The 57,671-nt window shown below is 59.9% G+C and carries 44 protein-coding genes and 1 pseudogene (1 of these 45 running past the window's edge); 9 read left to right on the top strand and 36 right to left on the bottom strand.

From position 1 onward, the window contains the following. A protein-coding gene (locus BFQ03_RS13255; protein ID WP_065943323.1) for a membrane-targeted effector domain-containing toxin crosses the window boundary here: on the top strand, positions 1-4,591 show its 3' portion. It extends 1,139 nt beyond the left edge of the window; only the last 4,591 of its 5,730 coding nucleotides appear in the window; the start codon falls outside the window, past its left edge; the stop codon is at positions 4,589-4,591. A gap of 94 nt (positions 4,592-4,685) precedes the next feature. Here BFQ03_RS13255 and BFQ03_RS13250 read toward each other — a convergent pair whose 3' ends face one another. Together BFQ03_RS13250 and purL are read right to left on the bottom strand one after the other, a co-directional pair. Then, the gene (locus BFQ03_RS13250; protein WP_065943322.1) at positions 4,686-4,997 is read right to left on the bottom strand and encodes a YqfO family protein; all 312 of its coding nucleotides are present in this window, start codon (positions 4,995-4,997) and stop codon (positions 4,686-4,688) included. A gap of 4 nt (positions 4,998-5,001) precedes the next feature. After that, positions 5,002-8,898, bottom strand: a complete 3,897-nt coding sequence (purL, locus tag BFQ03_RS13245; protein WP_065943321.1) for a phosphoribosylformylglycinamidine synthase — start codon at positions 8,896-8,898, stop codon at positions 5,002-5,004. 287 nt (positions 8,899-9,185) lie between these two features. On the opposite strand from purL, the gene mltF reads away from it, so the two are divergent. After that, complete coding sequence (mltF, locus tag BFQ03_RS13240) at positions 9,186-10,646, top strand: membrane-bound lytic murein transglycosylase MltF (protein WP_032858270.1); 1,461 nt, start codon at positions 9,186-9,188, stop codon at positions 10,644-10,646. Between the two features lie 54 nt (positions 10,647-10,700). Here the strand turns inward: mltF and BFQ03_RS13235 are convergent, their stop codons facing one another. The 6 genes and pseudogenes from BFQ03_RS13235 to BFQ03_RS30635 form a co-directional block, all read right to left on the bottom strand. Next, positions 10,701-10,985 carry a PTS transporter subunit EIIB gene (locus BFQ03_RS13235; protein WP_032858272.1) on the bottom strand — a complete coding sequence of 95 codons (285 nt, stop codon included), beginning with the start codon at positions 10,983-10,985 and terminating at the stop codon, positions 10,701-10,703. 2 nt (positions 10,986-10,987) lie between these two features. After that, positions 10,988-13,519 carry a phosphoenolpyruvate--protein phosphotransferase gene (gene ptsP, locus BFQ03_RS13230; RefSeq protein ID WP_065943320.1) on the bottom strand — a complete coding sequence of 844 codons (2,532 nt, stop codon included), beginning with the start codon at positions 13,517-13,519 and terminating at the stop codon, positions 10,988-10,990. Between the two features lie 116 nt (positions 13,520-13,635). After that, on the bottom strand, positions 13,636-14,856 hold the full coding sequence (locus tag BFQ03_RS13225; protein ID WP_065943319.1) for a maltoporin: 1,221 nt from the start codon (positions 14,854-14,856) through the stop codon (positions 13,636-13,638). 150 nt (positions 14,857-15,006) lie between these two features. After that, complete coding sequence (treC, locus tag BFQ03_RS13220; RefSeq protein WP_065943318.1) at positions 15,007-16,653, bottom strand: alpha,alpha-phosphotrehalase; 1,647 nt, start codon at positions 16,651-16,653, stop codon at positions 15,007-15,009. Positions 16,654-16,717: 64 nt separating this feature from the next. Then, entirely contained in the window at positions 16,718-18,160 is a 1,443-nt protein-coding gene (gene treP / locus BFQ03_RS13215; protein WP_032858277.1) for a PTS system trehalose-specific EIIBC component, read from the bottom strand. A 123-nt stretch (positions 18,161-18,283) separates the two neighbouring features. Then, positions 18,284-18,397 (bottom strand): annotated as a pseudogene (locus BFQ03_RS30635) (outer membrane lipoprotein carrier protein LolA); the annotation flags it as partial. A 79-nt stretch (positions 18,398-18,476) separates the two neighbouring features. Between BFQ03_RS30635 and treR the strand changes: the two are divergent. Continuing rightward, entirely contained in the window at positions 18,477-19,181 is a 705-nt protein-coding gene (gene treR / locus BFQ03_RS13210; protein ID WP_032858279.1) for a trehalose operon repressor, read from the top strand. Between the two features lie 74 nt (positions 19,182-19,255). On the opposite strand, the gene BFQ03_RS13205 is transcribed toward treR, so the two are convergent. The 6 genes from BFQ03_RS13205 to BFQ03_RS13180 form a co-directional block, all read right to left on the bottom strand. Then, positions 19,256-20,344, bottom strand: a complete 1,089-nt coding sequence (locus BFQ03_RS13205; RefSeq protein WP_223232759.1) for an alpha/beta fold hydrolase — start codon at positions 20,342-20,344, stop codon at positions 19,256-19,258. A gap of 63 nt (positions 20,345-20,407) precedes the next feature. Then, a complete protein-coding gene (locus BFQ03_RS13200) occupies positions 20,408-21,502 on the bottom strand; it encodes an alkene reductase (protein WP_032858281.1) in 1,095 nt (364 codons plus the stop codon). Positions 21,503-21,870: 368 nt separating this feature from the next. Continuing rightward, positions 21,871-23,448 carry a glutamine-hydrolyzing GMP synthase gene (guaA, locus tag BFQ03_RS13195; protein WP_032858282.1) on the bottom strand — a complete coding sequence of 526 codons (1,578 nt, stop codon included), beginning with the start codon at positions 23,446-23,448 and terminating at the stop codon, positions 21,871-21,873. Positions 23,449-23,529: 81 nt separating this feature from the next. Continuing rightward, a complete protein-coding gene (guaB, locus tag BFQ03_RS13190; protein ID WP_003209646.1) occupies positions 23,530-24,999 on the bottom strand; it encodes an IMP dehydrogenase in 1,470 nt (489 codons plus the stop codon). A gap of 218 nt (positions 25,000-25,217) precedes the next feature. Continuing rightward, positions 25,218-25,766: a hypothetical protein gene (locus BFQ03_RS13185; protein WP_032858283.1), complete on the bottom strand. Its 549-nt coding sequence runs from the start codon at positions 25,764-25,766 to the stop codon at positions 25,218-25,220. Between the two features lie 91 nt (positions 25,767-25,857). Next, positions 25,858-26,625 carry a sulfite exporter TauE/SafE family protein gene (locus BFQ03_RS13180; protein ID WP_032858284.1) on the bottom strand — a complete coding sequence of 256 codons (768 nt, stop codon included), beginning with the start codon at positions 26,623-26,625 and terminating at the stop codon, positions 25,858-25,860. A gap of 99 nt (positions 26,626-26,724) precedes the next feature. On the opposite strand from BFQ03_RS13180, the gene BFQ03_RS13175 reads away from it, so the two are divergent. The 5 genes from BFQ03_RS13175 (at position 26,725) to leuA (ending at position 36,301) form a co-directional block, all read left to right on the top strand. Continuing rightward, a complete protein-coding gene (locus BFQ03_RS13175) occupies positions 26,725-27,615 on the top strand; it encodes a LysR family transcriptional regulator (protein WP_065943317.1) in 891 nt (296 codons plus the stop codon). Between the two features lie 30 nt (positions 27,616-27,645). After that, entirely contained in the window at positions 27,646-29,025 is a 1,380-nt protein-coding gene (gene xseA / locus BFQ03_RS13170; protein WP_032858286.1) for an exodeoxyribonuclease VII large subunit, read from the top strand. Between the two features lie 3 nt (positions 29,026-29,028). Next, positions 29,029-29,850 carry a peptidoglycan DD-metalloendopeptidase family protein gene (locus BFQ03_RS13165; protein WP_032858287.1) on the top strand — a complete coding sequence of 274 codons (822 nt, stop codon included), beginning with the start codon at positions 29,029-29,031 and terminating at the stop codon, positions 29,848-29,850. Positions 29,851-30,081: 231 nt separating this feature from the next. Beyond that, entirely contained in the window at positions 30,082-34,242 is a 4,161-nt protein-coding gene (locus tag BFQ03_RS13160) for a membrane-targeted effector domain-containing toxin (RefSeq protein ID WP_083204846.1), read from the top strand. A gap of 379 nt (positions 34,243-34,621) precedes the next feature. Next, complete coding sequence (gene leuA, locus BFQ03_RS13155) at positions 34,622-36,301, top strand: 2-isopropylmalate synthase (RefSeq protein ID WP_032858288.1); 1,680 nt, start codon at positions 34,622-34,624, stop codon at positions 36,299-36,301. Between the two features lie 173 nt (positions 36,302-36,474). On the opposite strand, the gene BFQ03_RS13150 is transcribed toward leuA, so the two are convergent. From BFQ03_RS13150 to trmJ, 21 genes are all read right to left on the bottom strand, one after another. Further along, entirely contained in the window at positions 36,475-37,266 is a 792-nt protein-coding gene (locus BFQ03_RS13150; RefSeq protein WP_032858289.1) for an amidohydrolase, read from the bottom strand. Further along, positions 37,254-38,402, bottom strand: coding sequence for a pyridoxal phosphate-dependent aminotransferase (locus BFQ03_RS13145; protein WP_032858291.1), 1,149 nt, complete (start codon positions 38,400-38,402; stop codon positions 37,254-37,256). The genes BFQ03_RS13150 and BFQ03_RS13145 overlap by 13 nt, the downstream gene beginning before the upstream one ends. 146 nt (positions 38,403-38,548) lie before the next feature. Next, the gene (der, locus tag BFQ03_RS13140) at positions 38,549-40,018 is read right to left on the bottom strand and encodes a ribosome biogenesis GTPase Der (RefSeq protein WP_032858292.1); all 1,470 of its coding nucleotides are present in this window, start codon (positions 40,016-40,018) and stop codon (positions 38,549-38,551) included. Between the two features lie 262 nt (positions 40,019-40,280). Further along, positions 40,281-41,432 carry an outer membrane protein assembly factor BamB gene (gene bamB / locus BFQ03_RS13135; RefSeq protein WP_032858293.1) on the bottom strand — a complete coding sequence of 384 codons (1,152 nt, stop codon included), beginning with the start codon at positions 41,430-41,432 and terminating at the stop codon, positions 40,281-40,283. Next, positions 41,425-42,066 (bottom strand): YfgM family protein, encoded by a 642-nt coding sequence (locus BFQ03_RS13130; RefSeq protein ID WP_065943316.1) that lies wholly within the window; start codon positions 42,064-42,066, stop codon positions 41,425-41,427. Before BFQ03_RS13130 ends, bamB begins: the two co-directional genes overlap by 8 nt. A gap of 41 nt (positions 42,067-42,107) precedes the next feature. Further along, a complete protein-coding gene (gene hisS / locus BFQ03_RS13125) occupies positions 42,108-43,397 on the bottom strand; it encodes a histidine--tRNA ligase (RefSeq protein ID WP_032858296.1) in 1,290 nt (429 codons plus the stop codon). Between the two features lie 23 nt (positions 43,398-43,420). After that, positions 43,421-44,530, bottom strand: a complete 1,110-nt coding sequence (gene ispG / locus BFQ03_RS13120; protein WP_029298540.1) for a flavodoxin-dependent (E)-4-hydroxy-3-methylbut-2-enyl-diphosphate synthase — start codon at positions 44,528-44,530, stop codon at positions 43,421-43,423. Positions 44,531-44,532: 2 nt separating this feature from the next. Continuing rightward, entirely contained in the window at positions 44,533-45,516 is a 984-nt protein-coding gene (locus BFQ03_RS13115) for a RodZ domain-containing protein (protein ID WP_065943315.1), read from the bottom strand. Beyond that, positions 45,516-46,274, bottom strand: a complete 759-nt coding sequence (gene pilW, locus BFQ03_RS13110) for a type IV pilus biogenesis/stability protein PilW (protein ID WP_032858299.1) — start codon at positions 46,272-46,274, stop codon at positions 45,516-45,518. The genes BFQ03_RS13115 and pilW overlap by 1 nt, the downstream gene beginning before the upstream one ends. Before the next feature lie 12 nt (positions 46,275-46,286). Next, complete coding sequence (gene rlmN / locus BFQ03_RS13105; protein WP_029298546.1) at positions 46,287-47,435, bottom strand: dual-specificity RNA methyltransferase RlmN; 1,149 nt, start codon at positions 47,433-47,435, stop codon at positions 46,287-46,289. Between the two features lie 28 nt (positions 47,436-47,463). Next, the gene (ndk, locus tag BFQ03_RS13100) at positions 47,464-47,889 is read right to left on the bottom strand and encodes a nucleoside-diphosphate kinase (RefSeq protein WP_017846179.1); all 426 of its coding nucleotides are present in this window, start codon (positions 47,887-47,889) and stop codon (positions 47,464-47,466) included. 91 nt (positions 47,890-47,980) lie between these two features. Next, on the bottom strand, positions 47,981-48,181 hold the full coding sequence (iscX, locus tag BFQ03_RS13095) for a Fe-S cluster assembly protein IscX (RefSeq protein ID WP_032858302.1): 201 nt from the start codon (positions 48,179-48,181) through the stop codon (positions 47,981-47,983). Positions 48,182-48,195: 14 nt separating this feature from the next. Then, positions 48,196-48,537, bottom strand: a complete 342-nt coding sequence (fdx, locus tag BFQ03_RS13090; RefSeq protein ID WP_029298551.1) for an ISC system 2Fe-2S type ferredoxin — start codon at positions 48,535-48,537, stop codon at positions 48,196-48,198. A gap of 3 nt (positions 48,538-48,540) precedes the next feature. Continuing rightward, on the bottom strand, positions 48,541-50,403 hold the full coding sequence (hscA, locus tag BFQ03_RS13085) for a Fe-S protein assembly chaperone HscA (RefSeq protein ID WP_032858305.1): 1,863 nt from the start codon (positions 50,401-50,403) through the stop codon (positions 48,541-48,543). 51 nt (positions 50,404-50,454) lie between these two features. After that, complete coding sequence (gene hscB / locus BFQ03_RS13080; protein WP_032858306.1) at positions 50,455-50,976, bottom strand: co-chaperone HscB; 522 nt, start codon at positions 50,974-50,976, stop codon at positions 50,455-50,457. A gap of 8 nt (positions 50,977-50,984) precedes the next feature. After that, positions 50,985-51,308 carry an iron-sulfur cluster assembly protein IscA gene (gene iscA / locus BFQ03_RS13075; protein WP_003175963.1) on the bottom strand — a complete coding sequence of 108 codons (324 nt, stop codon included), beginning with the start codon at positions 51,306-51,308 and terminating at the stop codon, positions 50,985-50,987. A gap of 28 nt (positions 51,309-51,336) precedes the next feature. Then, complete coding sequence (iscU, locus tag BFQ03_RS13070) at positions 51,337-51,723, bottom strand: Fe-S cluster assembly scaffold IscU (protein ID WP_007929523.1); 387 nt, start codon at positions 51,721-51,723, stop codon at positions 51,337-51,339. A gap of 99 nt (positions 51,724-51,822) precedes the next feature. Next, complete coding sequence (locus tag BFQ03_RS13065) at positions 51,823-53,037, bottom strand: IscS subfamily cysteine desulfurase (protein ID WP_065943314.1); 1,215 nt, start codon at positions 53,035-53,037, stop codon at positions 51,823-51,825. A gap of 50 nt (positions 53,038-53,087) precedes the next feature. Continuing rightward, positions 53,088-53,579: a Fe-S cluster assembly transcriptional regulator IscR gene (gene iscR / locus BFQ03_RS13060; RefSeq protein WP_003210305.1), complete on the bottom strand. Its 492-nt coding sequence runs from the start codon at positions 53,577-53,579 to the stop codon at positions 53,088-53,090. 300 nt (positions 53,580-53,879) lie between these two features. After that, the gene (gene cysE, locus BFQ03_RS13055) at positions 53,880-54,665 is read right to left on the bottom strand and encodes a serine O-acetyltransferase (protein ID WP_065943313.1); all 786 of its coding nucleotides are present in this window, start codon (positions 54,663-54,665) and stop codon (positions 53,880-53,882) included. Positions 54,666-54,667: 2 nt separating this feature from the next. Continuing rightward, positions 54,668-55,438 (bottom strand): tRNA (cytosine(32)/uridine(32)-2'-O)-methyltransferase TrmJ, encoded by a 771-nt coding sequence (gene trmJ / locus BFQ03_RS13050; RefSeq protein ID WP_032858309.1) that lies wholly within the window; start codon positions 55,436-55,438, stop codon positions 54,668-54,670. Between the two features lie 145 nt (positions 55,439-55,583). Between trmJ and suhB the strand changes: the two genes are divergently transcribed. After that, complete coding sequence (gene suhB / locus BFQ03_RS13045) at positions 55,584-56,399, top strand: type III secretion system regulator SuhB (RefSeq protein WP_003175971.1); 816 nt, start codon at positions 55,584-55,586, stop codon at positions 56,397-56,399. Between the two features lie 101 nt (positions 56,400-56,500). Here the strand turns inward: suhB and BFQ03_RS13040 are convergent, their stop codons facing one another. Further along, entirely contained in the window at positions 56,501-57,463 is a 963-nt protein-coding gene (locus tag BFQ03_RS13040; protein ID WP_065942825.1) for an IS110 family transposase, read from the bottom strand. Positions 57,464-57,671: the final 208 nt, after the last annotated feature.

Here is a 57,671-nt window from a genome sequence, read left to right as displayed (position 1 = left end):
GGCGCCAGAACACCTGGTGATCAACACTCGCCGTTACGTCGCCCCCATCGGCGAGTACGAACACCGCCGTACGCTGATCGACCTGGCCTTGCGCGGGCTACACGAAGGTGACGAACAGACGGGCTCGGACTTCCTGAAAAAAACCACGCTCACCTATAAAGAGGCGCCTCTACCCGAGGCCTACAAGGACTTGACGGTGGCCTGGCTGGCGCAAACGCTCAACACCTTGCAACCGCGCCTCGACTTCGCGGCGGTGCAGCAACAGATGCATGCAAAGCCCGAAACCAGCCAAGCGATCGAACAGATGCTCGACCAACGGATCAACGCGCTGGCCTATACCGCTCTGCTCCAGGGCCACCTCAGTGAGGGTGACTTCCAGTTGGTGCAGAACCTGCGCCAGGGCACCGACACCCGCCTGAGCGCCGCGACCCTGTCACTGCATGAAGCCCAGCTGCAGGATATGTGGGTGCTGCGCCAGAGCGACGCCCGTGGCACAGTCACACGCCTGCTGCTGTGTACGCCACAAGCACCTCGGGAACAGCAGTTCCAGGCATTCGACAGTGAGATCGCCTGCCAGAGCCACATCCTCGGCTGGAGCCTGGACAATGGCGCGAAACACCCCCCGGGTACTCTGACCGACTACCTGATCAAGCGAGTCGCCCTGCGTTTTCGCGGCGCAATGAAGCAGGTATTGAGCGGCCTGAGCGGCAAGCCTCACGCCCAGGAATACCAAAAGGTCCGGTTTGGCAACATCGGCAGCCACGCCCACTGCCTGCAGGCCATGTCGCAGCATGTGCTGGCGACACGGGTCGACGACTATGCGTTCAGCACGCCGGACTGGTATCGCGCCACCAGTACCGCCAACCGCCAGAAACTGCTGAAATTATCTGAAAACGCCGAAGGTGCGCTGCAAGCCTACAACGACTTCCCGCTGTCCGATGCACGCTTCCAAAGCTTCTCCAGCTACCTGCATGAGCAAGCGAAAAAGCGCCTGAACGAACTACTGGGGCGCCGCCAGAACGATGTTGATCCCGATACCGTCTGGGCCTTTTCACCACCAGCGCTGCTCGCTTCATGGACCCCCGCCCCCCTGACCTACACCCAACTGTACCGTGACGGCTATGCCGACGGCGTGGGTTTTCTCGATGAGAAGTTCTCAAGGGCTGCACGTTTCAAAGGCCCTAAAGATATTGACCTGAGACCATTGACCGCTGAAAAGGTCGCACGCTCAGTCACCGGAGTCTGGATTGGCCAGCGCTATATCAACGAAGTCAAGACCCAGCTGCTGAATGCCAGCAGCGCGGGCTATGAGCTACGGCGTAATGCAACCCTGAGCATTACCCAGTACCAGATGCAAAGTGCGGCCCTGGAGTGCCGCCTGCAAGGGTATATCGCCGGGGTGGATTGGGAATGGCTGGATCGTAGCATCGCCAGTATGGGCGATAGCGCCGCCGACACGCGCGGCACCTATGCCATCCATCGACTACTGGTCGACGGTGAGTGGGTGATCGACAGCTTTCTCTTCAGTCACGCCGGTTTCCGTACGCTGCTCTACACCCCCAACGCACCGGACGGCATTAGCTTTCGTGAGGCACGGCAATTCAATTACCTGCTGAAAAAAACGCCCGGGATGGTCGGCTACTTCACGCTACGAGTCGGTGCCCAGTCACAGACCCGGGTACGCACCTTCCTGGAAAACGCCAAGGCGCAATTGCCCGAGGACTTGGATAAGACGTCTGCCAGCCCCGCACGCTATGACTCGACTCACGGCCAGCCGCCACTCATAGACCTGCGTCAGGCGTTGTACAACATGAAGCTGCAGCGCAAGATCGACGATGTTGAAGGCACTACGGTCAATCGCCACCAAATGGTCTCCACTATCCTGTGGACCTGCGTGGAGTGGGTTACCGCCATTGCCACCGCGCCGTTCCCCATCCTCAGCCTGAGCCTGGGCATGTTGCTGGCGTTCAAGGATGGCATGCTGGCCTTGCACGCCTATCAACAGGGCGATACCAGAGCAGCCGTCGAGCACTTGATCGGTTACGTGCTCAACAGCGCCGGTGCGGTATTCACCGATCTACGACCGGCCTTGGTTTCGCTCAAACAGCTTGCAAAAACGCCCCTGCGTCAAGCGGCCAAGATAGCTGCCGTTCCAAGCGAAGCCTTGAAGTTGATCCAGCCATTGCAACCCAAACTGTTGGCGCTAGCGGACATGCAGGCGGTACTGTTCGGTGGCGAGGCCCTGTGGGCGAAAAAGACCCCGGATGCAATCGGCCGCTACTTGCTGTACCGACTGGATCCGGTCACCGGCAAACTGGTTTCCACCACCCGCGTGGCCGCCCCCGATGCACAGGGCGTCTGGAGTCGTACCGGCATCACCGGGGGCGCGCCCAAGTATGAAAAACTGCCCGACACTCCGGAACAGCTCAAGCCCTATGAAATACCGGCAAAGTACGCGGGCAAAATGGAGCTGGCGCTCAACCCGCAGGTGCGGGCAGGAATACTATTGCGGTCTGAATGGGAGTTCGGCTCCAAGGAGGTCGCACGGGGAACTGGCGCCATTGAGCTTCTATCCCTGCGCACGATTTATCTGCAACAAGCCGAGCGCCTGACAGCAGACGCCCAAGACTTTTTCAAAAGCCTCGCCCCGCTGGCTGCCCGCGCCGACCCCCCGGCCCTCGACGCCAGCACATCTCTTTCGCAGCTGATCACCAGCGACGTCTTCAGCGGGAACAAGAACCTGGTCATCGGCGCGATACCGGGTTCCATCGCCAGTAAACAACTGCTAATCACCCAGATGGACGCCTTGGTCAGCAAAGGCTTCAAGCATCTCTACATCGAGTACCTGCCCACCGATGTCTTCCGCCTGAAACTGGAGAAGCTCAACAGCGGCAAATCCTGGAAGCACATCGAACGACATCTGAGAGCCGTCGATAAAGCGCTCGGTTTTGCCGAGGACGCCCAGTATTCCTATGTCTCGCTGGTCCGAAAGGCCCAGGAGAAGGGAGTGAAGATCAAGGCTCTGGACGCCTCTACCTCCTATCTGCTGGACGATGCGCTGCAAATGGGTGATACCCCACCGACCACGGTACGGGGCAATAGCATCAGGAACTTCTACACCCACAAAGCCATCGAGGCCGATGCCCTCAATGAACAGGATGAACGCTGGGTTGCCCTCGTGGATCACTCGCGCCTGCGGACATTCGAGCAAACCCCTGGCCTGGCGGACTTGCAGGATGCAGTCGCACTGCGCGTGGAGGATGTGGGCGCGAACCAACCCGTGGGCCTCTGGATCGACACGCCGGGCGCTATCGCGGGTGACCCGTCGGCCAGGGGCGACTACCGGTTGAGCCTGCACACTGCGTACAAAGCTCCCGAACAGGCCGCGTCAGCCAGCGCAGCACCGGCCGACGTCGTGACGCATTTCAGTGAGTACGATATTCCCCCCGCGCTCCGGGACAGCATCAGCCGACAGAGCGATACTCGCCATGGCCTGGACACCCGCTACTTCCCACAGAATCCAGAGCATCATGAAGCGTTCCAGGCTTTTCAGGAGGCCAGAACACGCCTGAGTAAAGACGCAGACACCTACCTGGACAGCCACGTGCCACCGACAAGGCCCGATCCTTCCGTGCTGGGCTCGCCGCAAGCACCGGACACATTGCTGGAGAGCGTTGCTCACAGCGAGTTCTCGGGGCTGGTGTTGGGTGAAGGGCACGGGGCTCAATCCAGCAAGCGACTGCTGCGCGACTACATGAATAAACTCAAGAAGCTGGAGTTCAAGACCCTGTACGTTGAGCACCTGCTGACCGATATGCATCAGGCGGACCTGGATGTGTTCCTGCGTACCCAACGGCTGCCCGACAATCTCAAGCACTATCTCAGGCAGTTGGACCGAGGCCATATGCCGAACTACACCGGCAGCAACACCTACACCGAGGTCATCCAAACCGCAGCCAAGCATGGCCTGCGTATCCGGGCGCTGGACTGCACCGCCAGCTACAACATCAAGGGGGCGGGAGACGCGGACGTGTTGCGCAACCGGATGTTCAGCTACTTCGCCTCTGAGGTGATCAAGGCTGACCAGGCTGCGCATGGGCCTCACAAGTGGGTCGCTTTCGTCGGCAGCGTACACACCAATACCAATCTGGAAGTACCCGGCCTGGTGCAGCTGCAAGGTGCTGTCAGCCTGCATGTCCGGGACACGGCGCCTGCGCTGGCCCAGAATATCCGCCCTGGTGACTGGGAAACATTTGCCGAGGGCGTAAGCCCTTATAAGCGAGCCTTGCGCAGTGACTTCATCTTGGACGCCGGCGTTGACGGTATCAAAGCCCTTACCCCCTTCGTCCCGGTGGACCGGTCACGCTTGAATCGCCCAGGCCTGTTCCTGATAGAACGCCCATCACCGGCACAGAATAATGTGTTGCACCGCTCCCGCACCGGGGAAATAGTGTCGACACCAATCAAGGTCGACGACAACGGCCTGTTTTATGTCGACCGTTGGGAGCCCATGCAAGGCAAGCGTTTCAGCTACGAAAACATACTGATTGAGGCGCTGCAGGCTGAAGTGGGGTTGAGACCCGCGCCGTGAACCATTGATACCTTGATCCTGGCTACATGACAGCCAACAAAAAACCCGCTGACCAACCTGGCCCAGCGGGTTTCTTGTTTCAACAGCCAGCCGATCAGAAATCCGCCAACTGCCACACTTCATACGCCGGTGTCTCGTAGGGGTGGCTGAGCTTCAAGGCCACGACGACCGCCTTGATCAACTCATCGGCCACCACCAGCTCGACCTTCCACTCCTCAACCACTTCAACCTGGCCAATCTGCCCGATAAACGGCTGGCTGCCGTCCAACGCGCGAAACTGGCCCTGGCCCAGCACTTGCCAGGCGCAGCTGTCGTAGTCGCCGATGCGCCCGCCGCCGGCTACGAAGACGGCGGTTTTCACCGCCTCCACATGGCTGTCGGGTACGAAGAAGGCGAGCTTGTACACCGTCTTAGTTCACCCACACACGAGCGTTGCGGAACATGCGCATCCACGCGCCGTCTTCGTTCCACTCTTCCGGGCGCCACGAGTTCTGCACGGCGCGGAACACACGCTCCGGGTGCGGCATCATGATGGTCACGCGTCCGTCGCGGCTGGTCAGGCCGGTGATCCCGCGCGGCGAGCCGTTCGGGTTGGCCGGGTAGCTTTCGGTGACCTTGCCATGGTTGTCGACGAAACGCAGGGCCACGGTGCCGGACAGATCGGCTTCGAGCAGTGCTTCTTCGCTTTCGAACTCGGCATGGCCTTCACCGTGGGCAATGGCGATTGGCATGCGCGAACCGGCCATGCCCTGCAGGAAAATCGAGTTGGACTCCTGCACCTGCACCATGGCTACACGGGCTTCGAACTGCTCGGAACGGTTGCGCACAAAGTGCGGCCAGAACTCGCTGCCCGGGATCAGTTCGCTGAGGTTGGACATCATCTGGCAACCGTTGCACACACCCAGGGTGAAGCTGTCGTTACGCTCGAAGAAACCCTGGAACGCATCGCGGGCACGGCTGTTGAACAAGGCCGACTTGGCCCAGCCTTCACCGGCACCCAGCACGTCGCCGTAGGAGAAGCCACCGCAGGCCACCAGGCCTTTGAACGCGTTGAGGTCAACGCGACCGGCGAGGATATCGCTCATGTGCACGTCGATCGCATTGAAGCCGGCGCGGTCGAATGCAGCCGCCATTTCCACCTGGCCGTTGACGCCCTGCTCACGCAATACGGCAACCTGTGGGCGAATGCCTTTCTTGATGTAAGGCGCGGCGATGTCCTGGTTGACGTCGAAGCTGAGCTTGGTGCTCAGGCCCGGGTTGTCTTCCTCCAGGATCACGTCGAATTCCTGCTCGGCGCAGTCCGCGTTATCACGCAGGCGCTGGATCTGATAGCTGGTCTCGGCCCACTGGCGTTGCAACAGGCGGCGCTGGCCTTCGAACACGGTATCGCCGTTGAAGACAATGTTGATCACGCCGTTGTTGATCGGCTGGCCGACCACGGCCACGCAGTCGCCCAGGCCGGCGGCGCTGAACTGTGCCAACACGTCCGGGGTGGCGTCCTGGCGAACCTGGATCACTGCGCCCAACTCTTCGTTGAACAGGATGGCGGCGATATCGGCAGACGTTTCCGCCAGGCCGTCGAGGTTCAGGCTCAGGCCGCAGTGACCGGCGAAGGCCATTTCGACGACGCTGGTCAGCAAGCCACCGTCGGAACGGTCATGGTAAGCCAGCAAGTGACCGTCGGCATTCAGGCCCTGGATCACCGCGAAGAAGGCTTTCAGGTCTTCGGCGTCGTCGACGTCCGGTGCCTGCTTGCCGAGCTTGCCGTGGGTCTGGGCGAGGATCGAGGCGCCCATGCGGTTCTGGCCACGGCCCAGGTCGACCAGGATCAGGTCGGTGGTGCCCTTGTCCATGCGCAGTTGCGGGGTCAGGGTCTGGCGGATATCGGTGACCGGTGCGAAACCGGTGACGATCAGCGACAGCGGCGAAGTGACGCTCTTGTCGGTGCCGTCTTCGTTCCAGCGCGTGGCCATGGACATGGAGTCCTTGCCCACCGGGATGGTGATACCCAACTCAGGGCACAGCTCCATGCCCACCGCCTTGACGGTGTCATACAGTCGCGCATCTTCACCCGGGTGACCGGCGGCAGACATCCAGTTGGCCGACAGCTTGATGTCGGACAGCTTGCCAATGCGCGAAGCGGCGATGTTGGTGATGGTTTCACCAATGGCCATGCGGCCCGACGCCGGGGCGTCCAGCAGGGCCAGCGGGGTACGCTCGCCCATGGCCATGGCTTCACCGGTGTACACGTCGAAGCTGGTGGCGGTCACGGCAACGTCAGCTACCGGCACCTGCCATGGGCCAACCATCTGGTCACGGGCAACCAGGCCGGTGATGGTGCGGTCGCCGATGGTGATCAGGAAGCTCTTGCTCGCCACGGCCGGGTGGTGCAGCACACGTTCGATGCTATCGGCCAGGTCCAGAGTGCTTGGGTCGAAATCATCGCCCAGCTCGGCTTCACGTACCGCCGAACGGTGCATGCGCGGGGCTTTGCCCAGCAGCACTTCCAGAGGCATGTCCACCGGGCTGTTGCCGAAGTGGCTGTCGGTGACCGTCAGTTGCGGCTCGGCAGTGGCTTCGCCGACCACCGCGAACGGGCAGCGCTCGCGCTCGCAGATGGCCTGGAAGCGTTCGAAGTCCGCCGGGCCAACGGCCAGTACGTAGCGTTCCTGGGATTCGTTGCTCCAGATTTCGTGCGGGGCCATGCCCGGCTCGTCGTTTGGAATGTTGCGCAGCTCGAAACGGCCACCACGGTCGCCATCGTTGACCAGTTCCGGGAAGGCGTTGGACAAACCACCGGCACCGACGTCGTGGATGAAGCTGATCGGGTTCTTGTCACCCAACTGCCAGCAACGGTCGATGACTTCCTGGCAGCGACGCTCCATCTCTGGGTTTTCGCGCTGTACCGAAGCGAAGTCGAGGTCGGCCGAGCTGGTGCCGGTGGCCATGGAGGAAGCCGCGCCGCCGCCCAGGCCAATCAACATCGCCGGGCCGCCGAGCACGATCAGCTTGGAGCCGACCAGGATCTCGCCTTTCTTGACGTGTTCTTCACGGATGTTGCCCATGCCGCCGGCCAGCATGATCGGCTTGTGGTAGCCGCGCACTTCGTCGCCATGGGGGGTGGTGATGGACTGTTCGAAGGTACGGAAATAACCGGTCAGCGCCGGACGCCCGAATTCGTTGTTGAACGCGGCGCCGCCCAGCGGGCCTTCGATCATGATGTCGAGTGCGGTAACAATGCGCTCAGGCTTGCCGTACGGCACTTCCCATGGCTGTTCGAAGCCCGGGATCTGCAGGTTGGACACGGTGAAGCCGGTCAGGCCCGCCTTGGGCTTGGCGCCACGGCCGGTAGCACCTTCGTCGCGGATTTCGCCACCGGAACCGGTGGCTGCGCCTGGGAACGGGGCAATCGCGGTCGGGTGGTTGTGAGTCTCGACCTTCATCAAGATGTGCACCGGCTCCTGCACCGCGCCGTACTGGCGGGTCTCAGGGTCCGGGAAGAAACGGCCGGCGACGCTGCCGACAATCACCGAGGCGTTGTCCTTGTACGCCGACAGAACGCCTTCGCTGTGCATCACGTAGGTGTTCTTGATCATGCCGAACAGGCTTTTTTCCTGGCTCTGGCCGTCGATATCCCAACTGGCGTTGAAGATCTTGTGACGGCAGTGCTCGGAGTTGGCCTGGGCAAACATCATCAGTTCGATGTCATGCGGGTTGCGCGCAAGGCCAGTGAAGGCGTTGACCAGGTAGTCGATCTCGTCTTCGGCCAGGGCCAGGCCCAGTTCGGTGTTGGCCTTCTCAAGGGCGGCGCGGCCACCGCCAAGCACGTCAATCGCGGTGAGCGGCTTGGGCTCGGCGTGGCTGAACAGGCCGGCAGCCTGTTCCAGCTGGCTGACGATGATCTGGGTCATGCGGTCATGCAGGCTGCTGGCGATCAGCTCGGCTTCGGCATCGCTGAACTGGCCAGCCACGTAGAAGGCAATGCCGCGTTCCAGGCGCTGGATGCTCGACAGGCCGCAGTTGCGGGCGATATCGCTGGCCTTGCTCGACCAGGGCGAGATGGTGCCGAACCGTGGCAGAACCAGGAACAAGCGGCCAGTCGGCTCTTGAACAGGAACGCTGGGACCGTACTTCAGAAGGCGTGCCAGCACTTGCTGTTCGTCGGCGGTCAAAACGCCGTTGACGTCGGCGAAGTGAGCAAATTCAGCGTACAGGCCTGTAACAGCTGGAACCTTCTGGCTCAGTTGCTCAAGGAGTTTGCTGTGGCGAAAGGCAGAAAGGGCAGGAGCGCCGCGCAGGATCAACATCTTCGGGACAGCCTCGGGAAGGGGGTGTGCTTTGAGGCCGTGCATTCTAGCGTAAACCGCTGCCAACGGCACCCGAAACGGTACGACTGGCCGCTGCCGAACGTCAGTTGGCACAGATTGCACGGTATCGCGACGTTTTCCAGCGCTACCGACGCAGTTATTTTAACCGTCATAATTGCGCCCCAGGCCACGTTTCTGCGGGCTGCAGCACAGTTTCGCCAGCGCTAGCAGACAACTCCCATGCTGTCGATATATGGCGCCGTGGGCCGTTTGCGTATACTGCGCAGATGTTCTCCCCAACTGCTTTGCGCCCGCGATGCGCCAAATGGCTCATCGCCACCGGACTCTTCCTGATGCTCAGCGCCTGTGTTGATAAGCCCAGCACGCTTGAGCGAATCAAGGAGGATGGCGTATTGCGGGTGGTTACCCGAAACAGTCCGGCCACCTATTTCCAGGACCGCAACGGCGAAACCGGTTTCGAATACGAACTGGTCAAGCGCTTTGCCGACGACCTGGGGGTGAAGCTTGAAATCGAGACCGCCGACAACCTCGACGACCTGTTCGGCCAGTTGGGCAAACCCAACGGCCCGGTCCTGGCCGCCGCCGGCCTGGTCAGCAGCGAACAGCGCAAACAACAGGTGCGCTTCTCCCATGCGTATCTGGAAGTCACCCCGCAGATCATCTACCGCAACGGCCAGTCCCGCCCCACCAACGCCGCCGACCTGGTGGGCAAGAAGATCATGGTGCTCAAGGGCAGTACCCACGCCGAGCAACTGGCCGAGCTGAAAAAGCAGAATCCTGCGATTGAATACGAAGAGTCCGACGCCGTTGAAGTAGTCGACCTGCTGCGCATGGTCGACGAGGGGCAGATCGACCTGACCCTGGTCGACTCCAATGAAGTGGCGATGAACCAGGTGTACTTCCCCAACGTACGGGTCGCCTTCGACCTGGGCGACGCCAGCAACCAGAGCTGGGCCGTGGCTGCGGGTGAGGACAACAGCCTGCTCAACGAGGTCAACAGCTACCTCGACAAGGTCGAGAAGAACGGCACCCTGCAACGCCTCAAGGATCGTTACTACGGGCATGTCGATGTACTGGGCTACGTCGGCGCCTACACCTTTGCCCAGCACTTGCAGCAGCGCCTGCCCAAGTACGAGAAGTTCTTCAAGACCTCGGCCAAGGAAGAGAAAGTCGATTGGCGGCTATTGGCAGCCATTGGTTATCAGGAATCGCTGTGGCAACCGACGGTCACTTCCAAGACCGGCGTGCGCGGCCTGATGATGCTGACCCAGAACACCGCCCAGGCGATGGGCGTGTCCAACCGCCTGGACGCCCGGCAGAGCATCAAGGGCGGCGCCAAGTACCTGGCGATGATCAAAAGCGAACTGGACGACAAGATCCTTGAACCTGATCGCACCTGGTTTGCCCTGGCGGCCTACAACGTCGGCGGAGGGCACCTGGATGACGCGCGCAAGCTGGCGCAAAAGGAAGGCCTGAACCCGAACAAATGGCTGGACGTGAAGAAAATGCTGCCGCGCCTGTCGCAGAAGCAGTGGTACAGCAAGACCCGCTACGGCTACGCCCGGGGCGGCGAGCCGGTGCACTTCGTGGCCAACATCCGGCGCTACTACGACATCCTGACCTGGGTGACCCAGCCGCAGCTGGAGGGCAACCAGGTGGTGGAAGGCAACCTGCATGTGCCGGGTGTGGACAAGACCAAGCCTGCCGAAGATAGCCCGCAGTTGTAACCTCAACCTTCCAAACACCACAAGCCCGCTCCCACACTTTTGATCAGCGGTGTCTTATTGGCCAGTGATCAGATGCACCACACCGCCCGTCAATATCATCACCGCCGCAACCCCCGCCGCCTTCAGCGCCGCCTCATCCACCCGTGCCGGGTCCTGTAACTGCACGCGGATCCGCGTCAATGCCACCCGCTGTTGTGACTTGAGATTATTCGCCCCACCCAGTGCACTCAGCACCGCCGGCGCCAACAACGCATCAGCCGCCGGCTCGGCAAGCACCGTTTCGGCGACCAGATCCGGGGTCAGGGCTTTCCAGAACGCCCGCTGCAATTTCTCGAACATGTTCAGTTCTCCACAACCAATGAGGTTTCGACGGTCGCTGCGTGGTACTGGCTCAGGGCCTCGCGCACTTGGGCGGCCTCTTCCAGGTTCAACACCTGATGGGCGATCAGTTGGCAGTCGGCCAGGTCCAGGTCACGCACCGTGGCCTTGATGCTCGGGATCAGCGGCACGCTGACAGACAACTCGTCGACTCCGAGCCCGATCAACATCGGCACCGCCAGGGTTTCAGACGCCAGCGCACCGCATACGCCCACCCACTTGCCATGGGCATGGGCGGCCTTGACCGTGGTGGCGATCAGGCGCAGCACCGCCGGGTGAAAGCTGTCGGCCTGGCTGGCCAGGCGCGGGTGGTCGCGGTCCATGGCCAGGGTGTATTGGGTCAGGTCATTGGTGCCGATGGAGAAAAAATCCACATGGGGCGCGAACACATCCGCCATCAACGCCGCTGACGGCACCTCGATCATGATGCCCAGCTTCGGCAGCTCGGCAAGCCCCAGGGTCGCCGCCTCCTCTTCCAGGATCCTGCGGGCCTGGCGCAGTTCCGACAGCAGGCTGACCATCGGCAACATGATATGCAGCCGCGCCAAACCGGCACTGGCGAGGATCGCCCGCAACTGTTCACGCAGCAATTGCGGGCGCTCCAGGCACAGGCGAATCCCGCGCAGGCCGAGAAACGGATTGGTCTCGGCGTCCATCGGTACATAAGCCAGCGGCTTGTCGCCACCCACATCGAGGGTGCGCACCACCAGATTACGTTCAGGGCCCAGGGCGCGGGCAATGGCGCTGTAGGTACCAGCCTGCTCCTCGGGACTGGGCGCGCGGTTGCGCTCCAGGTAGAGAAACTCTGAACGCAGCAGGCCGACGCCTTCACCGCCGAGGGTCAGGGACTGCTCCACTTCCTGCAACGAGGCAACGTTAGCGGTGACTTCGACGTGATGACCGTCGCGGGTGGTCGCCGGCAAGGCAGCCTGCGCCACGTCACGCTGACGGCGCAGCACGTGCTGTTTGCGCGTGGTTTCCAGTTGTTCGATCTCGGCCAGGTTCGGCGCCAGGTGCAGCTCGCCTTTGTCGGCATCGAGCAGTACCTGCTTGCCGTTGGCCAGCGTCAATACCTGTGCCGGCGCCCCACAGATGGCCGGCAGGCCCAGGGCACGGGCCAGGATCGCCACGTGGCTGGTGGCACCGCCACCGACGGTGACAAACCCCAGGACCTTGCGCGTATCCAGGCTGGCGGTTTGCGAAGGTGTCAGTTGTTCGGCAATCAGGATCGCGCGTTCAGGCAGGTCCCATGTAGTGTCCTGGACGCCCAGGATCAGTTTCAATACGCGCAGGCCAACATCGGTCAGGTCCGCCGCGCGCTCGGCGAGCAAAGCATTACCCAGGCCCTGGAACAGTTCGGCAGTGGCCACCGTGGCGCTGTTCCAGGCAAAGGCGGCGCTCTTGCCTGTGGCGAGCAGGTCGTGGGCTTGTTCGAGCAGGGTCGGGTCTTCGAGCAACTCCTGATGGGCCCGGAAAATCTCGGCCTGGGCACTGCCATCGGCCTTGGCTTGCAGGGTTTGCAGCGCCTCGGTTGCAGCGCGCAGGCCACGCTCCAGCAGGGCGCGCTCGATCTGCTCTGCGCCACCGAATTCGGGGATACTCAGCTGCGGCTCAGCCACTTGCACCACCAGGCCAAACGCCGAACCGGGCGACGCACACACGCCGCGCAACACAGTCGTCGACGACGACGGCGCGACCGGCTCAACCACCTCGGCCACCACCGCGACGGTTTCGCCACACCCCCCCAACAACAGCGCGGCCAACACCTGGATCGCCGCCGCCGCATCCTGCCCCGCCGCGCTGACTTGCAGGGTATCGCCCTGCACCGTCTGCAACGCCATGATCGCCACCAGGGACTTGGCGTTGGCGCTCTGGGTTTGCTTGTGCAGGCAGATGCTCGCCTTGAACCCCTTGGCCGCCTGCGCCAGTACCGCCGCCGGGCGGGCATGCAAGCCGTTGGCATTGGGCAGCGTCAAGGGCTTGGAGAACAGGGCGTCGCCCTCTTCATCATCGTCATCAGCAGCGCGTGTGACCGGCGTCACACGCAGCAATGGTTGCCCGGCCTCAACCAGTCCGCGGTCCTCCGCCAGCAGCACAAAGGGCTCGCCGCTGACCACCAGCATCAAGGTCAACAAACTGCGGGCATTGAGCGCGATGAAATCGGCATCGAATTCAATCAATGGCTGGCCTGCCTCAACCCGCTGGCCTTCCTCGACCAGACGGGTGAAGCCCTTGCCCGCCAGGTTCACGGTATCCAGGCCGATATGTATCAGCACCTGCACACCGTTGTCGTCAGTGATACTGACCGCATGACCACTGTCCTGGACATTGCTGATCACCCCGGCCAGCGGCGCGCAGAGGGTCTGCGAAGTGGGATCGATACACACGCCGTCGCCAATCAGGCGGCTGGAGAACACCGGATCCGGCACCTGGTCCAGGGGCAACAGCACGCCGGCCAGGGGCGCCAGCAGTTCCAGGGGTTGAGTTGTGGTCATGACATCACCTGCTGTTTGGTTCTGTAAAAATCATGGGGCGGATGCAAATTCCGGGGTGACGAATATCCAAATGTGGGAGCACGCCTCCCACATTCAATCCGCGTACGACCGAGGGATTACTTCCACCAGTATTCGACCTGCACACCGAAGTTGGAGCCATGCCGCGCAGTGCCATAGGAGCCGCTGTCGGACAGCGCCGAGCCCGCCGCCAGTTCATTGGCCGCACGCTTGGCCGCTTCGTTCCAGGTGGCATAGGTGTAGTACAACCGCACTTCCGGCCGCGCCCAGAAATCCGGGCCTTTGGGCGACCAGGTCGGAGCGAAGGTAAATTTGCTGAGTTTGCGCGTGCCACCCGTGGCATCCACCTGATCGTGGCCCAGTTCGGTGACCAGCTTGAACTGTTCGCTGAGGGCATACGCCGGGCGCACACCGATGGACATCCAGGTCTGATCCTGGCTGCCGGGACGCACGTCTTTTTGGTACACCGCCTCGACCTGGCCACCAAAACGCGGCGTCACTTGCCAGTCGAAAAACTCCACTGCGCGGTAGCTTTTGCTGCTGCGTTCCAGCGCCGTATTGCCGGTGTAACCCAGGCCGGTACCCGGCCCTTCACCGTACTGCAGGGCGAACTTGTTCTTGCCGCCAAGGAACGGTTTTTGTACATGCTGGGCGGTCAGCGCCCAGCCGCTGTGGGTGTCGCGGCCACCGGCCTGTTCGATGTAACTCAGGCCCAGTTCCAGCTCGCCGCCGGGGTTGGTCTTGAAGCCCGCCACATTGAAGTCATGCCGAGTGGCGTATTCCTTCTGGTACAGGTTGTCCTTGCGCGACAGGGCATAGCTGTATTTCAGGTCGCCAATCAACACGTCCTCGATACCGCCGCCGGTGGCGCTCTGGTTCCAGTAGTAGAAGTCGGAAATATGAATGTCATTACGTTTGTAGTAGCGCCGCCCGGCCCACAACGAGCCGCCATTGAGGCTGGGCATGTTCGACCACTGGGCATACATCTGCGGCATGCGCGCCGAACCGTTGTTCTCGCCCTGGAACTTCAGCTCGCGGTCGTACTTGTTGTACAACGAAGCCATGGCATCGACGCTGAGCACCGAACCGTCGTCGAGGGTGAACAGGTCCTGGCGCAACTCCAGCTCGGCGTATTGTTCGCACTCGTTGCCCAGGCGGTATTTGGATTGGGCTCCCGGCAATTGGAAACATTGCTGCGGGCCACTGCCGGTCGAGGTGCCGGCGCCGCTGCGCAGATAGCCCGCGAACTCCAGGGCGTGTGCGGCAAACGGTACGCTTAGACAAGATGCAACGAGACCCAGCTTTATTGTTGTTTTCATGAAGCGCTCCTTTTTTCTTATTGTTTGTAACGCGATTCTGTAGGAGCGAGCTTGCTCGCGAAAATCGTCAACGATGACGCGGGCATCCTGGAGGTATGCGGCGCTTTCACGGTTTTCGCGAGCAAGCTCGCGCCTACAAAAAGGGGAATGTCAGTCGGTCAGGTGCAGCACAAACGATTCGTAAGGGCGCAGCGTGAGCGTGTCTGTGCGCACCGGGCAGTCGGGATAGTTGCTGATCAACTGGCGTTGCGCGCTCGCCGCACTGATCACGTTTCTAGGCAGCAGGATTTCGCAGGGCTGCCCATAGAAGTTGTTCAGCACCAGCAGGCGCTCGCCATGGCCTTCGCGCAGATACACCCAGACCTTGTGGTGATCCTGCAGCAACTGGCGGTAAACGCCCGCTTGGATCAGCGGTTCAAGGCGCCGCAAGGCGATCAGCGCACGGTAGTGATGCAACACCGAATCCGGGTCATCCAGTTGGCTCTGGACATTGATCTGCGCCGCATTGGCCGGGATGCCGATCCACGGCTCAGCGCTGCTGAAACCGGCATTGGCCTGGCTGTTCCACTGCATCGGCGTGCGGCCGTTGTCGCGGGATTTCTGCATGATCGCGGCCATGCTCGACGCCTCGGACTCACCGGCATCGCGCTTGAGGCGATAGATGTTCAAGGTCTCCACATCGCGGTACTGCTCGATGGTGTCGAAGCCCGGATTGGTCATCCCCAGCTCTTCGCCCTGGTACACAAACGGCGTGCCCTGGAGAAAGTGCAACGCGGTGGCGAGCATCTTGGCCGAGACCACGCGGTGCTCGCCGTCATCGCCAAACCGCGAGACCACCCGTGGCTGATCATGGTTACACCAGAACAGTGCATTCCAGCCGCCGCCGGCCTGCATGCCCAACTGCCAGTCAGAGAGAATTTGCTTGAGTTGCTGAAAGTCAAAGTCGGCGCGCACCCACTTTTGCAGGTTCGGGTAATCGACCTTCAGGTGATGAAAGTTGAAGGTCATCGACAGCTCTTTCGACTCCGGGCGAGAGTAGCGAATGCAATGTTCCAGGCTGGTGGACGACATCTCGCCGACGTTAATCAGGTCGTGGCCTTCGAACACTTCGCGGTGCATTTCCTGCAAGTACTCATGCACGTTGGGGCCGTCGGTGTAGAAGCGGCGACCGTCACTGCGGTCTTCAGGGAAATCCGCCGGCTTGGAGATCAGGTTGATCACGTCCAGGCGGAAACCGCCGACGCCTTTGTCACGCCAAAAGCGCATGAGTTTGTAGACCTCGGCACGCACCTTGGGGTTGTCCCAATTGAGATCGGCCTGGGTGTGGTCGAACAGGTGCAGGAAGTACTGGCCGGTCTGTGCCTCGTATTCCCAGGCCGAACCGCCGAACTTGGATTCCCAGTTGTTCGGCTGGTCGCGCCAGATGTAGAAGTCGCGGTACGGGTTGTCGAGGCTGCTGCGCGCCTGCTGGAACCATTCGTGCTCGATGGAGGTGTGGTTGACCACAATGTCCAGCATCAGCTTGATGCCGCGCTTGGCCGCTTCGCGGATCAGCAGGTCGCAGTCGGCCATGGTCCCGTAGCTGGGATCGATGGCGTAGTAGTCACTGATATCGTAGCCGTTGTCACGCTGGGGCGAGCGCAGGAACGGGGTGATCCACAGGCAGTCGACGCCCAGCCACTGGAGGTAGTCGAGTTTGTCCACGATGCCCAGCAGGTCACCGGTGGCGTTACCCGCGTGGCTGTGGAAGCTTTTGGGGTAGATCTGGTAGATCACCGAGTGTTGCCAGTCTTGCATGGGGACTCCTTCAACTTGGAATGCGATCAAATGTGGGAGCGGACTTGCTCGCGAAAGCGATCGATCAGGCGACGCGATAACCCGGCCGGACAATCTTCATGCTCAACCCACAGGTCAAGACAAACGGCACCACAATCGCCACCGCCATGCCGATCACAAACATCGGGATGTACTGCGGGATGATCGAGATAAACCCAGGCAAGCCACCCACACCGATGGCCGAGGCCTGGACCTTGTTCAGCGAGAGGAAAATGCTGCCCAGGGCCGAGCCCAGCAACGCGGCATAGAACGGAAACTTGAAGCGCAGGTTCACCCCAAACATGGCCGGCTCAGTGATGCCGAAATAGGCGGAAACCGCCGAGGTCGAGGCCATGCTTTTATCCCGCGCATTGCGGCTCATGTAGAACACACCGAGGGCCGCGCTGCCCTGCGCCAGGTTGGACATGACGATCATCGGCCAGATAAACGTACCGCCCTGGGTGGAGATCAGTTGCAGGTCCACGGCGAGGAACATGTGGTGCATGCCGGTGATCACCAACGGTGCATACAACAGGCCGAAAATCGCCCCGCCAACCATCGGCGCCAGGTCAAACAGCGTGACCACGCCTTCGGTGATCAGGATGCCGAGGTGACGGGTCACCGGGCCGATGATCGCCAGCGCCAGCACCCCGGTGACGACGATGGTGGTGATCGGCACGACCAGCAATTGGATGGCGTTCGGCACCCGCGCCCGCAGCCATTTTTCAATCACGCTCATGACGTAGGCGGCCATCAGGATCGGCAGGATCTGGCCCTGGTAGCCAACCTTCTCGATCTGGAACCAGCCCAGAATATCGAAGTACGGCAGGCTCTGGCCGTCGAGCCCGGCCACGGCCTTGCCGTAGTTCCAGGCGTTGAGCAAGTCTGGGTGCACCAGCATCAGGCCGAGCACGATGCCGAGGATTTCACTGCCACCAAAGCGCTTGGCCGCCGACCAGCCCACCAACGCCGGCAAGAACACAAACGACGTGTTGGCCATCAGGTTGATCAGGCTCCACAGACCATCCAGGTTCGGATAGGCCTCCAGCAGCGTCTGGCCCTCGATGAACATGCCCTTGGCGCCCATCAGGTTGTTCACACCCATCAACAGGCCGGCAATGATCAGCGCCGGCAGGATCGGCATGAACACATCGGAGAACACCCGCACCAGGCGTTGCATGGGGTTGGTCTTGTCGCCACCGGCTTTCTTCACGTCGGCGATGGTCGAGACGCCGAGGCCGGTCTGTTCGCGCAGGGCGGCGTAGACCTTTTCCACCTCGCCAGGGCCGATGACAATCTGGAACAGGCCGCCGGTAAAGAACGAGCCCTTGACCAGATCGACCTGGTTCAGCGCACTGGCGTTGACCAGGCTCGGGTCCTTGAGGGCCAGGCGCAGGCGCGTCACGCAGTGGGCCGCTTGCTCAAGGTTGTCGCTGCCACCGAGGTTCTGCAGAATCTCGCGGGCGATGTTGGGGTAATCGTGGCTCATGCTTGTTCTTCCACTTTAGATTCTTGTTATTGGCAGCATGCCGAGGGCAAAAGTACTCATCTGTACGAGTTAAAGCAACAACTCGTACAGACGAGTTACAAAAATATCGAATGAGCGCTTTTCTGTAGGAGCGAGCTTGCTCGCGAAGAACCTGAGGGCAACACGGGGTGTCAGTTTTTTCGCGTTATCGTTAACGATTTTCGCGAGCAAGCTCGCGCCTACAGGGATTTGCGATATCCGAGGGGCTGATGGACAAACCCCACCTCTGCCTCTAAGGTTCCTGCCTTGAATGCAATCGCGGCACAGAGCCATTCCCATGAGTAAATACAACCAGATCTACACTGATCTGCTTGCCAGCATCACCACCGAACGCCTGCAACGCGGCACCCGCCTGCCCTCCGAAACGGAGTTGATGGATACCTACCAGGCCAGCCGCGGCACCGTGCGCCGGGCCATCGAGCAGTTGCAGGAACGTGGATTCGCGCAAAAGATTCACGGCAAGGGGACGTTCGTGCTGTCGCCAAACCCGATTGAGTTTCAACTGGGCGGCATCGTCAGCTTCCACGAAACCCACGCCGACCTGGGCGATGACGTACGCACCGAAGTAGTCGAATTCACTCAATTGCCTCTGGAAGGCTCGCTGCTGCAACATATCGAGGCCGAGCCCGGCACCCTGATCACCCGCATCAAGCGGGTACGGCGCATCGGCGGCAAACGGGTGATCCTCGACATCAACCACTTCGTCGCCGATCTGATCCCGGGCCTGGACCAGACGATTGCCGAGCAGTCGATCTATGCGTTTATCGAGCAGACGTTGCAGTTGCAGATCAGCTACGCCCAACGCACCATCGAGGCCCTGCCCCGCAGCAAGGACGACCAGGCGCACCTGGACCTCGACGGGCAAAGCCATGTGATCGTGGTGAGTAACCAGACGTTTTTGCAGGATGGGCGGCAGTTCGAGTACACCGAGTCGCGGCATACGTTGGATAAGTTTTACTTTTCAGATATTGCGCGGCGATAGAGCCGGATCCCGTCAAGTACAAGCGATGCACAGGTGGCCATGGGCGACCTGCACATCGCGGCATCACTCAGTGATCAAGGTTTACCAAGAAAGCGGCTCAACTCGGCAGTGACTTGCGGCGCACACTCCTCGACCATCCAATGACCGCAGCCCGGCAGGATTTTGCCCGTGTGTTGCGAAGGATCACTGACAAAACGAGCGGCCATTTCCTTGGTCAGCACATCGTTGACCCCTTGCTGACCGGTGAGCGCCATCGACGGGATCTTCAGCAACTTGCCGTCAGCCAGCAACTTCTCGTTCTGTGCAATCGAGTCTGCATGAGACTTGTAGTAACCAAACGCAGCGTGCAGCCGCTCGCGGGTCGAATAAGGCTCGATCAGCTCACTGAGCAACTCAGGGGTGAACACCTCTTTTTTGCCCGCGTAGGTTTTGATGAAGTACGAGAAAAACAGGCTTGGATCGGCAGCAATTTGCTTCTCGGCAATATCACCGAAGCTGAAGTAGCCAAAGTGCCAACCGAGCCCCGGGCCTGACGGGGTATAGCCTGGGTAGGTGAACATATCCCGATCGGGAATCGGCGAATCCATGAACACCACCTTCTTGATGAAGCTACCCTGGTTGCGGGCCACGAACGGGTATGAGGCGGAGTTGCCCAGATCATGGCTGACGAAGTCGATGGACTGCGCCGGGGTGATCTTTTTCACCGCGCCCAACAGGATCCTGGAGACATTCTCAGCCGAATAGTCGTCGCCCTTGATCGGACCCGACTGCCCAAGGCCGGGCAGATCAACGGCAATCACCGTACGGTTCCTGGCAAAGGCCTGCATCACCGGCTCCCACATCTTCCAGGTGGAACCAAAGCCGTGGAGAAAGACCACCGGGGTCCCACCGCTGCCGCCTTCGACATAGTGAATACGCGTGCCGTCGACATCGATAAACTTGCTCGACAGCCCGGCACCATATTGATACTGGCCCAGATGATTATTCTTGACCGTATCAAACTGCTGGCGAGACACACTGGGTGGTGTGTCGATTGACTTCATCGCCGGATCGTATCCCGCCCACGACAAGGATGGGCCGGCCAGCAAGGAAGATAAAAGGACTGCTGATAAGACTTTTTTCATGATTTTGTAGGTCCAGGTCAAAAGATCGGCGAACACCATCAATAGCGCCCTGCTGGCGGCCGTCGAATGGGGGAATTCAGCTAGAAGGAGAGTGTCAGGCTGCTAGGAGAGCGTCGGATAGTCGATGTAGCCAGCCGCACCGCCACCGTAGAACGTGGATTGATCTGCAACGCTCAGTGATGCCCCCTCGTGGATCCGCTGCACCAGATCAGGGTTTGCAATAAATGGCCGCCCAATAGCCACCGCATCGGCCAGGCCTGCCTGGAGGATCGCCTCGGCACGCGCGCCGTCATAGTTACCGCAAACAATCAGTGGCCCATTGAAAGCGGCACGCAGGCGCTCGCGAAAACCTTGCGGATAAGGGGCACCGCCCGCCCACTCCCACTCGGCAATATGCAAATACGCCAGGCCGCGCTGTTGCAGTTGACCGGCCAGATACAAGGTCATCGCCTCAGGCTCATCATCTTGAATATCATTGATCGACCCCCACGGCGACAACCGCAACCCGATACGTTCGGCGCCCACGACCGCAATCATGGCATCGAGGGTTTCGAGCAGAAATCGCGCACGGTTTTCCACGCTCCCGCCATAGTCGTCTGTTCGTCGGTTGCTGCCCGTGGCCAGAAACTGGTCGAACAGATAGCCATTGGCGCCATGCATTTCCACCAGGTCAAACCCGGCACTCAGCGCCGCGCGAGCAGCCTGGACAAACTCCTGGCGGACTTGCTTGAAGTCTTGCACGGTCATTTCACGCGGTTCGGCGGCAGGCGCCATGGTGCCGCCCCCCTTCATATCACTCACGAAAACCTGGGCCTTGGCAGTTATCGCCGAAGGCGCCAATGGCTTTTCACCTTCCAACTGCATCGACCCATGGGACATCCGCCCCACATGCCAAAGCTGGGCAGCAATTCGACCTCCCGCCGCGTGGACCGCATCGGTAACCGTTCTCCAGCCCGCCAACTGTTCAGGGCTGAAAATCCCAGGGGTATAGGCATAGCCCTGGCCCTGCCGTGAGACCTGAGTCCCCTCACTGATAATCAAACCGGCACTGGCACGTTGTGCGTAGTAAGTCGCGTTGATTTCCACTGGTATGTCACCAGGTTGTGCCGCACGAGAACGAGTCATCGGTGCCATGACCAGGCGATTGGGCAATAAAACCGGGCCAACCGGCAATGGGCTGTAGAGCTTTTTAGACATGATGAAGCAACTCCTGGAGAACGTTCACACAATTAATATAGTGATCACTATGTAATATCCATTACGATGCATTCGTCAATTATTTTTTAGTGATCAATACATTTATTGCGATCAAAGACATACCCGTGGCGTCGATCGAAATACGCTCCAGGTCAGGCAGGCGGTGTTTTTGGCGCAAAGGCCATGACGATATGCCCTACAGCACAATCACCGAGGGATCAGAATGGGGAAACGCAGGAGGGAGGGGGAATGTTGCAGGATCAAGATTTGACAGAGAACAGGAAGGCCACGATTAGCCCTCCCGATCGGTGCCAGCGTCATCGCCAACCTGTTCTACACAGTGGCAATAGACGCTGAGGTTAAGGGGGTCATTCCCACTCAATGGTCGCCGGCGGCTTGCTCGACACGTCATAAGTAACGCGCGAAATACCTTCGATCTCATTGATGATACGGCCGCTGACAGTCTCCAGCAGTTCGTACGGCAGGTGTGCCCAACGGGCGGTCATGAAGTCGATGGTTTCTACCGCACGCAGTGCCACGACCCAGGCGTAACGACGGCCATCACCGACCACGCCAACCGATTTCACCGGTTGGAATACCACGAAGGCCTGGCTGACCTTGTGGTACCAGTCGGCCTTGCGCAGTTCTTCGATGAAGATGTGGTCGGCACGACGCAGCAGGTCGGCGTATTCCTTCTTCACTTCACCGAGGATGCGCACGCCCAGGCCCGGGCCCGGGAATGGGTGGCGGTAGACCATGTCATACGGCAGGCCCAGTTCCAGGCCCAGACGGCGGACTTCGTCCTTGAACAGTTCGCGCAGCGGTTCTACCAGCTTGAGGTTCATTTCCTCAGGCAGGCCACCCACGTTGTGGTGGGACTTGATCACGTGGGCCTTGCCGCTCTTGGCGCCAGCCGACTCGATCACGTCTGGGTAGATGGTGCCCTGGGCGAGGTACTTGATGTTGTCCAGGCTGGTGGCCTGGGCATCGAAAACGTCGATGAAGGTACGGCCAATGATCTTGCGCTTCTTCTCTGGGTCGGATTCGCCGGCCAGGTTGTTGAGGAACTGGTCCTCGGCGTTGGCGCGGATCACTTTGACGCCCATGTTCTCAGCAAACATGGCCATCACTTGCTCGCCTTCGTGCAGGCGCAGCAGGCCGTTGTCGACGAATACGCAGGTCAGTTGGTCGCCGATGGCTTTGTGCAGCAGCGCAGCAACCACCGAGGAGTCAACACCGCCGGACAGGCCGAGCAGCACGTTATCGGTACCAACCTGGGCGCGCACGTTGGCGATGGCGTCTTCAGCGATTTTCGACGGGGTCCACAGGGCTTCACAACCGCAGATGTCGAGGATAAAGCGCGACAGGATGCGCCCGCCTTGCTTGGTGTGGGTCACTTCCGGGTGGAACTGCACGCCGTAGTAGCCGCGCTCGTCGTTGAACATGCCGGCAATCGGGCAGCTCGGGGTGCTGGCCAGGATGTGGAAGTCTTCCGGCATCTTGGTGACTTTGTCACCGTGGCTCATCCACACGTCGAGGCCGAACAGGCCGTCAGTGTCAACGTGGTCTTCGATGCCGTCCAGCAGGCGGCTCTTGCCGACCACGTCCACACGGGCATAACCGAATTCACGCAGTTCGGAGCCTTCGACCTTGCCGCCCAGTTGCTCGGCCATGGTCTGCATGCCGTAGCAGATGCCGAAGACCGGTACGCCCAGGTCAAATACGGCTTGTGGGCAGCGTGGGCTGTTGGCTTCGTGCACGGACTCGGGGCCACCGGCGAGGATGACGCCTTTTGGGGCGAATTCGCGAATCGCTTCGTCGTCCATGTCGAACGGATGCAGTTCGCAGTACACGCCGATTTCACGCACGCGGCGCGCGATCAGTTGGGTGTACTGGGAGCCGAAGTCGAGGATCAGGATGCGGTGGGCGTGAATGTCGAGGGCCATGAAGTCAGTCTCGTCTAATGAATCAGAAACAACTCGGGGCTGAAAGAACAGCCCCGGTTACTTAACGTTTTGCTGGAAGCCTCAACCTACGCGGTAGTTCGGCGCTTCCTTGGTGATCTGCACGTCGTGGACATGGGATTCAGCCATGCCGGCGCCGGTGATCCGTACGAACTCGGGCTTGGTGCGCATTTCTTCGATGTCGGCGCTGCCGGTGTAGCCCATCGAGGAACGCAAGCCGCCCATCAGTTGATGGATGATGGCGCTCAGGGTGCCCTTGTACGGCACACGGCCTTCGATGCCTTCCGGTACGAGCTTCTCGGCGCCTGCCGAGGAATCCTGGAAGTAACGGTCGGACGAGCCTTGGGCCTGGGACATGGCGCCCAGCGAACCCATGCCGCGGTAAGCCTTGTACGAACGGCCCTGGAACAGTTCGATCTCGCCCGGCGCTTCTTCGGTACCGGCGAACATCGAACCCATCATCACGCAGGAAGCACCGGCAACGATGGCCTTGGACAGGTCACCGGAGAAACGGATGCCGCCGTCGGCGATCAACGGTACGCCAGTGCCTTCAAGGGCAGCGGCGACATTGGCGATGGCGCTGATTTGCGGCACGCCTACACCTGCGACGATACGCGTGGTGCAGATCGAGCCAGGGCCGATACCGACCTTGACTGCGTCAGCGCCGGCTTCGGCCAGGGCCTTGGCGGCAGCGCCGGTGGCGATGTTGCCGCCGATCACCTGCACGTCAGGGAAGTTCTGCTTGACCCAGCGTACGCGGTCGATCACGCCTTTGGAGTGACCGTGGGCAGTGTCGACCACCACCACGTCAACACCGGCAGCGACCAGGGCCGCAACGCGGTCGCCGGTGTCTTTACCGGTACCAACGGCAGCGCCCACGCGCAGACGACCTTGATCGTCCTTGCTGGCCAGCGGGTAGGCCTTGGCTTTTTCGATGTCGTTGACGGTCATCATGCCCTTGAGGGCGAATTTGTCGTCGACGATCAGCACGCGCTCGATGCGGTGCTTGTGCAGCAGTTCACGCACATCGTTCTTGTCGGCGCCTTCCTTGACCGTGACCAGGCGCTCTTTGGGCGTCATCACTTCGCGGACGGTGACTTCAAGACGGTTTTCGAAACGCACGTCACGGGAAGTGACGATGCCAACCAGGTCGCCATCGTGCAGCACAGGAACACCGGAGATGTTGTGCAGGCGGGTCAGGTCGAACAAGTCACGCACGGTGGCGTCGGCTTCGATGGTGATCGGATCTTTCACCACACCGGCTTCGTAACGCTTGACCTTGCGCACTTCGGCAGCTTGCTGCTCGATGGTCATGTTCTTGTGGATGATGCCGATGCCGCCTTCCTGAGCCATGGCGATTGCCAAACGGGCCTCGGTGACGGTGTCCATGGCAGCGGAAACCAGGGGAATATTCAGCTCGATGCCACGGGTTAGGCGGGTCTTGAGACTGACTTCGTTAGGAAGCACCTCGGAATAACCGGGCACTAGGAGAATGTCGTCGAATGTCAGAGCTTCTTGGCTGATACGCAGCATCGCGGGGGCTCCCGAGCGGGAAAATGGAAGCGCGCCATTATATACATGCACCCTGCCAGGCTCAATGTAAAACTCTGACAAACTTGGTAATACTGATAGATGGATAAACCACGCGGCTTTTCTGTAGGAGCGAGCTTGCTCGCGAAGAACGCCAGGGCGCCGCGTTACAAACAGACCGCCCGCATTATCGTTGACGATTTTCGCGAGCAAGCTCGCTCCTACAGTTCGACTTTGACCCAGCTGATTTTCTGGTCGAGCCAGTCGGCAAACTCGTCGATAAAGCTCTGCTTGAACCCCGCCTCCGCCCAGTTGTTGAAGATGAAGCCCAGGTTGGAGAAACCACACTCCTGCAGGAACAGGAAACCGTTGATGTCGTCCTCATGCCCACACAACGGGCAGGTGAAGTTATCGGTATGGCCGGGCATCCAGTCTTCCAGGCTTTCGAACAGTGCCTCGCCAACTTCCTTGCGGCACTCCGGGCAGCCGGCTTCTTCGAGAAAACCCTTGGCCGGGGTATAGATGCAGCGTTTGTAGATGATTTCCAGCCCGTTGACCGGCTCGTTGAACGGCAGCGCCTCGGGGTGCAGCACCACGGCACGCGCACCGTCGGCCAAGGCATAACCCATGCGGTTACCGGTACGGCCACAGGTGCTCAACTCTTCCTTGATGATGTTCTTGCGCACCAGCCAGCGCACGATGGCCCGGGCGCGGGGTTCGTGGACGGGCAAGGTGGAGATTTTCGGGACAAGGATGCTTTGGGAATTCATGGGAGTCCTGCGGTGTGGCGTCTGGCGCCTTCGCGAGCAAGCCCGCGAAGAGGCCCTGAAGGCTGGCAGCTTAATCCCTGCCCCACACAGGTCAAGTACTCAAGTACCGCCCAATCAAAGCTATGCCACTGGCCAGCACCAACCACGTCACCAGCCGCACAAACGCCTCGCGGGACATGCGCAGGGTCAACCGGCGCCCAAGCCACAGCCCCAAGGCCATCGCTGGCAGCAAACACACCGCCAACATCAGCAACGGCAATTCGGCATACACCCCGGCGATCAAAAACAAACTCAGGCGCACCACGGTGCTGGCGCTGATCAATGCACTTTGGGTCGCCCGGGCCGGGTCCTTGGGCAAACGGCTGTTGAGGTAGATCGCATATAAAAAGCCACCGCTACCAAACAAGGCCCCAAACAATCCACCCACCACCCCCATCGGCACCGCCCAGCCGGCAGCCAGGGCGGTGGGCTTGGCCTTTATCGCCAGGCTGTAGATGGCGTAGGTGCTGATAAACACGCCCATCAACAGCAACAACAGGTCCGAATGCAGGTTGAGCAAAAAGATCACGCCGAGGGTGCAGCCAATCGCCATGCACGGTAGCAACCGCAACAGCTCCGGCTTGACCACCTCCCGCCGCGATTGCAGAAGGTTGCCGAAGGCCGCGACAAAATCCAGCAACACCAGCAACGGGATAATCTTCGACAGCGGCATGAACACAATCAGGATCGGCCCGGCCACCAGCGCCGTGCCGAAGCCGGCGATGCCAAACACGATATAGGCCAGGGCAATCCCCAGGCCGATCACCAGCCAGTCAACGCTGCTAAAAGACCACTGACTCATCAGTTCAACCAGGCTCATGACGTATTCCTTGTTCGAGATGGCCATCACTTTAGCCAAAGCGCTGGGTTGCGACTAATATCTTCAAAGCCCTCCACCTATCTCGAAAAGGCATGACTCGTGATTTCCACCCGACAACTGCGTTATTTCGTTGAAATCGCTGAAAGCGGCAGCTTCAGCGCCGCCGCCGAGCGCCTGTTTGTCGCGCAATCGGCCCTCAGCCGACAGATCAAGGAGCTGGAAAACCTCCTGCAAACCCCGCTGTTCGAGCGCACCGCCCGCCAACCGAGGCTGACAGCCGCAGGCGAAGCGTTTTATCCACGAGCACGCAACCTGCTGGGCGAGTTGTACAAGGCCAGCGAGCTGGCGACCCAAGTGGGCCACGGCCAGCTTGGCACCCTGCGCCTGAGCCACTCCAGCACCGTGCCGATGAGCGGGCGCGTGCTGCGTGGGATCAGCGCCTGGCTGGAACAGTGCCCCGGTGTGTCGATGGATATCGTCAAGCTGTCCTCTGAGGCGCAGCTGGAAGACATTGCCGATGGGCGGCTGGAGGTTGGCCTGCTGCGCTTGCCGGTGCTGCGCCAGCGCGAAGGGGTACACATCATGCCTTTATATAAGGAGCCGCTGTTGCTGGCAGTCCCGCCCGCTCATCCTTTGACCCGACACTCATCGGCCATTGAACTGGCGCAATTGAAGGACGAGGCCTTTATCTCGATCCCGCATCCGCAACGCGGTGGCCTGAGCTATCTGTCAGCAGAGTTGTGCATGCGTGCCGGATTTTTCCCCAAGGCCGCGCGGGTGATGTCGCGCAAAACCACCCAGTTGCAATTGATTCAGGCCGGGTTTGGCATTGCCTTGCTGCCCGAGTCGATGCGCGACATAGCTCCAGCCAGCATTCACTTCCTACCCCTGGCCGACCCCGATTGCCACAGCACCGTGGCCCTGGCCTGCGCGCAGGCGCCGAGCGCGTTGGTTGCGCAGTTCTGTCAAACACTGGGCGAATGCCTATAAACTGCCGCCCATGACTAAAGATCTCCTCCCATGATTAAAGATCCGTTTGCCCGCCTGGGCCTGGACCGCGAAGTCCTGACTGTCAGCCAGCTCAACGGCCGTGCGCGGGTGTTGCTCGAAGACGTGTTCACCAATATCTGGGTCGAAGGCGAGATCTCCAACCTCGCCCGCCCGGCCTCCGGTCATGTGTACTTCACCCTCAAGGACAGCGGCGCGCAGGTGCGTTGCGCGCTGTTTCGCAATAACGCCGCGCGGGTACGCCAGGCGCTCAAGGATGGCCTGGCGGTCAAGGTGCGCGGCAAGGTCTCGCTGTTCGAGGGCCGTGGCGACTACCAATTGATCCTCGACACCGTGGAGCCGGCCGGCGACGGTGCGCTGCGCCTGGCCTTCGATGCGCTGAAGGAAAAGCTCAGCGCCGAAGGCCTGTTCAGTGCCGAGCGCAAGGTGCCGCTGCCGGCCCACCCGCGACGGATCGGCATTATCAGCTCACCGACCGGCGCGGTTATTCGCGACATCATCAGCGTGTTCCAGCGCCGTGCACCGAACGTGCAACTGACCCTGATCCCCACCGCCGTGCAAGGCCGTGAAGCCGTCGCGCAGATTGTCCGCGCCCTCAAACTGGCGGATGCCCGTGGTTTTGATGCGCTGATCCTGGCCCGTGGTGGCGGCTCACTGGAAGACCTCTGGTGTTTCAACGAAGAAGCCGTGGCGCGGGCCATCGATGCTTGCGTAACGCCCATCGTCAGTGCGGTCGGCCATGAGACCGATGTGTCCATCAGTGACTTCGTGGCCGACGTGCGCGCGCCAACGCCCTCCGCCGCCGCCGAATTGCTGGCGCCGGACTCCAGCAACCTGGTGCGCCAGGTCGATAGCCTGCACCGGCGCCTGGTGATGCTGATGCGCAATCGCCTGGTCCATGACCGCCTGCGCCTGGAAGGCATGGCCCGGCGCCTGCGCCATCCCGGCGAGCGTTTGCGCCAGCAGGCACAGCGCCTGGACGACCTGGATATGCGCCTGCGTCGGGCTTTCGAGCGCAATCTCAACACCCGGCGCGAACGCCTGATCCGCCTGGAAACCCGCCTGGCCGGCCAGCATCCGGGGCGGCAACTGGCGCTGCTGCGCCAGCGCCTGGACAGTCTCGCCGAACGCCTGCCGCGGGCCATGCGCGAAGGCCTCAAGGCCCGGCGCCTGCAACTGCAAAGCCAGGTGCAAACCCTGCACGTCGTCAGCCCGCTGGCGACCCTGGGGCGCGGCTACAGCATTTTGCTGGATGAGCGCGGCCAAGCCATTCGCGATGCTGCGCAAACCCATACCGGTCAGCGCCTTACTGCGCGCCTCGGCGAAGGCCAGTTGCAGGTGCGGGTGGAAGACAACCACCTCACCCCTGTCACCCTCTCTTTACTGGATTGATTCATGCTGCGTATTTCAAGTTTGCTGATGCTGCTGTGCCTGACCTTCACCGCCCATGCCGACAGCTACATCACCCGCGTGCTGAACAAACCGGTGCCGGGTGGCGTGGCAGTGGTCGAACTGGGCGCTGCGGCCACACCACCGAAAGCGACCTATCAGGGCAAACCGGTGCTGGTGGTCAAGGAACAGGACAATTGGCTGGCCATCGTCGGCATCCCGCTGACCATCAAGCCGGGCAACCACCAGATCAGCAGCGGCGGGCGCAACCTGCCGTTCATCGTCGGCTTCAAGAAATACCCGGAGCAACGCATCACCCTGAAGAACAAAAGCCAGGTAAACCCAGCGCCCGCACAACTCAAGCGCATCGAAAGCGAATTGGCTGTGCAGATCAAGGCCTACCGCACCTTCAGCCCGAATATCCCGAGCAACCTGGTGCTGGACAAGCCGGTGAACGGGCCGCTGTCGAGCAAGTTCGGGGTACGCCGGTTCTTCAATGGCGAGGAGCGCAACCCGCATTCCGGCCTGGACTTTGCGGTGCCCGCAGGCACGCCGATCAAGACCCCGGCCAACGGCAAGGTGATCCTGATCGGCAACTACTTCTTTAACGGCAATACCGTGTTTGTCGACCATGGCCAGGGCTTTATCAGCATGTTCTGCCATATGTCGACGATTGATGTGAAGGTGGGCCAGCCATTGGTACGTGGGGCCGTGGTCGGCAAAGTCGGTTCGACGGGCCGAGCAACCGGGCCGCATATGCATTGGAATGTCAGCCTCAATGACGCTCGGGTCGACCCAGCGATTTTTATCGGGGCCTTCCAGCCTTAAACACCTGACCTCACATACTGCAAAACATGCCGCGGCATTAAGCGGCAGACCTCTACGCAGCAACCTGCCCCCCTCTCAACGATGACTGCGCCGAATTCGGCGCAGTGCTCGGCCATGCTCTTACACTTTTTAAGGAACCCCCAGGGGTTGACTCATCACCCACTCCTCGAATTCCAGGGAAGACAACCTGCGCGCAAGGACACCTAAAGCAAGCCTTTTGGAGTTCCTTTGATGACTATCTCTGCACCTCAATCCATCACGCCCCAACCGTTTCTTGCCCCGACCCCCTCTGAAGAATCACCGCCGGCTCACCAGGCCAGCGATCCGGGCATCCCATCCGCAGTTACCAAGAGCCGCTCCTCCGTTAGGGGTCTGGACAATCTGTCAGTCAAGTCATCGGGCATAAGACCCGCTACCGCCCTGCGTAGCCCACTCTCGGACCACTTCAAGGTCGGCGACCAACAGTTACTGAGCGAACAGTACGCCACACTCGCGAACAACATGGCCGTACTGCAAGATCAACAACCCGGCTTCGCACATTTCCTGCAGGCACGGATAGCGCAAGCGTTTCCCAAACTGGCCCCTGTCGACCCGGACAGAATTTCCTTCAACCGATACCGTGGCGATACGTTGCTATCTTCAGAGCCCCTCATGAAGGCCCTCGGTAGGGCAATCAGGGAGATTCATGCCAATCCGGCCGAACGGTTTATCGAAGAGCCTGACGTCAGGGTCCAATTCACGACCCAACCCACCGCCACCGATACCCTCCAGGCCTCAGACTCACTGCACACCCTCGCCCGAGCTATTGCCAATGACTTTCCACGGGCACTCCTGGAATACTGGACAACACCCGGCCCGCCCAAAAGTCCACAGTCGCCCCTGGAACAACTGCTGTGGATGCACAAGCAACAACTATCGACCCTGGCAGCCCTGCGTGTGATGGACGGTACACTGAGCCCGGCGAGTAAACAGTTGGTCGACAGCGCATTGCGCTACCCCACACTCGAAGAACGGGAAAGCAACCTGCCCACCGGAACAAGGCCCGGCGTGTACCCCATCACCATTGATGATGGCAGCGAACACGGAGCGGCCTTCGCCGGTGCATTCATGATCACCAGCAACGATGGGTCATCGGCCGACACTCTGACATCACCGGGGAGCAACCGGGCAATCACGCTCAACGAGCAGAACGGTCCCGTGGTGCTCTATACGCCCAGCGAAGGTTTCGAGGAGTTCGCAACGCCAGCACTGCTACGCCAAGCCTTGGTGCAACGACTTGACAGTGGCGGCCCCGGCGCCGAACTGCTGAGGCAAAGCCTGCCGCTGCCGGTGCAAAACCGCGCCTCACCGCCGACGGGAGATGATCTGATGCTCGGGGCGATCCCCCTGGAGGGGGACGTGCTGGCCGAAGGGATACTTTTGCTGCTCAAGCGCCAGGCGACTGAAGTCGACACTGTCCTGACCAAGACCTTTACGTCTGACAACCCACCGGCCACCAACCCGTTACAGGATCCGAAGTTGATGGATGCCTTGGATGAAGCCGCAGACTGGTCAGCCCAAGTCGACGGCACCAACGCGATGCTCGTGCGGAACGAAAAGCTCGCCGAAAAAAAACAGCCGGACTGGTTGAGGAACCTCAGCCCCGCGCAAGAAACAATCTTTAATCACTTGGAAAGCAAAGAAGAAAAGAGTACCGCCAAACTCGCCTCTCTCATGGAAAAGATTCCAAGCCTGTCGAGCTTCTCCAGAACAAAAATGAATGGCGCCATCAAAAACGCCTACCCTCTGACAAATATGGATGCCAACCAATTGAAGGTAAAGGTGGTCACCCAAACACGTTTCCACCTCGGTCGCTCAGGTATTCCACAGCCCCCTTCAACCACAACGACCTACCTGTCATTGAGCGACCTGGCCCTGAAGAACCCAACCCACTGGGAAACAGGCGAGAGCAACAAGCACACCAAAACCACCATGATTCTTCCGCTGCTGGACACCCAGGGCTCCCCAATCCTGGATAGTCAGGGGCAGCCGGTCATTCTCGATACGCAACAACTCAAGATCCTGCTCAACGACGCAGATGTAGGCGGCGAATACACCAAGCTACTTGAGGGGCGCATGGCGACCGATGCAGAGTCCGGCCCCGCCGCAGACTTGCGCAATGCCTGGAAAGCCAACCACTCAGAGTTGATGGAGAAAGAAGCCTTCCTGGCGCAACTCAACCCTGACGGCTTCCAGGCCAAAGCCACCACGGATACCACCTCGAAACGGGGTGTACAGTGGATTCAAGCGATCCTTGATTATCCAGACCCGAGCAATCGCCCTCAGGTGGACGGGCAAAACATTGTCGCCAATACCCTGGCCCAACTTGGCCAGCCTGTGCGTGGCACGATGGTCATCGGCAACAACACCGATTCATCCCTGGTGCTCTACACACCGGGGGCTCCTGATGGGTTGTCGCTCCGTGAGTTGCCCAACCTGGAGGCTTTGACGACGCTGTTGGATAAGAAAGAATGGAAGGCCTACACCGCCAGCAGGAAATCACCGATAGAAAAAAACGACTTCGAAAAAACCACGGAGTCGATAAAAAAGTTCTCCCAGAGTCTTGGTTCCGATTTCGTCGAACTAGCCCATGCGACCGGCAATATTGGCAAGCGTCACGCTGGCCTCGCCACCCTTACGCCGATACCTACGAATATCCACGATGAGATGTACAGCCAACTGTCACGCTTGCTGATCGACAAAGCCGACTTTCAATCAACCAGCAGCGCAGAAGTGGCCACCCAATCGACACGTAACAAAATTATGTTTGGCATCGAAGTGGCTACGATTTTCCTGGACTTGCTCCCGGTTATCGGCCGCGGCGTTTCTACCGTGGTCAAGTTCGGCAATCGGTTAGTCAAGGCCGCGCTGAAAACCATACGGACCCATGCCTGGCAATTGCCCGGCGGACTATTGAACAAAGGTGTCCGGGCCCAACTTTACGCGGACTTTACCACCCACGCCTCAGGCCTTCCCCACGCACCGAGCGCCCCCTTGCGCCCAGTCTTCAGCACGGTCTCAGCGCCAACTGTACAGGCACCGTCGACCAGATCGCTATCGATACCAGGAGAGTTTGCGCCCAAGCCACCTATCCCTCCCGTCGTCCCTTCAACGAGCGTGGGCATCCGGTTTTCCCAGGTTCTGCCCGACGCTCCCACCGCTATCCCCATGCGAGACCTCAGCGCCTACAGCGTCCCCGAAGAAGTCCTCAAGGACATCCAACCCAGAGCCGACGGCATTTATCAGGCCGGCGAAAACTGGTACATCCGCTTCACCGACAGCACTGGAATCAACAAGCCTTATCAAATTGATTCAGCGTTCAAGGCCAGATATGGCCAGGTGAATATTGTCGACCCCAATGCACCGCTGGATGCGCCGAAAACCATCAGAAATGTGGCGTTCATGCAATCGACAGAGAGCGGGGAATGGCGGTTGAGTCAATTGCCGGGAGGAAACAGGCGAAAACATACACCGCCACTTGATGAGTATATGGACCGCGTGATCAAGGGCGTTGCAGCCGGTGACTTTAATGGAAACCCCGCTGTTACCGGACAACTGCGGCGCTGGTTCAGGCGAGACATGGATGAGTTTTACGCCAGCCAGGCCTCGGGCCAGATGCCTGTACGCCCTCTGCTTCAACCACTGGGCGCCAGTGACACACCCAAGAGCGTCATCCAGAGCACGCTGTCACAACCTGGCGTCAGGGGGCTGGTGTTCGGCGAAGTCCATGACGAACCGGTCGGTTTTCAGTTCCTGATCGATCAGATGCAGCACTTCAAAAATAACGGCGTCACTGTCATTTATCTGGAAAATGCGCCATTTCTGCAAGGCGCTCCCGGTTTTGGCTCCGGAGCCTATACCCCCGCTGATGCCGTGTACGCCTGGCCGCGATCTTATGAGCAGGCCTATACACCGAACAGCCCAACGTTCGCAGATGTCATCAAGGCCGCCGAGGCCCACGATATCAAGGTCATCGGCCTTGAACATCGTGAGTTGACCATGCATACAGACAACCTCAAATCCAGGATAAACAATGTACGTTTCACCGATGACCGTCTGGCAGAGTTCAACTATGCCGCCACGCAAATCATCAAGCAGACCCCGACTGGAGAAAAGTTCGTGGCACTGCTCGGTAAAGCGCATATCAACACTTATGACAATATTCCGGGTGTCTCTGAGTTGACGGGAGGCGTGGGAATTTCTCTCTCCCCGTCCATCAAAGGTACGACGAGCACAGTCAGCCACCCGCCCCATACCCCGCCGCCGCCACTGAAGATCATACGAGGCACCAGCATGCCGGAGCCTGTGGGAGATATTCATATCGACTACAACATCGACAAACTGACGCTCTAGCCGAAGACCGTCGTATTGGCAACGACCATGGGGTTTGAAAATCTCATGGTCTGCCGCCAAACCGATTGCGCACCTTAGAAATACAAAGCAATAAAAACAAACAAAGCAAAATATTCACACAATAAAATCTCGCTTATTTCATAAACGATGGAGTTTATCTCAATTTTTCCCAGCTGCTTGCCATCCTCCCTTCCCGCGGTTAGGGTTAAACCCATGAAAACCTCTCATACCCTCATTCAGCTTCGTCAGCACCGCAGCCTGTGCCTTGTCAGCGCACGACTGCCAGGCTGAATCGATCTGCCTCGTCCCCGATTTGCATCCCTAATAAACGCTTTCTGGCAGGCCGCCTCTTTTCGGCCCTACAACAAGGATTCTTCTGATGAGCATGCTCAAAGACCCGTCTTCGAAATACCGCGCATTCCCGACCATTGATATCCCGGACCGCACCTGGCCGTCGAAGACCATCACCAGCGCGCCAATCTGGTGCAGCTCCGACTTGCGTGATGGCAACCAGTCGCTGATCGAGCCCATGGATGCGGTGAAAAAACTGCGTTTCTGGAAAACCCTGGTTGCCGTCGGCGTGAAGGAAATCGAAGCCTCGTTCCCAGCCGCATCGCAAACCGACTTCGACTTCGTGCGCACCCTGATCGAAGACAACCACATCCCCGAGGACACCACCATCCAGGTGCTGACCCAGGGCCGTGAAGACTTGATCGCGCGTACGTTCGAATCCCTGCGCGGTGCCAAAAAGGCCATCGTGCATTTGTACAACGCCACCTCGCCGTCCTTCCGTCGTATCGTGTTCAACCAGGACAAGGACGGGATCAAGGCCATCGCGGTTGACGCCGCCAAGCTGTTCGTCAAGTACGCCGCCCAGCAGCCGGAAACCCAGTGGACCTTCGAGTACTCGCCAGAGACCTTCAGCGCCACTGAGCTTGAGTTCGCCAAGGAAGTGTGTGACGCGGTGATCGAGGTGTGGAACCCGACGCCCGAGCACAAGATGATCCTCAACCTGCCGGCCACCGTGGAATGCGCCACGCCGAACATCTATGCCGACCAGATCGAATGGTTCGGTCGCCATATCAACCGTCGTGACAGCGTGATCATCAGCCTGCACACCCACAACGACCGTGGCACTGGCGTCGCCGCCACCGAGCTGGGCCTGATGGCGGGTGCCGACCGTGTCGAAGGCTGCCTGTTCGGCAACGGCGAGCGTACGGGTAACGTCGATCTCGTCACCGTGGCGCTGAACCTCTACACCCAGGGCGTAAACCCTGAGCTGGACTTCTCCGACATCGACGGCGTGCGCAAAGTGGTCGAGGAGTGCAACCAGATCCCGGTACACCCACGTCACCCGTATGTTGGCGACCTGGTCCACACCGCATTCTCCGGCTCCCACCAGGACGCGATCCGCAAGGGCTTCGCCCAGCAGAAACCGGATACCTTGTGGGAAGTGCCGTACCTGCCAATCGACCCGGCCGACATTGGCCGCAGCTACGAGGCGGTGATCCGCGTCAATAGCCAGTCGGGCAAGGGCGGTATCGCTTACCTGCTGGAACAGGAATATGGCATCAGCTTGCCACGCCGCATGCAGATCGAGTTCAGCCAGGTGGTACAGGCCGAAACCGACCGCGTAGGCCTGGAGATGACTGCCTCGCAGATCCACGCGCTGTTGCAGCGTGAATACCTGCAAGCCAATACCCCGTACGCGCTGGTCAGCCACCGCTTGCAGGAAGAAAACGGCAACAGCTCGGTAGAAGTTGAAGTCTCCGGCAAGGGCCAGGGCGAAACCAACCTGCGCTGGCACGGCAAGGGCAACGGCGCACTGGAAGCGTTGGTGGCCGGCCTGCCGATTGGTGTCGAGATCATGGACTATAACGAACATGCAATCGGCGCGGGGACTAACGCCAAGGCCGCGGCCTACATCGAGCTGCGCGTGAATGGCGAGCGTCCGGTGCATGGCGTGGGGATCGATGAAAACATCACCACGGCCAGCTTCAAGGCGGTGTTCAGTGCGCTGAACCGGTCGTTGAGCCAGTTGGAAGCGAAAGCGGCGTAACAGCCTGCCGCAATGCAAAAGGCCCCTGGGTGAGAACCCAGGGGCCTTTTACTTTGGAGTGGTGGTTATGCTGATGGCCTCATCGCGGGCAAGCCCGCTCCTACAGGGGAATGCATTCCAAATGTGGGAACGGGCTTGCCCGCGATAGCTATCTCCCATACACCAAAGATTTATCAGACAAACTGAAAGGCATCGGCATCCAGATTCGCCGGAAACTTCTGGCGATACTCCGCTAACTGCGCCGCCTCCAGGCACACCTGAAACACCCCGTCCGCCTCCCCTGCGCTCAACAGGCTTTCACCCTGAAAGTCCAGGACCTGGCTGTCGCCCGTGTAGGCAAAACCCTTGCCGTCGGTGCCTACCCGGTTCACCGCCGCCACATAGCACAGATTCTCGATAGCCCGGGCCGGTAACAGGCGGTTCCAGTGCTGGCGCCGGGCGCCCGGCCAGTTCGCGGTGTACAGCAGCAGGTCGGTGTCCTGGGCATCACGGCTCCACACCGGGAAGCGCAGGTCGTAGCAGATCAGCGGGCGAACTCGCCAGCCCTTGAGTTCGAACTGCACCTGACGCTCGCCAGGGGTGTAGTGATTGTGCTCGCCCGCCATGCGAAACAGGTGGCGCTTGTCGTAGTGCAGCACCTCACCATCGGGCCGCGCCCACAACAAGCGATTACGGTGGCTGCCATCAGCGGCCTGGATAATCACACTGCCGGTGATCACCGCGTTGTACTTCTGCGCCTGGGCCTTGAGCCACTCATGGGTCGGGCCGTTTTCGGCTTCGGCCAGCAATTGGGACTCCATGGAAAAACCAGTGGTGAACATTTCCGGCAGCACGATCAAGTCGGCGCCCCTGGCCTGCTCCAGCAGCAACTCGAAATGCTCCAGGTTGGCCTGGCGGTCATGCCAGGCAAGGGTGGTCTGTACCAGGGCGATGTTCAGGTCGGGTAACGCACTCAGATCACGCATAGTTTCTCGGCTGCTTGGCGCAGCGTCTCCTCGCGTTTGGCAAAGCACAGGCGCACCAGGCGCTGGCCCTGGGGTGGGTTCTGGTAGAACACCGAGACCGGAATCGTCGCCACGCCATGCTCGCGGGTCATCCATAGCGACATGGCCACGTCGTCCAGGTCCGGGCGAATCTGTGAGTAATCCACCAGTTGAAAGTAAGTACCGGTCACCCGCGTGAAACTGAAACGCGAGGGCGCCAACAAATCACAGAACAGGTCGCGCTTGGCCTGGTAAAAGGCCGGTAACTCTTCGACGTGCTCCGGGTGCTCGGCCATAAAATCGGCCAGGGCGTACTGCAACGGCGTCACCCCGCAGAAGCTGACGTATTGATGCACCTTGCGCAACTCCGCGCTCAAAGCTGCTGGTGCGACGACATAGCCGGTCTTCCAGCCAGTGACGTGATAGGTCTTGCCGAAGGAGCTGACCACGAACGCGCGCTGATACAACTCTTCGTGGGCCAGAACGCTGACGTGGGGCACGCCATCGAATACCAGGTGTTCGTAGACCTCATCGCTGACCAGATAGATATCGCGGTCACGGATCAGCTCGGCCAATTGGTCCAGCTCCGCACGACTGATCAGGGCGCCGCTGGGGTTGTGCGGGGTATTGAGGATGATCATGCGTGTGCGCGGTGACAGCACAGCCTTGATCTGCTCGAAGTCCAGGCTGAAGTCCTCCTGCCCCAATTGCACATGTACGCAACGCCCACCGGCCAACTCCACCGCTGGCTCGTAGCTGTCGTAGCACGGATCGAAGACGATGACTTCATCACCACTGCGGATCACCGCCTGGATCGCACAGAAGATCGCCTGGGTGGCGCCGGGGGTGATGGTCACTTCGCTGTCGGGATCGACCTGCACGCCATAGCTGCGGGCGATCTTGGCCGCCACTTGCTGGCGCAGGGCCGGCAAGCCGGTCATCGGCGCGTATTGGTTGTGGCCACTGGCAACGTGCTTGCCCACCGCATCGAGCAAGGCCTGGGGGCCGTTGAAATCGGGGAAGCCCTGGGACAGATTCAGCGCACCGGTTTGCGCAGCGAGTTGCGACATGGTGGTGAAGATGGTGGTGCCGACGTTCGGCAGCTTGCTGGTGATCATTCGGTGGGCCCCTGACGGTGAGTTACAAGTTGTAAGCTGCAAGCGCCGAGGGGTCAATCGTGAGGCACAAAAAAGGGCTCATTCAGAGCCCCTTCTTGGGTAACGCCTATCTTATGTAGAAGCTGGCAAGCCGGCTCCTACAGGGATCAGCGGCGGTCTTTACGCTTTTTGTCAGCCTTCTTGTTGTGGCTCATCAAGCGACGTTTCTTGTTCACTTGGCGATCAGTCAGGCTGTTCTTGTTGCCTTCGTACGGGTTATCGCCACCTTTGAACTCGATGCGGATCGGCGTACCGACCAGCTTCAAGACACGGCGGTAGGTGTTTTCCAGGTAACGCACGTAGGACTTTGGCACCTTCTCGATCTGGTTACCGTGGATCACGATAATCGGCGGGTTGGCACCACCCAAGTGGGCATAACGCAGTTTGATCCGGCGGTTGTTGACCATCGGCGGCGCGTGCTCGCCAACTGCATCCTCAAGGATCTGGGTCAGGCGGTTGGTTGGCCAGCGGGTAACCGCGGACTTGAACGAGTTCTGTACCGACGCGTAGAGGTTGCCCACACCGGTGCCGTGCAGCGCCGAGATGAAGTGGATATCGGCGAAGTCGACGAAGAACAACCGGCGCTGCAACTCGACTTTGACGAAGTCACGCTCGCTCGGGGTCATGCCGTCCCATTTGTTGATCGCGATCACCAATGCCCGACCGGCCTCCAGGGCAAAGCCCAGCAGGTTGAGGTCGTGGTCGACCACGCCTTCGCGGGCGTCCATGACGAAGATCACCACGTTGGCGTCTTTGATCGCCTGCAGGGTTTTGACCACCGAGAACTTTTCGACTTCCTCGTGGATCTTGCCGCGCTTGCGCACACCGGCGGTGTCGATCAGCGTGTACTTCTCGTCGTTACGCTCGAACGGGATGTAGATGCTGTCACGGGTCGTGCCTGGCTGGTCATAGACGATGACCCGGTCTTCACCGAGCATGCGGTTGACCAGGGTCGACTTGCCGACGTTCGGACGGCCAATGATAGCGATCTTGATGCCGTCTTTTTCGCTTGGGCCAGGAATGCGCTTGGCTTCCTCACCTTCGGCAACGACTTCTTCTTCGCCTTCAACTTCTTCGTCGTCATCCTTGGGGAAGTCGCGCAGGGCGATTTCCAGCATCTGGGTGATGCCGCGACCGTGGGCACCGGCGACCGGGATCGCGTCGCCCAGGCCCATCGGGCTGAATTCGGCTCGGGCCGCCTCAGGATCGATGTTGTCGATCTTGTTGGCGATCAGATAGGAACGCTTGTTGCGCTTGCGCAGGTGCTCGCCAATCATCTGGTCGGCAGCGGTGTAGCCCGCGCGGGCATCCACCAGGAACAACACGACATCGGCTTCTTCGATGGCCAGCAGCGACTGCTCGGCCATTTTTTCATCCATGCCATGCTCGTCACCGGAGATACCACCGGTGTCGACAATAATGTAGGAGCGCCCTTGCCACTTTGCCTCACCGTATTGGCGATCACGGGTCAGACCGGACAAGTCGCCGACGATGGCGTCGCGAGTCCTGGTCAGGCGGTTGAACAAGGTGGACTTGCCGACGTTAGGTCGGCCCACCAGGGCGATTACGGGAACCATGCGGCTCTCCACTGCGTTATTTCAGAAAATACAAAAGCCGCTGCAAGGCAGCGGCTGGTGCTCGGGGCGGCATTTGAAATGCCACATGCCCTGCACAACACTGATCACTGTAGGAGCGAGCTTGCTCGCGAAGAACGTTAACGATAACGCGTTTAACCTGATTAAACGCGTGCTCCTCAGGTCCTTCGCGAGCAAGCTCGCTCCTACAAAAAGCAAAAAGCGTTGTAGCAGGGCCGCCTGGGGGTTACCCCAAGCATAGTTCTTACTTGATGGTCAGGGCTTCCAGCTTGCCGCTGTTACCAAACACATAAAGCATGTTGCCTACTACCAGCGGACGCGCACGCAGGCCGTCGCTGTCGATACGTTCACGGCCGACAAAGCGACCATCCACCTGGCTCAGCAAGTGCAGGTAACCTTCCAGGTCGCCTACCGCTACATAGCTGGAGAACACTTCCGGAGCCGACAGTTGACGACGAGCCAGCGAGTCGTTGCTCCACAGGGCTGTGGTGGAACGCTCATCGACGCTTTCAACGGTACCGGATGCCAGGCTCACGTAGACGCTGCCAAACCCTTGGGCGACACCGGCGTAGCTGGAAGCATCACGCTGCCAGAGGACGCGGCCGCTTTGCAGGTCCAGCGCCGCAACACGGCCCTGGTAAGTGGCGACGTACAGGGTTTCACCCGACAGCAGCAAGCCGCCGTCGATGTCCACGACACGGTCCAACTCGGAACGACCTTGCGGAATGGCGACCCGCGATTCCCAGGCCGGCACGCCGTTCTGGGTATCCAGGGCGACCACTTTACCGGTCGAAAGGCCAGCCAGCGCCAGGTTATTGGTCACAACCGGACCACTGGTACCGCGCAACGTCAACACCGCAGGGGTGCTGTCGTACAGCCAGCGCTGCTCACCGGTGTTGGCATCAAGGCCGATAACACGGTCATCCTGGGTCTGCACCACGACGATATCGCCGTTGGTGGCAGGCGGTGCGAGGACTTCACTGGTCACGCGAGCGCGCCATTTCTCTTCACCGTTGCTCGAATCCAGGGCCACGACTTCGCCCTTGAGCGTGCCGATCATCACCATGCCGTAACCCACGCCGACGGCGCCGGAAACAGGCAGTTCGAGATCCTTCTTCCACTTGACGTCGCCGTTCATGCGATCCATGGAGATCACAACACCCGTCACGTCAGCGGCCACAATGTTGTCACCGTCAATTGCCGGTACCAACATGTTGTAGGTGTCGCCCTGACCGTCACCGATGGAGCGGCTCCACTGCTTTTGCAGGACCACTTCTTCCTTGAAGCTGGTCAGCTCGGCCGGAGGCAGTTCTTTTTTGCTGTTGCTGCTGCAACCCGCGGCCAAAACGGCCAGAGCCAGCAATGCTGCATGTTTCCAACGGATCACGTCACGCATCCCCTTTGGCCAGGTCGTCCAGCTTGATTTGTAAGCCACCGACCGCTGCTTCATCAGACAGCGCAGCCTTGGCTTTTTGGTACGCAGCATTGGCTTCGTCGGTACGACCCAATTGGACCAGCAGGTCGCCCTTGAGCTCTTCGCGAGTGGCTACAAATGCCTTGTCAGCATCGCCGTCGAGCAGTTTCAATGCTTCGTCGGCCTTGTTCTGTGCAGCCAGGACCTGGGCCAGGCGCTGACGTGCGATTTCACCCAGGGTCGGGTTGTTCGGCTTGTCGGCGACGGCTTTGAGCTCGGAGGCTGCGTCATCCAGCTTGCCGGTATCGACCGCGACTTTCGCGACGAATAGGCTGCCGTATTGGGCGTAGGTGCTACCGCCAAATTCGTTTTTCAGCTTGCCGGCCAGGTCCGCCACTTGGGCAGGGTCAGGCTTGCCAGTGGGCGTCAGCGTGGTTTCCAGCAGTTGCTGATAGAGCATCGAGGCGCCTTGCGACTGATTGCCCTGATATTTCTGGAACGCCTGCCAGCCAAACACCACTACCAGCGCCAGCAGGCCGCCAGTGACCAGGGGTTTGCCGTTACGCTGCCACCAGTCTTTGAACTCGGCCAGATGCTCATCTTCAGTACTCGACACCCCAATACTCCTTAATCGCTAAATTCGGCTGTTTGACAGCTTCAACCCTGCACGATGCAGGTGGCCAAGTGCGCTGCTAGCGCATCAAAGGCAATGCTTTGTTGTTCGCCCTGGCCACGCAGGGGTTTGACACTTACCACTTGCTGGGCCAGTTCATCATCACCCAGGATCAGCGCGTACAACGCACCGCTCTTGTCGGCTTTCTTGAATTGGCTCTTGAAGCTGCCAGCGCCGGCATTGACCTGCAGGCGCAGGCTCGGCAGTTGGTCGCGTAACTGCTCGCTCAAGGCCAGGCCAGCCAGTTCGGCCGCCTCGCCAAAGGCGCACAGGTACACGTCCACCTGACGGGAAATTTCTTCGGGGATCTGCTCCAGGGTTTCCAGCAGCAGGATCAGGCGCTCGATACCCATGGCAAAGCCAACGCCCGTGGTGGGTTTGCCGCCCATCTGCTCGACCAGGCCGTCATAGCGACCACCGGCACACACGGTGCCCTGGGCGCCGAGCTTGTCGGTGACCCATTCGAATACGGTCTTGCTGTAGTAATCGAGGCCACGCACCAACTTGGGGTTGATCACGTAGGGAATACCGGCCGCATCCAGGCGAGCCTTGAGGCCCTCGAAATGCGTGCGGGATTCGTCGTCCAGGTAGTCGGCCATTTTCGGCGCGTCGACCAGGATGGCCTGGGTGTCGGCGTTCTTGGTATCCAGGACGCGCAACGGGTTGGTCTTCAGGCGGCGCTGGCTGTCTTCGTCGAGCTTGTCCAGGTGCGCGGACAGGAACTCGACCAGGGCTTCGCGGTAGCGGCCACGGGATTCACTGGTGCCCAGGCTGTTGAGTTCAAGCTTGACCGCGTCGCGGATACCCAACTGGCCCCACAGGCGCCAGGTCAGCACGATCAGCTCGGCGTCGATGTCCGGACCATCGAGGTTGAACACTTCGCAACCGATCTGGTGAAACTGGCGATAACGGCCTTTCTGCGGGCGCTCGTGGCGGAACATCGGGCCGATGTACCACAGCTTCTGAGTCTGGCCACCACCGGTGATGCCATGCTCAAGCACGGCGCGCACGCACGCGGCGGTACCTTCCGGACGCAGGGTCAGGGAGTCGCCGTTGCGGTCTTCGAAGGTGTACATCTCTTTTTCGACGATGTCGGTCACTTCACCGATGGAACGCTTGAACAGCTCGGTGAATTCGACAATCGGCATGCGGATCTGCTTGTAACCGTAGTTATCCAGCAGGCGCGCGACCGTGCTCTCGAAATAGCGCCACAGGGGCGTCTGTTCGGGCAGGATGTCGTTCATGCCACGGATGGCTTGCAGAGACTTGCTCACATCAAATCCTTAAATTCGTTCAATCAGCCGCGAGCGATCAGCGCTGCGTCTGCGGCGACCTTCTCGGCCGCTTTGTCGCGGATCAGCTTTTCCAGCTGATCCACCAGATTGTCATTTGTCAGCTTCTGCGACGGCTTGCCGTCGATGTAAATCAGGTTCGGGGTACCGCCGGTCAGGCCCACATGTGCCTCTTTGGCCTCACCTGGCCCGTTGACCACACAACCGATGACTGCGACATCCAGCGGCACCAGCAGGTCTTCCAGGCGTACTTCCAACTCGTTCATGGTTTTCACCACGTCGAAGTTCTGCCGCGAGCAGCTCGGGCAGGCAATAAAATTGATGCCACGGGAGCGTAGATGCAGGGATTTGAGAATGTCGTAGCCGACTTTCACTTCCTCTACCGGGTCCGCCGCCAGGGAGATGCGAATGGTATCGCCAATCCCGTCGGCCAGCAGCATACCGAGACCTACCGCAGATTTCACTGTGCCTGAACGCAAACCACCGGCTTCGGTGATGCCCAGGTGCAACGGCTGCACGATTTCCTTGGCCAGCAGGCGGTAGGCTTCTACCGCCATGAACACATCGGAAGCCTTTACGCTGACCTTGAAGTCCTGGAAATTCAGGCGTTCGAGGTGCTCGACGTGGCGCAGCGCCGACTCAACCAGGGCCGCCGGAGTAGGCTCGCCATATTTCTTTTGCAGGTCTTTTTCCAGGGAGCCGGCGTTGACGCCGATACGAATCGGGATCCCGCGATCACGGGCAGCATCGACCACGGCACGCACCCGGTCTTCGCGACCGATGTTGCCCGGGTTGATCCGCAGGCAGTCGACGCCCAGTTCGGCCACGCGCAGAGCGATCTTGTAGTCGAAGTGAATGTCGGCGACCAACGGCACCTTGACCAGTTGCTTGATGCGGCCGAAGGCTTCGGCGGCGTCCATATCCGGCACGGAAACCCGCACGATATCGACGCCCGCAGCTTCCAGGCGGTTGATCTGGGCCACGGTGGCAGCCACATCATTGGTGTCGCTATTGGTCATGCTCTGTACGGCAATGGGGGCATCGCCACCCACCGGCACCGAGCCGACCCAGATCTTGCGCGATACGCGACGTTTGATTGGAGATTCGCCGTGCATGACTATTGTCCCAACTTCAGGCGAGCGGTCTCGCCACTGGTGAACGGCGCCACGTCCACAGGCTGGCCGTTGTAGGCCACTTGCGCGCCACGGGCAAAGCCCAGACGCAGCGTCAAAGGAGGCTTGCCGACCTGATCAAGCGTATCTCCCTTACGCTTCAAAGCACTGAACAGGACTTTGCCATTGCCATCGGTGACTTGTGTCCAGCAGTCAGCGACGTAGGTAATCTGGAGACGGCCATCGCCCGCCACGCTGACTGGCGCCAGGGAAGCAGGTGCGGCAGCCGTTGGCGCAACAGGTGCGATCGGCGCCGGTACTACAGGCACCTGGGCCACGGTGGCCGGGGTTGCAGGTACGGCAGGAGTCGGTACAACGGCAGCTGGGGCCGCTTCACTGACGCCTTCGGCAGGCGGCTGGCCTGCTTGCAGGTCAAGACTGGTTTCGGGCGCGGTCTGGCCCTGGACTACTGCCTGGTCTTCAGGCTCGTCCAGAGGATGAATCTGAGTGGTGCCGTCGGCGCTCTCGACTTCGACGTGCTCCAAGGCGTTGCTGATCAGGTCCTTGCTGCGCAGGGTCGTCTGGTCCTGCCACCAGATAAAACCACCACCGATCACGGCAATCAGCAGCAACAGGCTGACAATTCGCAGAATAGTGTGGGAAACCCGCACCGGCTCTTCGATGCGACCGAGACCGTGGACATTGCTACCCTGGGAGTCGGTACCGGTGAACTGGTCGAATTGCTGGACCAGAATGGCCTGGTCGGTGCCCAGCAGCTTGGCGTAGGCACGGATATAACCGCGGGCGAAGGTATGCCCGGGCAGTTTGTCGAACGCGCCGTTTTCCAGGTTGCCCAGGGAAGAGGTGGTCAAATTGAGCTTGAGGGCCACTTCTTCCAGCGACCAACCATTGCTTTCGCGGGCCTGACGCAAGGTCTCGCCTGGGTTTACGCGATTAGCGGCTACAACTTCCGGGTGCGCGGCTTTCATCATTGCTCCGACAGGTATTGCTGATATTCCGGCGTACCGGGATAGAGTCGTTCTAATTGCTGGCTAAAACGTGTGGCCTTGTCGCGTTCTTCATGAACCGTGGCCAGGCGCACACCAAGCAATAGACTACGTGCATTTTGCCCGCTGAGCAGGCTAAAACGCTCGTAATAGTCACGTGCCGGCACATAATGCCTGTCTTCAAACGACAACTGGGCCATTTCGAGCAAGGCCCGTGGCTGGCGCTGGTTCAGGTGCAGGGCCTTTTCCAGTTGCCGGCGGGCGCTTTCACGCTGGCCAAGGCGCACGGACGTCACCCCCAGGTTCTCGAAAACCCGCGAACGTTCAGGATATAGGGTATCAGTGGCTGCCTGCTGGAAATAACCGGCCGCTTGCTCATAACGTTCCTGCTGGTACAGGAAACTGCCGTAGTTGTTGAGCAGGCGCGGATCATGGGGGCGAACGGCCAGGGCTTTCTGAAAATACTGATCGGCCAGCTCAGGCTCGGCCTGGGCCTGGAACACCAGGGCCAGCGCCGCATTGGCGTCGGCATCCTGGTTGTCGAGGGCCAGGGCCTTTTGCAGCGGCACCTTGGCCTGTTCGCTCAACCCCTGGCGCAGGTAACCCAGCCCCAACTGCACATAGGCAGCACGCGCTTCGTCACGGCCCTTGCCGGTTTGCAGCGGGCTGTCAGAGCCCGATGAAACACAGCCAACCGAGAGGCTGGCAACAAGCAAAAGCAGCGCAAGGCGCAAGGGCATAGAGATCCTCTCTCAGATTCGATTCACAGCAATCTGCGGCAAATCGTCGGCGGCGTTCAGTTCACGCACGGCGATATAACGCTCGCTGCGACGGGTGCGGTCCAGCACCTGTCCGACCAATTGGCCACAGGCGGCGTCGATGTCTTCACCACGGGTGGTGCGTACGGTGACGTTGTAGCCGGCCTGGTGCAGTTGATCCTGGAAACGGCGGATGGCGTTGTTGCTCGGCCGCTCGTAGCCAGAATGGGGAAACGGGTTGAACGGGATCAGGTTGATCTTGCACGGCGTGTTCTTGAGCAACTCGATCATCTCGACCGCGTGTTCGACCTTGTCGTTGATGTCCTTGAGCATGGTGTACTCAATGGTCAGCACGCGCTTCTCACCCAAGGTCGCCATATAACGCTGGCAAGATTCGAGCAGCATCTTAAGCGGATACTTCTTGTTGATCGGCACCAATTGGTTACGCAATGCGTCATTGGGTGCGTGCAGCGACAACGCCAGGGAGACGTCGATGTGCTTGGCCAGCTCATCGATCATCGGTACCACGCCGGAGGTCGACAGGGTCACACGGCGCTTGGAGATGCCGTAGCCCAGGTCGTCCATCATCAAATGCATGGCCGCAATCACGTTGTCGAAGTTCAGCAGCGGCTCACCCATGCCCATCATCACCACGTTGGTGATGGCACGGTCGACGGTCGCCGGGACGCTGCCAAAGGATTTGTTGGCAATCCACACCTGGCCGATCACTTCGGCGGCGGTGAGGTTGCTATTGAAGCCTTGCTTGCCGGTGGAGCAGAAACTGCAGTCCAGGGCACAGCCTGCCTGGGACGAAACGCACAAAGTGCCGCGCTTGCCCTGGGGAATGTAGACGGTCTCGACGCAACTGCCGGACGCCACGCGTACCACCCACTTACGGGTGCCGTCGCTGGAGATGTCCTCGCTGACCACTTCGGGACCACGAACCTCGGCAATCGCCTTGAGCTTGTCGCGCAGGGCCTTGCTGACGTTCGTCATGGCGTCGAAATCGTCGACGCCAAAGTGGTGAATCCACTTCATTACCTGACCGGCACGGAAACGCTTCTCCCCGATTGAGTCGAAGAATTTTTCCATTTCCTGTTGAGTCAGACCCAGCAGGTTGGTTTTTACAGTCGATGTAGTCATGGATTCACCTTCACTCTTAAGCCAATGCTTAGCGAGTGGTTACTTCGGTAGCTGCGAAGAAGTACGAAATTTCGCGAGCAGCAGCGGCTTCGGAGTCCGAACCGTGTACAGCGTTGGCGTCGATGGAGTCAGCGAAGTCAGCACGGATGGTGCCGGCAGCCGCTTCTTTAGGGTTGGTAGCGCCCATCAGCTCACGGTTCAGAGCGATAGCGTTTTCGCCTTCCAGAACCTGTACAACAACAGGACCGGAGATCATGAAGGCAACCAGGTCGCCGAAGAAACCACGAGCGCTGTGCTCAGCGTAGAAGCCTTCAGCTTCAGCCTTGGACAGTTGCTTGAGTTTCGAAGCTACAACCTTCAGGCCGGCTTTTTCGAAACGAGTGGTGATCTCGCCGATGACGTTTTTTGCAACAGCGTCAGGCTTGATGATGGAGAAAGTACGTTGAACAGCCATGGTGTAACTCCAGAAACGGTAATTTGCGAAAAATTAAACCCGCGAATTATACGCGGGTTCTTGGGTATTGCCTAACTGCGTGAGGGAGGCTTCAGTCCTGTTCTTCTTTCCAGGCAGTCTGGATCGCTTCAAGAACCTTTTCACCGCCGCGATCCCGCTCGTCTTCGAACCCTGGCAAGGCCATGACCATGTCACGCAAAGCTACAAAGTTCACCGAATAGGGATCCATATCCGGATAGCCGTCGGCCAGCAGAATAGCGATCTCTTGCACATCAACCCATTTAAGACTCATGACACTTCCTTGAATCAATGCGGCGCTTCGGCCGCATGGTTGAGCGAATACTTCGGAATTTCAACGGTGAGGTCTTCAGTCCCCACCTTTGCCTGACAACTCAGGCGCGACGTCGGCTCCAGGCCCCACGCCCTATCAAGATAGTCCTCTTCCAGCTCATCGGCCTCTTCGAGGCTATTGAAACCTTCGCGGATAATGCAGTGACAGGTGGTACAGGCATTAACGCCACCACACGCACTCTCGATCTCGATGTGGTTGTCGTGGGCAACTTCGAGAAGGGACTTGCCGGTCTCAGCCTCCACGACCATACCGTCCGGGCAATGCTCGGCGTGTGGCAGAAAAATGACCTGCGGCATCAGTTATTCCTCAATTTCATTCAGGTTGCGTCCCGCCAGGGCGGCTTTCACCGTCTGGTTCATACGACGGGCGGCAAAGGCATCGGTTACTTGTGAAAGGCGCTTGGTCTGTTGTTCGATGGCATAACCATCGGTACCTTTCATCAATTCGGCCAGTTCCTGCATCTGCAGGTCGATGACCAGGCGCTCTTCAGCATCCAGAAGGCGCTCGCCGTCGGCCTCAAGGGCGCCCTGCACCGCTTCAAGCAGGCGCTGGGCATCGACTTGCTGCTCACGCAGGACACGAGCGACCTTATCGTCACCGGCATACTGGAACGAATCCTTGAGCATCTTGGCGATTTCGCCGTCGGTCAGGCCGTAGGACGGTTTGACCTGGATACTGGCTTCAACGCCCGAACCCAACTCACGCGCGGCCACACTGAGCAGGCCGTCGGCGTCGACCTGGAAGGTCACGCGAATCTTCGCCGCACCCGCGACCATCGCCGGGATACCGCGCAATTCAAAGCGCGCCAGGGAGCGGCAGTCGCTGATCAGCTCGCGCTCGCCTTGCAGCACATGAATCATCATGGCCGTCTGGCCATCTTTATACGTGGTGAAGTCCTGGGCACGGGCGACGGGAATGGTGGTGTTGCGTGGAATCACCTTCTCCATCAGGCCGCCCATGGTTTCCAACCCCAGGGACAACGGAATCACGTCGAGCAGCAGCAGTTCGCCACCATCCCGTTTGTTGCCAGCCAGGGTATCGGCCTGGATCGCAGCCCCAATGGCCACCACTTGATCCGGATCGATTTCAGTCAGCGGCTGGCGACCAAAGGCTTCGGCCACGGCTTCGCGGACCCGCGGCACACGGGTCGAACCGCCGACCATGACCACCGCGCCGACTTCTTCCAGCTCGATGCCGGAGTCACGCACGGCGCGACGGCAGGCTTTCAGGCTACGAGCAACCATCGGCTCGATCAGCGCATCGAAGGCTTCACGGGTCAGTTGCGCCGACCATGAGCCGTAGGAAACTTCAACAGATGCAGCGTCGGTCAGGGCTTCCTTGGCCGCGCAGGCTGTTTGCAACAAGTTGCGCTGGGTGCCCGGATCGAGGTCGGCGGACAATCCGGCGCTGGTGATGATCCAGCCGGCGATGGCGTGATCGAAGTCATCGCCGCCCAGCGCGCTGTCGCCACCGGTGGCCAGGACTTCGAAGACACCACCGGTCAGGCGCAGGATCGAAATATCAAAAGTACCGCCACCCAGATCGTAAATCGCGACCAGGCCTTCGGCATGCTGGTCCAGGCCATAGGCCACGGCAGCAGCGGTCGGCTCGTTGAGCAGGCGCAAGACATTAAGGCCGGCGAGTTTCGCCGCATCCTTGGTGGCTTGGCGCTGGGCGTCGTCGAAATACGCCGGAACCGTGATCACCGCCCCTACCAGCTCGCCACCCAAGGTCGTCTCGGCACGCTGGCGCAAGACTTTGAGGATATCGGCCGACACTTCCACCGGGCTTTTCGGGCCCTGGATGGTGTCGATAAACGGCATATGGGATTCACCACCGACAAAGCGGTACGGCAGTTGATCGCCCAATTGCTTGACGTCGGACAACCCACGACCCATCAAGCGCTTGACCGACAGCACCGTGTTCAGCGGATCGGTAGAGGCCGCGAGCCTGGCTGACTCACCCACTTCGGTGCGATCAGCGTGATAGCGCACGGCGGACGGCAGGATCACCTGGCCATCAGCATCGGGCAACGGCTCGGAAAGACCGCTGCGCAGTGCGGCGACCAGTGAATTGGTAGTACCCAAGTCGATGCCAACCGCCAGGCGACGCTGGTGCGGTTGAGGACTTTGGCCGGGTTCGGCGATCTGCAGTAGAGCCATGGTAATCAGGTCTTATCTGTCTATCAGGCGTGCAATCTGTGCAGCACTGGGTTAATCGTCGAGGCGCTCTTCTAACTGGCGCACTTCGTAAGTGAGCTTGTCGAGGAACTGCATGCGCCGCATCAGGCGTTCGGCCTGCTCACGCTGCGCTGCATCATCCCAACAAGCTGCGAAGCTTTCGTTGAGCTCATCCTGGGCCACTTTCAGACGACGCTTGAAGACCGCGACGCCAGCCAGATCGGCCTCGTCCTGCAAGTCTTCAAGTTCTTCACGCCATTGCATCTGCTGCATCAGGAAATCAGGGTCATGGACCGTAACTTCCAGCGGCAACTCGCCACCGTTCATCGCGAGCAAATAGCGCGCGCGTTTCGGCGGATTTTTCAGCGTCTGATAGGCTTCGTTGAGGCTGGCCGACTGCTCCAGCGCCAGGCGTTGCTCACGCTCGGAAGCGTCAGCGAAGCGGTCCGGATGCACCCCACGCGCCAACTCTCGGTAGCGCATGGCAAGCTGCTCAAGGTCCAGCCGAAAGCTCGGCTGCAGCTCGAATAAAGCGAAATGACAAGGAGTACCCACAGATAGCCTCAGATGTTGAAGCTTTCGCCGCAGCCACATTCACCGCGTACGTTGGGGTTGTTGAACTTGAAGCCTTCGTTCAACCCTTCCTTGACGAAATCGAGCTCGGTGCCGTCCAGGTAGGTCAGGCTTTTCGGGTCGATGATCACTTTTTCGCCGTGACTTTCGAACACCTGGTCTTCCGCAACCACCTCGTCGACGAACTCCAGCACGTAGGCAAGGCCGGAACAGCCCGTGGTGCGAACACCCAGACGAATCCCCTCACCTTTACCGCGCCCATTCAGGGAACGGCGAATGTGCTGCGCAGCCGCTTCTGTCATGCTGATAGCCATCGTTGACTCCTTACTCGTCGCCAAATGCTTAGATCAAGCCTTTCTTCTGCTTGTAGTCGCGAACAGCCGCCTTGATGGCGTCTTCTGCGAGTACCGAGCAGTGAATTTTCACTGGCGGCAGGGCCAGTTCTTCGGCCAGTTGAGTGTTCTTGATGGTCTCTGCTTCATCCAGAGTCTTGCCTTTCATCCACTCGGTCGCCAGGGAACTGGAGGCGATGGCCGAACCGCAGCCGTAGGTCTTGAACTTGGCATCTTCGATGATGCCCTGCTCGTTGACCTTGATCTGCAGGCGCATGACGTCGCCGCACGCCGGAGCGCCGACCATGCCGGTGCCGACATCAGGATCTTCCGCGTTCATCTTGCCGACGTTGCGCGGGTTTTCGTAGTGGTCGATGACCTTTTCGCTGTAAGCCATGGTATTGAATCCTCACTCATCAGGGCCGCTCTGGAACCCTGTAAAAACGCCTGCGTTTTCCGCCACGTTCCTACAGGGCTGGGGTGGCGGCTTCTATATTTAGTGTGCCGCCCACTCGATCTTGGAAATATCGACACCGTCCTTGAACATGTCCCACAGCGGCGACAGGGTGCGCAGCTTGGTGACCGCCTCGCAGACTTTCTGCGCGGCGTAGTCGACTTCTTCTTCGGTGGTGAAACGGCCGAACGTAAAGCGGATCGAGCTATGCGCCAACTCGTCGTTGCGGCCCAGGGCACGCAGGACGTAGGACGGTTCAAGGGAGGCCGAGGTGCAGGCCGAACCGGACGAAACCGCCAGGTCCTTGAGCGCCATGATCAGCGACTCGCCTTCGACGTAGTTGAAGCTCAAATTCAGGTTGTGCGGTACACGGGCGGTCATGCTGCCGTTGATGTACAGCTCTTCAAGGTTCTCGACCTGCTTGTAGAAACGATCGCTGAGGGCCTTGATGCGCACGTTTTCGGCAGCCATGTCTTCCTTGGCTACACGGAAGGCTTCGCCCATGCCGACGATCTGGTGGGTCGCCAGGGTGCCCGAACGCATGCCGCGCTCGTGACCGCCACCGTGCATGGTGGCTTCGATGCGCACGCGAGGCTTGCGGCTCACGTACAGCGCGCCAATACCTTTGGGGCCGTAGGTCTTGTGGGCCGAGAACGACATCAGGTCAACTTTAAGCGCAGACAGGTCGATATCGACCTTGCCGGTGGACTGGGCAGCATCGACATGCAGCAACACGCCTTTGGAGCGGGTCAGCTCGCCGATGGCGGCGATGTCGTTGATGGTGCCGATCTCGTTGTTCACGTGGATCACGGAAACCAGGATGGTGTCTTCACGCATCGCGGCTTCGATCATGGCCGGGGTGACGATACCGTCAGTGGTCGGCTCAAGGTAGGTGACCTCGAAACCTTCACGCTCCAGTTGGCGCATGGTGTCGAGGACAGCCTTGTGCTCAATCTTGGTGGTGATCAGGTGCTTGCCCTTGGTCGCATAGAAATGCGCAGCGCCCTTGATCGCCAGGTTGTCGGACTCGGTAGCACCGGAGGTCCAGACGATTTCACGCGGATCGGCGTTGACCAGGTCAGCGACCTGGCGACGAGCGTTCTCGACCGATTCCTCGGCTTTCCAGCCGAAAACGTGGGAACGGGAGGCAGGGTTGCCGAAGTTTCCGTCAACCAGCAGGCATTCGCTCATCTTTTGCGCGACACGCGGATCAACCGGGGTGGTCGCTGAGTAATCAAGGTAAATCGGCAATTTCATGGACTTTCTCCTAAATCAGGCTGGCTGGCGTGCCGTTAGCTCTTCGGCTGTCACTCGACGGCGGACGCTTCAATCTTGTCCAGACGCGGCGCCTTGGTGTTGCATCGGCGCTGGTCCTGACGCTGGGCTACTTCCTGTACCTCACGGCGAGTCACAAGATCAGCCAAGCTGATACCACTCAAAAACTCATGGATCTGCAGGCTCAAGTCACACCACAAGTGGTGCGTCAGGCAGGTGTCGCCGGCATGGCAGTCACCCAGGCCCTGGCACTTGGTGGCATCGACGGATTCATTCACCGCGTCGATCACCTGGGCGACCTGGATGCCTTGCATGTCACGGGACAACTGATAACCGCCACCCGGGCCACGCACACTGGAAACCAGGTTGCTGCGGCGCAACTTGGCGAACAGTTGCTCAAGGTAAGACAGGGAAATGCCTTGGCGCTCGGAGATATCGGCCAGGGACACCGGCCCGTTTTGCGCGTGCAAGGCCAGGTCGAGCATGGCGGTCACCGCGTAACGGCCTTTTGTAGTCAGTCTCATGGACAAGTACCAAGGTGTTTCAGAATGGGAGCAAGTATGCGATTCCCGAGTATTTAAGTCAACTATAAGACCTAGTACTTTAGTCAGGAATACCCGTAAAAAAGGCGCGCGAATTGTAGCAGGGTGGGGTGGGATCGAACAGCGACAGCGGACAACCTGCATTGCCCGGCACGCTGAGGATCAATTGTGGGAGCGGGCTTGCTCGCGAAAGCGCGGTGTCAGTCGCCGAAAATATTGATTGACCCGCCGCTTTCGCGAGCAAGCCCGCTCCCACAGGGGGATTGCAATGATCGTGAGAACTCAGCCGGCCTTGGTGGTAGCTGTTTCGCTCTTGATCTCGGCGAAGTCTTCTTCGCGCAACTCAGGCAGCTCTTTCGCACAGTAGGGACTGCCCAGATCCTTCAGCGCGCCGCACATGCCCTCCAGCTTGCCGTCCACCGCTTGCAGGTGGTCGAGGAGCTGGCCAATGGCCCGCGCCACCGGGTCCGGCATGTCTTCACTGACACCGTAGGCATCAAAGCCGATTTTCTCGGCCATGGCCTTGCGCTTGGCCTCCTGCTCATCGCTGACGTACGGCTTGATGATGATCCGCCCGGGAATCCCCACCACGGTTGCACCTGGCGGCACCGCCTTGGTGACCACGGCATTGGAACCGACCTTGGCGCCAGCACCGACGGTAAACGGGCCCAGGACCTTGGCGCCCGCCCCGACCACCACGCCATTTTCAAGGGTCGGATGGCGTTTGCCCTTGTTCCAGGTGGTGCCGCCCAGGGTCACGCCCTGATACAGGGTCACGTCGTCTCCGATTTCGGCGGTTTCACCAATAACGATGCCCATGCCATGGTCGATAAAGAAGCGACGACCCACCTTGGCCCCCGGATGAATCTCAATCCCGGTCAACCAGCGCCCGAAGTTCGACACCAGTCGCGCCAGCCATTTCCAGCCCATACCCCACAAGGCACCGGACAGGCGGTGGATCCAGATCGCGTGCATGCCCGGATAGCAGGTCAGCACTTCAAAGGCGTTGCGCGCCGCCGGGTCACGGTGGAAAACACTTTGGATATCTTCTCGCAAACGCTCGAACATTTTTAATCCTTCCGCTTAAGAAGCTCGCCACGGGCCGCTTTCTGGGTTTCCGTGAGGATGCCACGCAATATATTCATTTCTGCCCGACTGACCGAACTGCGGCCGTAAAGCCTTCGCAGGCGCGCCATCAAGTGCCGTGGCTTTTCCGGATCAAGGAACTCGATGGCCACCAGGGTTTGCTCCAGGTGTTCATAGAATCGCTCCAGCTCGTCCATGGTGGCCAATTCGCCACTTTTGGTCGACGCAACCTCGTCCTTCTCCATCTTGCTCGGCTGGCCTTGTGCTGCCAGCCAGGCCATGCGCACCTCGTAACTCAACACCTGCACCGCCGCCCCAAGGTTCAGCGAGCTGAATTCAGGGTCCGATGGAATGTGTACGTGGTAGTGACATCGCTGCAGCTCTTCATTGGTCAGGCCGGAGTCTTCACGACCAAACACCAGGGCGATTTCAGCGCCGCCGGCCGCCTCTTCGACCACTTTGGCCCCACATTCGCGGGGATCGAGCAGTGGCCAGGGGATGCGACGGTCACGGGCACTGGTGCCGAGCACCAGGTTGCAGCCGACCAAGGCGTCTTCCAATGTGGCGACGACCTGGGCTTTTTCAAGGATGTCATTGGCGCCGGAGGCACGAGCGTCGGCTTCGTGGTGCGGGAACACACGCGGCTCCACCAGCACCAGGCGCGTCAGCCCCATGTTCTTCATGGCCCGCGCCACCCCGCCGATATTGCCGGGATGACTGGTATTGACGAGGACGACACGAATGTTTTGCAGCAAGGGAGGCGCTCTCGGACACGGGAAAGGGGAGCAAATCTTACAGAACAGCCTAAGGTTATGCCATGAAAGCGAACGTCGTCCTTCACCTGAAGAAAGTTTCTGCTAGAATGCTCGGCTTTCTTTAACAACCTTAGGTGACACATCCATGCAGCCCATGCTGAATATCGCGCTGCGCGCCGCCCGCAGCGCCAGTGAATTGATCTTCCGCTCCATCGAGCGCCTGGATACCATCAAGGTCGACGAAAAAGACGCCAAGGATTATGTATCCGAGGTGGATCGCGCCGCCGAACAGAAAATCATCGACGCCCTGCGCAAGGCCTACCCTACCCACGGCATCCTCGGTGAAGAAACCGGCCTGCACAAAGGTAGCGGCGAAGGCGAAGACTACCTGTGGATCATCGACCCACTGGATGGCACCACCAACTTCCTGCGCGGCATCCCGCACTTTGCCGTGAGCATTGCCTGCAAATACCGTGGCCGCCTGGAACACGCTGTTGTACTCGACCCGGTTCGCCAGGAAGAATTCACCGCCAGCCGTGGCCGTGGCGCCCAGTTGAACGGCCGTCGCCTGCGCGTCAGCGGTCGTACCAGCCTGGACGGCGCCCTGCTGGGTACCGGTTTCCCGTTCCGCGATGACCAGATGGATAACCTGGAAAACTACCTGGGCATGTTCCGCGCCCTGGTTGGCCAGACCGCCGGCATCCGCCGCGCTGGCGCAGCAAGCCTGGACCTGGCCTACGTGGCCGCCGGTCGCTTTGATGCGTTCTGGGAGTCGGGCCTGTCCGAGTGGGACATGGCCGCAGGCGCGCTGCTGATCCAAGAGGCTGGCGGCCTGGTGAGCGACTTCACCGGCGGTCACGACTTCCTGGAGAAGGGCCACGTGGTTGCAGGCAACACCAAATGCTTCAAGGCAGTACTGACGGCGATCCAGCCGCACCTGCCGGCCTCGCTGAAGCGCTAAGCGAGCGAGCACAAAAAAGCACCCCGAGGGGTGCTTTTTTTATGCCTGGGATTTAGCCAAGCCTCGATTTCAGCGACAACACAAATCACATGTGGGAGATTCTATGTTGCAGGGAAACCCTGCAACCTTAAATTCGGCTGATATTCGCTCTGGTTTTTCATCAGCGCGAATGCCACCCGGCAGAGCTTGCGGGCGAGGATCACCAGGGCTTGGGTCTTTGCCAATCCTCGGGCCAGGTAGGACTCGTAATAGGGTTTCCAGGTCGGCGATCGGCTAGCGGCCATTGCTGCGTTGTGAGCAAGGCGCCGTAACTCCGAATCGCCCTTTTTACTCAGGTGCCGAGGACCGGCCTTCTTTCCGGAGTCTTTTGGTCTCAGATCCATCCCCAAGAAAGCGATGAATGCATCGCCACTGGCGAAATGGCCACGCATGAAGGCTGTCGCTAGACCCGTAGCCGTAAGATCACCAACCCCTTCAATGGCTTTGCAGCGCTTGATGTTTTCGGTGATGCCTGCCTCTTTGCTGACTTTGTGCAGCAACTTCTGAATGACCAGCTCAGCTTGTTTGAAGGACTTTAACTGCTGGGCCAATTCGTCCTTCAAAAGCGGTTCGCCCGACCAACTCAGCGTTAGGCTCACGCGCAAGTTGATAAGCTCTGCACGTCGGTGCAGTAAGCTTTTCAATAGCTTATAAGCCTGCGGAGGTGGGCTCCAGAGCCGCAGCCGTTCCTGCTCGCTGCTCAGGTAGCGCGCCAGCAAACGCGCATCGCAAGGGTCTGTTTTCGCCCGTTGGCCAATGCTTTCGCGGTAATGGCTCAACCGATAAGCGTCTACAACGTAAACCCGATGTCCCATTTCATGGGCGAGTTCAGCTGTGTCCAAGTGGTAAGTGCTGGTGGCTTCCAGGGCAATTGAGCTGTTGGCAGGTAGCGTTTTGAGCCAGCGGCCAAGAGCATCGCGGTCGTTGGTAATGGTTTGAATGGCTTTGAGGTCTTCGCGGTAGGCGACGACGTCGGCCTTGGCCACATCGATACCCAGAACCGTTGGTGAAGTAAGGATTGTCATAACAAATCCTCGGAGCTAGTGTTTAAGGGCTTGTCGGGGTCTACCCCAGCGCTGGCTTGCCTCTATCGTCGGTTTTCCCGATGAATTCCTTATCGGCGCTTGGGGTAGAAAGGGCGGGACGAGAAGTCTCCCACGGTCCGTACTGGCTAGAGTCGGAATCGGGCTTTTAGTCACCGCCCACCCCTTCAAGTTTAAACATACAAGCGGG

The sequence above is a fragment of the Pseudomonas sp. 25 R 14 genome (assembly GCF_900004755.1).
Classification (GTDB): domain Bacteria; phylum Pseudomonadota; class Gammaproteobacteria; order Pseudomonadales; family Pseudomonadaceae; genus Aquipseudomonas; species Aquipseudomonas brenneri.
This window is presented reverse-complemented; position numbering and strand designations above follow the sequence as displayed.

What these genes read in the sequence shown, in the direction of transcription:
- purL (WP_065943321.1), bottom strand. Translation starts at nt 8,898, where the DNA reads ATGTTGATCCTGCGCGGCGCTCCTGCCCTTTCTGCCTTTCGCCACAGC.
- mltF (WP_032858270.1), top strand. Translation starts at nt 9,186, where the DNA reads ATGTTCTCCCCAACTGCTTTGCGCCCGCGATGCGCCAAATGGCTCATC.
- BFQ03_RS13235 (WP_032858272.1), bottom strand. Translation starts at nt 10,985, where the DNA reads ATGTTCGAGAAATTGCAGCGGGCGTTCTGGAAAGCCCTGACCCCGGAT.
- ptsP (WP_065943320.1), bottom strand. Translation starts at nt 13,519, where the DNA reads ATGACCACAACTCAACCCCTGGAACTGCTGGCGCCCCTGGCCGGCGTG.
- BFQ03_RS13225 (WP_065943319.1), bottom strand. Translation starts at nt 14,856, where the DNA reads ATGAAAACAACAATAAAGCTGGGTCTCGTTGCATCTTGTCTAAGCGTA.
- treC (WP_065943318.1), bottom strand. Translation starts at nt 16,653, where the DNA reads ATGCAAGACTGGCAACACTCGGTGATCTACCAGATCTACCCCAAAAGC.
- treP (WP_032858277.1), bottom strand. Translation starts at nt 18,160, where the DNA reads ATGAGCCACGATTACCCCAACATCGCCCGCGAGATTCTGCAGAACCTC.
- treR (WP_032858279.1), top strand. Translation starts at nt 18,477, where the DNA reads ATGAGTAAATACAACCAGATCTACACTGATCTGCTTGCCAGCATCACC.
- BFQ03_RS13205 (WP_223232759.1), bottom strand. Translation starts at nt 20,344, where the DNA reads ATGGTGTTCGCCGATCTTTTGACCTGGACCTACAAAATCATGAAAAAA.
- BFQ03_RS13200 (WP_032858281.1), bottom strand. Translation starts at nt 21,502, where the DNA reads ATGTCTAAAAAGCTCTACAGCCCATTGCCGGTTGGCCCGGTTTTATTG.
- guaA (WP_032858282.1), bottom strand. Translation starts at nt 23,448, where the DNA reads ATGGCCCTCGACATTCACGCCCACCGCATCCTGATCCTCGACTTCGGC.
- guaB (WP_003209646.1), bottom strand. Translation starts at nt 24,999, where the DNA reads ATGCTGCGTATCAGCCAAGAAGCTCTGACATTCGACGACATTCTCCTA.
- BFQ03_RS13185 (WP_032858283.1), bottom strand. Translation starts at nt 25,766, where the DNA reads ATGAATTCCCAAAGCATCCTTGTCCCGAAAATCTCCACCTTGCCCGTC.
- BFQ03_RS13180 (WP_032858284.1), bottom strand. Translation starts at nt 26,625, where the DNA reads ATGAGCCTGGTTGAACTGATGAGTCAGTGGTCTTTTAGCAGCGTTGAC.
- xseA (WP_032858286.1), top strand. Translation starts at nt 27,646, where the DNA reads ATGATTAAAGATCCGTTTGCCCGCCTGGGCCTGGACCGCGAAGTCCTG.
- BFQ03_RS13165 (WP_032858287.1), top strand. Translation starts at nt 29,029, where the DNA reads ATGCTGCGTATTTCAAGTTTGCTGATGCTGCTGTGCCTGACCTTCACC.
- BFQ03_RS13160 (WP_083204846.1), top strand. Translation starts at nt 30,082, where the DNA reads ATGACTATCTCTGCACCTCAATCCATCACGCCCCAACCGTTTCTTGCC.
- leuA (WP_032858288.1), top strand. Translation starts at nt 34,622, where the DNA reads ATGAGCATGCTCAAAGACCCGTCTTCGAAATACCGCGCATTCCCGACC.
- BFQ03_RS13150 (WP_032858289.1), bottom strand. Translation starts at nt 37,266, where the DNA reads ATGCGTGATCTGAGTGCGTTACCCGACCTGAACATCGCCCTGGTACAG.
- BFQ03_RS13145 (WP_032858291.1), bottom strand. Translation starts at nt 38,402, where the DNA reads ATGATCACCAGCAAGCTGCCGAACGTCGGCACCACCATCTTCACCACC.
- der (WP_032858292.1), bottom strand. Translation starts at nt 40,018, where the DNA reads ATGGTTCCCGTAATCGCCCTGGTGGGCCGACCTAACGTCGGCAAGTCC.
- bamB (WP_032858293.1), bottom strand. Translation starts at nt 41,432, where the DNA reads ATGCGTGACGTGATCCGTTGGAAACATGCAGCATTGCTGGCTCTGGCC.
- ispG (WP_029298540.1), bottom strand. Translation starts at nt 44,530, where the DNA reads ATGCACGGCGAATCTCCAATCAAACGTCGCGTATCGCGCAAGATCTGG.
- BFQ03_RS13115 (WP_065943315.1), bottom strand. Translation starts at nt 45,516, where the DNA reads ATGAAAGCCGCGCACCCGGAAGTTGTAGCCGCTAATCGCGTAAACCCA.
- pilW (WP_032858299.1), bottom strand. Translation starts at nt 46,274, where the DNA reads ATGCCCTTGCGCCTTGCGCTGCTTTTGCTTGTTGCCAGCCTCTCGGTT.
- rlmN (WP_029298546.1), bottom strand. Translation starts at nt 47,435, where the DNA reads ATGACTACATCGACTGTAAAAACCAACCTGCTGGGTCTGACTCAACAG.
- ndk (WP_017846179.1), bottom strand. Translation starts at nt 47,889, where the DNA reads ATGGCTGTTCAACGTACTTTCTCCATCATCAAGCCTGACGCTGTTGCA.
- iscX (WP_032858302.1), bottom strand. Translation starts at nt 48,181, where the DNA reads ATGAGTCTTAAATGGGTTGATGTGCAAGAGATCGCTATTCTGCTGGCC.
- fdx (WP_029298551.1), bottom strand. Translation starts at nt 48,537, where the DNA reads ATGCCGCAGGTCATTTTTCTGCCACACGCCGAGCATTGCCCGGACGGT.
- hscA (WP_032858305.1), bottom strand. Translation starts at nt 50,403, where the DNA reads ATGGCTCTACTGCAGATCGCCGAACCCGGCCAAAGTCCTCAACCGCAC.
- iscA (WP_003175963.1), bottom strand. Translation starts at nt 51,308, where the DNA reads ATGGCTATCAGCATGACAGAAGCGGCTGCGCAGCACATTCGCCGTTCC.
- iscU (WP_007929523.1), bottom strand. Translation starts at nt 51,723, where the DNA reads ATGGCTTACAGCGAAAAGGTCATCGACCACTACGAAAACCCGCGCAAC.
- BFQ03_RS13065 (WP_065943314.1), bottom strand. Translation starts at nt 53,037, where the DNA reads ATGAAATTGCCGATTTACCTTGATTACTCAGCGACCACCCCGGTTGAT.
- iscR (WP_003210305.1), bottom strand. Translation starts at nt 53,579, where the DNA reads ATGAGACTGACTACAAAAGGCCGTTACGCGGTGACCGCCATGCTCGAC.
- cysE (WP_065943313.1), bottom strand. Translation starts at nt 54,665, where the DNA reads ATGTTCGAGCGTTTGCGAGAAGATATCCAAAGTGTTTTCCACCGTGAC.
- suhB (WP_003175971.1), top strand. Translation starts at nt 55,584, where the DNA reads ATGCAGCCCATGCTGAATATCGCGCTGCGCGCCGCCCGCAGCGCCAGT.
- BFQ03_RS13040 (WP_065942825.1), bottom strand. Translation starts at nt 57,463, where the DNA reads ATGACAATCCTTACTTCACCAACGGTTCTGGGTATCGATGTGGCCAAG.